The organism is Stenotrophomonas sp. GD03680 (assembly GCF_029844625.1).
Taxonomy (GTDB): Bacteria; Pseudomonadota; Gammaproteobacteria; order Xanthomonadales; family Xanthomonadaceae; genus Stenotrophomonas; species Stenotrophomonas maltophilia_P.
This window is the reverse complement of the sequence record NZ_JAOCKC010000002.1, coordinates 285,783-342,321: the sequence shown is the minus strand read 5'-3', so window position 1 is coordinate 342,321 and position 56,539 is coordinate 285,783. Positions and strand designations below refer to the sequence as shown.

Below are 56,539 nucleotides of genomic sequence, written 5' to 3'. Positions count from 1 at the left end.
GTGGGCCTGTTCCGCAAGAACGTGGACAACTTCACCGTGCCTGTCGTGCGCGACATGCAGATGCAGGTCGGTGGCGAAACCGTGACCGTGCAGGACTACGAGACCCGTGCCAACGGCCAGGACGGTGTGTCGCAGGGCGTGGAGCTGTACGGCCAGTACACCTTCGATTTCGGCGTCGGCGTGCAGGCGAACTACACCTACAACGACACCAACCTGGCCTCGATCGTGCTGGATGGGCAGAACATCGGCTCGTCGCCGCTGGTCGGCAGCGCCAAGAACCAGGCCAACGTGACGGTGTTCTACGAGAACGACAAGTTCCTTGCCCGCGCCTCGTACAACCGTCGCGGCCAGGTGGTCGGCGGACTGAACAACGGCATGACGGTCTACACCGAGCCGTACGACCAGCTTGATCTCAACGTGGCCTACAACCTCACCCCGGAGTGGACCCTGACCGCGTCGGTGATCAACGCCACCAAGTCCGAGCAGCGCGTGCATCTGGGCAATGACACCAAGGCCCGCCTGATCTCCAATACCTACGCGGGCCGCCAGCTGTACTTCGGCGCGACCTGGAAGTTCTAAGGCAGTCGCCCCGCCTGGCGCGGGGACATTCCTCCACGGCAGCCACGCTGGTACAGGTGGCTGCCGTTTTTCATGGGCACCGCGGAGGCTTCACTTGACCCTGCCATCGTTGGAAGGTGCACACTGGCTGCATTCCCCGGAACCGAAGGAGCTACAGATGGACTTCCATGTTGACGGCATGACCTGCGGCGGATGCGCGCGCAGCGTGACCCGCGCGATCCAGAGCGTTGATCCGCAGGCCCGCGTGGTCGCCGATCCGCCGACAGGCCGCGTGCAGGTGCAGACCACGGCCAGCGAAGCGGAGATCTTCGCCGCTGTGAAGGACGCAGGCTTCCCGCCGCGCACCGCCTGATCGCCCGGCTCCGGGCGATGCTCACGTCCTTCTGAAGGAGCCACAGCACTCCCGCCGCGCAGGTGCGAAGGCCCCTGCGCCCCGCGGCTCAGCTCCGGCGCGCCTGCCGCCGCCGCGCCGCGACTGGCTCCGCGCCTTCCTCGCCCTCCTCCAGCCGCTGCAGGATCGGGCACTCCGGCCGCTCGTCGCCCGCACAGCAGCTGATCAGCGACTTCAGCGTATCGGCCATCTGCCGCATGTGGTCGATGCGCTGCTCGAGATCATCGATGTGCTGCTCGGCCAGGCGCTTGACGTCGGCGCTGTGGCGCGAGGTATCGTTCCACAGGCCCAGCAGATCCGTGATCTCCGCGACCGAGAATCCCAGGTCCCGCGCGCGGCGTATGAACCGCAGTCGATGCACGTCGGCGTGCGAATAGGCCCGGTAGCCGGATGCCGTACGGTCGGCAGCAGGAATCAGCCCGATCTGCTCGTAGTAGCGGATCATCTTCGCCGAAACGCTCGATGCCTTCGCGGCCTCACCGATGTTCAAGACAGTCTCCTTTTCAGTGGCTGGCGGCGTCGGCCATCGGCGCCCGGAAGCGACGCAGGCGCAGTGCATTGCCCAGCACGAACACGCTGGACAGTGCCATCGCACCGGCGGCGAATACCGGCGACAGCAGGATGCCGAAAGCCGGATACAGCACGCCGGCGGCCACCGGAATCAGAGCGGTGTTGTAGGCGAAGGCCCAGAACAGATTCTGCCGGATGTTGCCAAGGGTGGCCCTGGACAGCGCGATGGCATTGGGCACGCCCAGCAGACTGCCGGACATCAGCACTACATCGGCCGATTCCACCGCCACATCGGTACCGGTGCCGATGGCCAGGCCCACATCCGCCTCCGCCAGCGCCGGCGCATCGTTGATGCCGTCGCCGACGAAGGCGACGTGACCGTGCGCAGCCTTGAGGCGTCGCACCGCCTCCACCTTGCCTTCGGGCAGCACTTCGGCCACGACCTCGTCGATGCCCAGCTGGCGTGCGATCGCCTGTGCGGTGCGCGCATTGTCGCCGGTGATCATCGCCACCTTCAGTCCCAACTGATGCAGTGCCGCGATCGCGGCCGGGGTGCTCGGTTTGATCGGATCGGACACCGCGATGATTGCGGCCAGGCGACCGTCAATGGCGGCATACAGCGGCGACTTGCCCTGCGTGCCGAGTTCGGCTGCAACTGCGGCGAATGCGGTAATGTCCACCCCAAGACCACGCATGAAGCGGTCCGCGCCAACCTCCACCCGCGCGCCTTCAACGCTGGCCCGCACGCCCATGCCGGTGACCGATTCGAAATCAACCATCGATGGCGGCGCGATGCCCTGCTCGCTGGCTGCATCAACGATGGCACGGGCGATCGGATGTTCAGAGCGCGATTCCACCGCGGCAACCGCCGCCAGCACCGTGCTGCGATCGAAACCGTCCGTGATCTCGAAATCGGTCAGGCGCGGACGGCCCTCGGTCAGCGTGCCGGTCTTGTCCACCGCCACCACCTGCACATCCTTCAGCAGCTGCAGCGCTTCGCCCTTGCGGAACAGCACGCCCATCTCCGCGCCCCGCCCGGTGCCGACCATGATCGAGGTCGGCGTTGCCAGCCCCATCGCACAGGGGCACGCAATGATCAGCACGGCCACGGCATTGACCAGGGCGAAGGTAAGCGCCGGGGACGGCCCGAGCAGCAGCCACGCCACGAAGGTGGCCAACGCGGCCAGCATCACCGCAGGCACGAACCACAGCGTGACCCTGTCCACCACGGCCTGGATCGGCAGTTTCGACCCCTGTGCCTGTTCAACCAGGCGGATGATCTGCGCAAGCACGGTCTGCGCACCTACCGCCGTGGCACGCACGGTCAGTGCTCCCTGCTGGTTGACCGTACCACCGACCACGGCCGCGCCCGATGCCTTTTCAACCGGAACCGGCTCACCGCTGATCATCGACTCATCGACGAAGCTGCGCCCCTCGATCACCTCGCCATCCACCGGGACGCGTTCGCCAGGACGTATTTCCACGAGGTCGCCACTGACCACCTCGCCCACCGGGACGTCGACCACCCGACCATCGCGTACTACGTGGGCGACCTTGGCCTGGAGCTTGACCAGCCGCTTGATGGCTTCCGACGTACGGCCCTTGGCACGCGCCTCGAGAAAGCGGCCCAGCAGGATCAGCGCGACGATCACCGCCGCAGCTTCGTAATAGACGTTCACCGTGCCGGGCGGCAGCAGCCGCGGTGCGAAGGTCGCGATCACCGAGTAGCCGAACGCCGCCGCGGTGCCCACCGCGACCAGCGAGTTCATGTCCGGTGCCAAACGCAGCAGTGCCGGAATGCCCTTCTGGTAGAAGCGCCGGCCGGGAATCACGAGAACCAGCGTGGTCAGCACGAACTGCACATACCAGCTGGCCTGCAACCCGATGGTCGACATCACCCAGTGGTGCATGCCCGGGATCAGATGCGATCCCATCTCCAGTATGAACACCGGCAGGGCCAGCACGCTGGCCAGTATCAGCGCGTGTTTGAGTTCAGCACGCTCGACGTCCTTCTTCTCCCCGCCGTCATCGGCCTGCGCGCTGCCATCGAGAAGACGAGCGCCGTAGCCCGCCCTGTCGATCGCCGCCAGCAGCGCCTCCACGTCTGCTGCGCCGCGAACGGTGGCACGCTCGGTGGCCAGGTTGACGCTCGCCGCGCTCACGCCCGGCACGGCCAGCAGTGCGCGTTCGACCCGGCCCACGCAGGACGCGCAGGTCATGCCCTCCACGGCCAGCTCCACGGTTGTGGCCGCAACCTCATAGCCGACCTTGTGCACCGCCTGGATCAAGGCGGCGCGGTCCACCGGCCCCGACGGACGGATATCGGCACGTTCCGTGGCCAGGTTCACCGAGACGCTGCCGACCCCCTCCACCTTGGCCAGCGCGGCCTCGACCCGGCCTACGCAGCTCGCGCAGGTCATGCCTTCGATGGGCAGGCTGATCGGATCAGGCACGGAAGCGGCGGTGGTGGCGTGCGGCAGGCTCATGACTGGATTCCCGGGTTCCTTCTGGACCGGAACAGGCTAAACCTTGCCATCGTGGGAAGGTCAAATCCAGCCTGTCCTGTCCGGCGGCCCAGCGGTCAGTTCATCCGCGGGGCATGGATCCACCGGTCGAGGGTGGATCCATGGCGCGGGCTCAGAACGTGAACACGTATTCCAGCGCGAACTCGCGGCCGACCGCACCGAGCAACCGGGTCGGCGCGAAATCGTAGTCCAGCTTGTAGGGATCCTTGTGGTTCCAGCTGGCCGAGTTGAAGACGTTGTTGACGTACACATTGACCTTGGCGCGTTCAGTCACCTGATAGCCCACATTGACGTTCCAGGTGATGAACGGTCCAACCCGGCCGTAGTAGCGCGCCGTGCGCTGGCCGGCGTTCGGATTCGGATTCGGCGAACCATCGGGACGCGTGGCAGGTTCCAGGCAGTCCAGCGAAGGACTGTCGCTGGGTACGTAGCCATCGGCGAACGGCAGGCAGCCGCCGGGATTGTCCAGGCGGTCGGTGCCCCAGTGGTAACGCACGCCCGGCACCGAGCCGATGCGGTCGGCGTACACATTCGCGTTCCAGTGACCACGCTGCCAGGCCAGGCTCGCTCGCAGCTTGCTGCGCAGGTCGCGGTCACGGCGCTGCGGATTCGGATCCGCGGCATAGCGCTGCTCCTTGGTCGACAGCTGGTTGGTGTAGTTCACGCCGAACTGGAAGCTTCCCCATGCCGCGCTGTCCCACCGGTAACGCGCGGTCAGGTCGATACCGCGGACCTCCCGGCTGGCCAGGTTGAACGGCCCCCGCTCGATCGACACCAGGCGGCCATTGCTGTCGCGGTTCACGCGCGCGAGGATGCCGGCGCAGTAGTCGGCACCGGCCGGATTGGCCCACGGCGTGCCGTCGATGTTCAGTCCCGTGCGGCAGCCCGCTTCGCTGGCCAGCACCTCGTCGGCGCCGACATCGACGATCATGTCCTCCAGCTTGATCGCCCAGTAGTCGGCACTGATCGAAAGATTGGACATCACATCCCAGACGAATCCGACCGTCCATGAATCCCCCGTTTCCGAGCGCAGCAGCGGAGTACCGCGACGATTCACGTCGAACGTGTACCAGACATCGGTATTGCCCACTCCACAGTTGTTGACCAGATAGGCACCGCTTTCGATGCAACGCAGGCGGTCATAGGTCTGCACCTCGGAACTGCTGGGCTGCCCCAGCAGGTAGTGCATGTCAGGCGCGTGGAAGCTGGTGGCGTAGGAACCGCGTACCAGCAGCGACTCCACCGGCCGCCATTCCAGACCGACATTCCAGGTGGTCTCCTTCTGGCTGCCGATGTCCAGCGCCTCTGCATTGGCGTCGGCCTTGTAACTGCCGTAACGGTCATAGCGTGCCGCCGCGGTGGCGATCACGCTGTCCAGCAGTGGAATCTTGAACTCCACGCCCGCCGAGTAGCGCGTGCGCTCGCCGCCACCGCGATCAACGTTCTGCAGGTCGAAATCGATGCCGGCGCGAGGGTCGGGAGCGAGGTGATATCCCTGTTGCGCCACCTCGGCCACCGCCGCGAACGAAACAGGCCCCGCCCAGCCCTGGAACAACTCACCGGTGATGTCCGCCGACGCCTGGTTGACCCAGGAAGACGCACGGTTCTTCGCCACCGTACCCATCTGCCAGTACTGGTCCGGCGTGAGCGGGTTCCACCAGCGTGCTTCGTCCAGTGCGTAGATCGCTTCACCATCCGCCGTCGTACCCAGGCGCGGGCCGAGGAAGAAGTCATAGGACTTCTGCTCGTCCACTACATTCTGCCGCTCTTCCACGCGGTAGTAGGAACGGCCGATGGTGGCACTCCAGTCGAAGCGGTCCGCCAGGCGCCCGCGCAGGCCTGCACTCCAGTCCCAGGACAGCTCGCGGTTGGTGTTGCGCAGGGTGTCCAGGCCGCCCACTTCGTTGGGCGTGAACTGGCGCACGCCCAGGATCGCGCGGTTGCGGTTGGCATCCCAGTAGTAGCCGTTGTCATCATCGATGAGCGTCACGCTGGGCGGATTGGTCCCCCAGATCGCCTCCGACCGGTACACCGCCAGGTTGGTCCAGCCCTGCAGGTCGCTGTCGAAATCGAACGTGGCATACAGATTGCCGGACACATTCTCGGCACCACCGGTCAGCAGCCAGTTGGCATAGTCGGCCGTCATGCCACACAACTGCCCGGTATTGGTGATCGTATCGGTGTTGTAGTTGTAGACCAGTCGATCGGCGGTGTAGTACTCGCCGTCGAACTTCTCGCAGGTGCCGGTCGGCGGCGCCAGTCGCTGGCCGGTACCCGGGTCGATCAGGGCCAGGCCGGCGGTAGGACGGAAACCGACCTTGCGCTGTTCCATGTTCCAGGAGGGGCGCGGCGCATCATCGGCATCATCCATCTGCGGCCGGTCACGGCCGAACAGCGGATCGCGCTTGGTGTACTGCAGCGCGTAGGTCACGCTCCAGTTGTCTCCGGTCCTGCCACCCGCCCACGACAGATCCCAGGTATCGCGACCACCTTCAGTGGAGGTGCCGCCGCGCACGCGTACTTCGTCGCCGTCGTAGTGGGTCTTCAGGATGACGTTGACCACGCCTGCAATGGCATCCGAGCCGTAGATCGCAGAGGCGCCGCCGGTCAGGACCTCGATGCGCTCCACCGCAGCGGCGGGAATGTTGCCGTAGTTGGAGAAATTGGTCTCCCCGCCATAGGGCAACGGGTAGTCGGCCACGCGACGGCCATTGACCAGCAGCAGTGAGCGGTTGGGGCCCATTCCGCGCAGATTCAGGCCGCTGGCGTTGGGCGTGTGCGAGCCCCACTGCGACGCCGCCTCCACGGTGCCGGTGGCTTCGGTCAATGTCTTCAGCGCATCGTACACGCTGACAAAGCCTTCCTTCTGGATCTGCTGCGCGGTGATCACGTTGACGGGAGCTGGGCCTTCGACGCTGGCACGCTTGATGCGCGAGCCAGTGACGGTGACCGCGTCGAGATCCTTGGTGGACGAACCTGAGACTTCCTGTGCATTGGCAGCCAGCGGAAGCAGGGCCAGGACCAGGGCCTGGGACAGCAGGTGACGACGATTGCGGACGAACTGAGCCATGTGGTCACTCTCGGAGGGTGTGGTCGCACGGATGGGTGGTGGCGCGGCACTACGGAAGATCCAGGTGCCGGACTCGGTTCAAGCCGATTCCGACGCCCCCCTGTGGATCGATCCAAACTAAAGCACGGCTGAACCGGAGAGAGCATTCCGCGGCGCAACACGCCGCTGCGGATCCGCTGCCCTCCCCGCTTGAAAAGTAGATGAATCAGTGGCTTGCGCAGGTTGGTCGCCGCAGGCCGGAGATGAACTGATGACACGCGAGCGGCAGACCCGCGCGGAACCGACTTCGCCCGGTATCAGGACAGATCGCCGTCCAGCGCCCGCCGCAGCCCCGCCACGATTGCGGCATCGGTCTGATCCCAGTGCGGGTCCAGCCCGCGCAGTGCCGGGTTGTGGAACTGCATGGCCGAGTGCCGGCGGCTCTTGGCCGACGCGTGCAGCTCAACGCAACCGCTGTGCCGCGCCACCGCAGCGATGTTGGCCGGGTTCAGGCCAGCACCCGCCATCACGCTGATGCGCCCCGCCGCCCGGGCGACCAGGCCTTCCAGCACGTCGACACCGGCAACCGCGCTGGCCTGTCCGCCGGACGTCAATACACGGCTACACCCCAGAGCGATCACCTGCTCCAACGCCGCCGGAAGGTCACGCGCGGCGTCGAAGGCACGGTGGAACGTCACCTGCAGCGGACCCGCCGCCTGGATGAGCACGCGGCACAGGGGCAGATCGATATCGCCCTGCCGGTCCAACGCACCGATCACCACGCCATCGCAGCCCAGCGCACGGCACTGTGCGATATCGCGCAGCATCAGCTCGGCCTCCAGGGCGTCGTAGTGGAAATCGCCCGGCCGCGGCCGCACCAGCACGAACAGCGGAATCGACAGGCGTTCGCGGGCCATGGCGATGCTGGCGAACGACGGTGTGGTGCCGCCCTCGGCAAGGTTGTCGAACAGTTCGATGCGGTCGGCACCACCGGCCTGCGCGGCCAACGCCGAAGCCAGCGAGTTGCTGGCGATCTCCAGGGTGAGCCGCGTGCTCACGCCTGCGTGCTCGTGTAGATCGACGGCGAATCGCGCAGGTCATCCTGGCGCTGCGCATCGCAGACGGCATAGACGAAACCGCGATGCAGCGCATAGGCGCCCACCTCGCCCTGCTTGTTCATGGCCAGGAAGCACACCTGCAGGGTCCTGCTTGCCTCGGGACGCTTGCGTACCACGCGGTCGATTGCCTCACGGCAGGCCTGGGCGGGCGTTCGACCCCGGCGCATCAGCTCGACCACCAGGAAAGAGGCCGCATTGCGGATCATCTCTTCGCCCACGCCCGATGCGGTGGCGGCACCGACCTCGTTGTCGACGTACAGGCCGGCGCCGATGATCGGACTGTCGCCGACCCGGCCGTGCAGTTTCCAGGCCATGCCGCTGGTGGTACACGCACCGGCAAGATGGCCCCGGGCATCCAGTGCCAGCATGCCGATGGTGTCGTGGTTGTCGCTGTTGCCGGGAAGGCCACGTCGCTCGGCGTTGATCTGGGGCTGGTACTTCTCGGTCTTCAACCACTCGCGCCAGGCCGCTTCGGCCTGCGGCGTCAGCAGACGCCTGCGCTCGAAGCCCTGCTGCACGGCGAACTGCTGCGCCCCTTCACCCACCAGCAACACGTGCGGGCTGTTCTCCATCACTTTGCGGGCCACCGACACCGGGTGCAGGATGTCGACCAGCGCGGCCACCGCACCGCAGCGGCCATCGCCGTCCATGATGCTGGCGTCCAGGCTCAGCACGCCGTCCCGGTCCGGATTGCCGCAATGGCCCACGGTGGGATTGCACAGCTCGCTCTCGGCCCAGCGTGCGCCGGCCTCCACTGCATCCAGGGCACTGCCACCCTGCGACAGGACCTTCCATGCCGCCTGGTTGGCCGGCACTCCGAAATCCCAGGTCGAGACCACCTTCGCTCCGCCCTGCACACGTGCCTGTACGCCCGGCAGGGCGGCCATGCCTGCGGCCAGCGCTCCGGCCTGCAGGAACTGCCTGCGATCCACCATGTTGCCTCCCAGTCTGCAACGTGTCGCCGGCCCGATGCCGGCAGCACCGATCAATCGTGTACGGGGTACCGCGCCGCATGCCAGACGGCGGCGCCCAGCACGCCCAGTTGGCCGTGTTCGACCCGCCATACCGGCACCTGCCGCAGCACTTCTGCCAGCACGCCCTTGTTGAGGAAGCGCTCGCGGAAGCGGCCATCGGCGAGGAAATCCTGCACGTGGGTGGAAATGCCGCCCGCCAGGTACACCGAGCGGGCCCCCACGGCGATGGCGGCATCGCCGGCCAGGCTGCCCAGCCAGGCGCAGAACACCTGCAGCGTCTCCACTGCAAGTGCGTCTTCGCCGCTGCGTGCGGCGCCGATCAGCGCTTCGGTGCTGGACCACACCGGAGTGACGCCACGCAGCTCGCACAGGCACGGATACAGATTCATCAGACCGCTGCCGGACAGCACACGCTCGTTGTCCACATGTGGCCACCGCTGCAGCAGCCTGCCCAGCACCTCCAGCTCCAGCGCGTTGCCAGCCCCCAGGGCAGCGTGGCCGATCTCGCTGGGCAGCACCGGACGCCCGCCATCGGCGAAGCGCAGCGCCGCGCCCAGGCCGGTACCGGCCCCCAGCACCAGCGCCGGGAACGCCGTCGCCGGGTCGGCATCGCCGTTCAATGGAACCAGGGTGTCGGCCTGCAGGTAGGGAATGGCCAGTGCCACCGCCTCGAAATCATTGATCAGCTGCAGATCGTCCAGACCGGACTGTGCGCGGGTGGCGGACAACGACACCGTCCACGGCAGATTGGCATTGATCAGCACATCGCCATCGAGCAGGCCGGCGATGGCGACCACCGCCGACCGCACCGGCAGTGCGAGGCTCCGGGTGAAGTCGGCCAGAATCGCCGCCAGGCTGGAATGATCGGCACACGCGTAGGTGCGATGACTGCCCAGCCGTGGCGCCTGCCCGGGCAGCGTTTCAGCCAGCGCCAGACGGGCAAAGGTACCGCCGACATCGGCGACGACCAGGCTTCGCGGAAGACCGCCGCGGGAGGAGTCGGTGGAAACCGGGGGCACTGCTGCGATGGTCACTCTGGCCTGCTTGAATCGATTGAATCGCACCGATTCTCAGGCATCAGGGTCGCTTTGCCTAGCGCGGCGCGGCGCCGGCATGCCGGCCCTGCCATGGCCTTGTCCGCAGCGCCCGGGTGGCGGCAGCCCGGACGCAGCGCGCAGCGGCACCTGCGGATCAGGGCTCTGCGGTCTGCAGACTATAACGGGTGGTGGCGGTGAATACCGCACCATCCGGCTGGGTCGAACGCACGTCGATCCTGTGGTCGCCCACGGCCAGGTGGGTGGGCAGCGCGCCGCGCCACAGATGCGGCGAAGCGGTGGCCTCCGGCGAGCGATCGTAACCGCGCAGCACGCTGGACAGGTCGTCCGCCGCATTCTCCACCAGCAGCCGCGGGTCGGGCTGGCGGACCTGCTTCATCGGCTGCCATGCCCCACCGTCCACGCGGTACTCGACCACGCTCGCGTCCTCACCCATGTACACGTTGGCGTACACGCCCCACGCCGGATACGCGCCCTGGCGCAGCACCTTCGGCGCATGCAGGCCGATCTGTTCGCTGGCTGGCGCGCCGGCCACGCGATACTGCAGGCGATAGCTGCCGTTGCCAGCCACATCCAGCAACGCGTAGCCCTTTGGCGTGCCGTCGCTCATGGTGCTGTCCGGCACACCGGCAGCATCCTTCACACCGGACCAGAACGCGCCGCAGTTGGCACCGACGTTGTACTCGTGCAGCGGTTTTTCGCCGTGCCAGCCCTCGGCCTTGCCATGGTAGACATGCTGCTGGGTGTGGCTGTGGCCGCTCAGGACCAGCACGTTGCGGAAGTCCTTCAGCAGGTCGAACAGGCGCTGCCGGTCGGCGTGCCGGAAGCTCTCGCGACCCGGCGCCGCATCGAACAGCGGAATGTGCATGCCCAGCACCAGCAGGCGGTCGCGATGCAGACCCTTGAGGTAGGCGGCAAGGAACGCGAACTGATCCTCGCGCAGGCCACCGACGTAGCTCGGCCTCGCCTTCGGGTCATACACCACATCGTCGAGGAACACGAAGCTGGCACCGCCCTCCTCCACGGCGTACGTGTCCGGGCCGTAGACGTTGCGCCAGCTGTCCAGCGAATGCTCGTCGACGGCGGCATCGAAATCGAGATCGTGGTTGCCCGGCACATGGAACCACGGCACGCCCAGCTGCGTGGTGACCTTGTTGATGGCCGGATACAGCGTCAGGTCATCATTGACGATATCGCCGAGCGTCGTGCCAAGCCGCGCCCGGGTCTGGCCGACCAGCGGCGCCACGATGGACTGCTGGTAGTAGCCGATGTCCTTGAGGCTTGCGGTCTGTGAATCAGTGAACACCAGCATCTGGAAACCACGCCGGCTGTCATGACGATCCGTCTGCAGCGCGAAGTCCCAGTTGCGGGTGGCATCGCCGGTTGCGGCGATGCCACCGTACTTCAGTGCAGGCGAGCCGTTGGGCTGGAAATGACGCCAGAACGACGGCAGCCCGTCGCTCGCCTTCGGGAACGCGTACGCATCCGGCTTGATCACGAACACCGTCTGGCCCTCGCGCACGGGCAGGCTGTAGCTGCCATCGGCTGCGGTCTTCACGATGCGCTCGCCGTTGGACACCTGCACCCCGGCCAGGCCCGGGTCGGTCGCACCACGGCCGGGCCTGCCGTCGCGTTCCAGGTAGACCTTGCCGCTGACAACCGCATCCGCAGCCCAGGCCGGCGAGGTCAGCAACAGGCAGCACAGCCACGCAGCGGGCGATTTCATGGGCAATCCGGCAAAGAAGAGGACTGCCTATTGTAGAGCGGAGCCATGGCTGTCTGCCGCGCGGATGCAGCCGGGCCGGCGCCGGCGCCGAAAGCGCGTGCGGACCGCAGGCCACATGCAGCCATCAACGATGGCGCGTTTCCAGCACCCGGCGCGCGTCGTCAAGCGACAGGCCGCGTGCGCGCAGCAGCACCAGCAGGTGGTACAGCAGGTCCGAAGCCTCGCCCAGCAGCGCCGCGTCATCCTGTGCGACTGCGGCCAGAGCGGTTTCCACGCCCTCCTCGCCCACCTTCTGCGCGATACGGCGGATGCCGTCCTCGAACAGGCGGGTGGTGTAACTGCCGGGTGGACGCTGTGCTTCACGCATGGCCACCAGTTGCCCCAGCCCGCCCAGGAAATCCTTCGGCGCCTGGTCGAAGCAGCTCTCCGCACCGGTGTGGCAGGTCGGTCCTGCCGGGCGGGCCAGCACCAGCAGCGTATCGGCATCGCAGTCCACGCTGATGGACTGCACCGCCAGCACGTTGCCGGACTGCTCGCCCTTGGTCCACAGGCGCTGCCTGCTGCGGCTGTAGAAGGTCATGTGCCCGACGGCAAGCGTCGCGGCCAGCGACTCCGCGCTGACGTAACCCAGCATCAGCACCTGCAGGGTATCGGCGTCCTGCACCACCGCGGGCAGCAGGCCGTCCCCCTTGCTCCAGTCCAGCCCCTGCAGGGCCTCCAGCGACGGTCGCACCTCAATAGACATCCCGTACCTCGATCTGCTGTTCGCGCAGGTAGCGCTTCAGGTCTGCAATGGCGATGGCGCCGCTGTGGAACACGCTGGCGGCCAGCGCACCATCCACGTCGGCGCGGTCGAAGGCCTCGGCGAAATGCTCCATCGTGCCCGCACCGCCCGACGCGATCAGCGGCACCTGGCACAACGCACGCGCCTGCTGCAGCTGGGCCACATCGTAGCCGCGGCGCACCCCATCGCTGTCCATGCAGTTCAGCACGATCTCGCCTGCGCCGCGGCGCTGTGCCTCGACGATCCAATCCAGCGTCCGTATGGGTACCGCTCGGGTCTTGTCCGGGTCGCCGCTGAAGCGGCGCACCCGCCATTCGCCATCGGCCTCGCGCACCGAGTCGACGCCGACCACCACGCACTGCACGCCGAACTCGGCAGCCAGCTCGTCGATCAGTGCGGGACGGCCCAGTGCCGGCGAATTGATCGAGATCTTGTCGGCACCGGCAAACAGCACCCGCCGTGCGGTTTCCACGCTGTCGATGCCACCGGCTACGCAGAACGGGATATCGATCAGCCGTGCGATGCGCTCGACCCAGGCCACATCGACCGAACGCGCCTCGGGGCTGGCGCCGATGTCGTAGAACACCAGCTCATCGGCCCCCTGGTCGCGGTAACGCTGCGCCAGCTCGGCGATATCCCCCATGTCCACGTGGTCACGGAAGCGCACCCCCTTGACCACCCGTCCTTCGCGCACGTCCAGGCAGGGAATGATGCGGCGACTCAGCATGCCAGCGCCTCCGCCAGGTCCATGCGCTGTTCCAGCAGCGCCTTGCCAAGGATGGCGCCGCCACAGCCGGCAGCACGCGCATCGGCCACGTCGGCCACATCGCGGATGCCACCGGAGGCCTGCACCTGCACGCCCGGCAGCAGCGACACCAGGTGCTGGTACAGGCCGATGTTCGGCCCGGCCAGCATGCCGTCGCGGGCGATATCGGTACACAACAGGTGGCGCATGCCCGCCCGTGCATACCGCAGCGCAAGGTCATCCAGGGTCACGCCCGCGTTCTCGGTCCAGCCATGCACCGGCAGCTGCCACTGGCCCTGAGAGTCCTGGCGTGCATCCAGCGCGATGGTGATGTGATCGGCACCGAACGCCTGCAGCCAGCCGACCACTTCATCGGGCCTGCGCACTGCCAGCGACCCTACCACCACCCGGCTCGCGCCCGCATCGAGAATGCGCGCCACATCATCACGCCCACGCACACCGCCGCCGGTCTGCACCTGCAACGTCGTCTGCGTGCGAACCGCTGCCAGCAGCGGGGCCAGCGTGTAGCCACCGGCACGGGCTGCGTCCAGATCGACCAGGTGCATCCAACGCGCGCCCTGCGCGGCGAATGCCTGCGCGCGCGGCAGGGGATCGTCGCCGTAGTGCGTTTCCTGCGCGTAATCGCCCTGCCGCAGCCGCACCACACGGCCTTCGCGGATATCCAGTGCGGGGTAGACGGTGAAACTCATGCAGCGGTGCCCTCGAGGAAGTTGCGCAACATCAGCGATCCGGTATCGCCGGAGCGTTCGGGATGGAACTGCGCACCGAAGTAGCGCCCCTGCTCCACCACGGCAGTGAACAGGCCGCCGTGATCGCAGGCGGCCACCGTATGGCTGTTCAACGGCGCCGCATAGCTGTGCACGAAGTAGGCGCTTGCACGATCAGGCACATCGCGCAGCAGCAGCGAGGACCGCAGTGGCAGCAGGCGGTTCCAGCCCATGTGCGGCACGCGGATGCCGCACGCCGGTACCAGCTTGCGCACCACCCCGGGAATCAGGCCGAGCGCTTCCACGCCGGCTTCTTCCGAGCGCTCGAACAGCAGCTGCATGCCCAGGCAGATGCCCATCAACGGCACCTCGATCCGTCGCAACGGCTCCACCAGTCCCTGCGCGTGCAGGCGCTGCATGCCCGGCCCTGCCGCACCGACGCCGGGCAGGATCACCCGCCGTGCGCCCGCCAGCCCCTCTGCGTCGCGCACCAGCCGGACACTGGCACCCAGCCGTTCCAGCGCATAGCGTACGGAACCCAGATTGGCGCCGCCGGCATCGATCAGCGCGACTTCGCTCACAGAGCCCCCTTGGTCGAGGGGAGCGCCGTGCCCTGGCGCGCCAGTGCCGGGCGCAGCGCGCGGGCCAGCGCCTTGAAACAGGCCTCCACCTTGTGGTGGTCATTGTCGCCACGCACCTGCAGATTGAGATTCAATCCACCTGCATCGCACAGCGAGCGGAAGAAATGCGGCACCAGTTCGGTCGGCATGTCGCCAACGTGCTCACGCTTGAACTCGCCCTCGAAGACGAAATAGGGCCGGCCACTGAAGTCCAGCGCTGCGCTGGCCAGGGTCTCGTCCATCGGCAGGGTGAACCCGTAGCGGCCGATGCCGCGCTTGTCACCCAAGGCTTCGCGCAGCGCCTGGCCCAGCGCCAGCCCGGTGTCCTCGATGGTGTGATGCTCGTCGATGTGCAGGTCGCCCTCGGCGCGGATGTCCAGCGCAAAACCACCGTGCTTGCCGATCTGTTCCAGCATGTGGTCGAAGAACGGCAACCCGGTGCGGATGTTGGCGTCACCGGCGCGATCCAGATCCAGCTCGACGCGTATCTTCGTTTCCTTCGTGTTGCGCTGGACCACGGCCGTGCGCGGCGCATCGGCCAGTGCGTGGGCGATGCCCGGCCAGTCCCAGTCACCGCCGAACTGCTCCGTGCGCAACTGGAAGCCACGGATGTTGAGGTTGTCGGCGAACTGCAGGTCGGTGATGCGGTCGCCGACCATCGCCGAGCGTGCCCAGTCGATGCTGCGGTCCTGCAGGTAGGCCGTCATCAGGCCGATGCCGGGCTTGCGGGTCGGGGCATTGTCCTGCGGCCAGCTGCAGTCGATCAGCACGTCACGAAACACGATGCCCTGGCTTTCGAAGATCTGCAGCATCAGATCGTTCGGTCCGTCGAAGCTGGCGCGCGGATAGCCCTCGCTGCCGAGGCCATCCTGGTTGGTGACGATGACGAACTGGTAGCCGGCATCACGCAGCTTCAGCAGTGCCGGAATCACCTGCGGCACGAAGCGCAGCTTCTCGTAGGCGTCGATCTGGAAGTCGGAAGGTTCCTCGATGAGGGTACCGTCGCGGTCGATGAACAGGATCGGGGTCATGCAACGGCCCTCCGGGCCGACAGGGCCGCAAGCACGCGGTCATTCTCTTCGGGGCTGCCGATGCTGATCCGCAGCGCATCGTCCAGCTGCGGGGCTGCACGCTGGTCGCGCACCACCACGCCGGCCGCCAGCAACGCATCGAACGCGCCCTGGGCATCGGCAAAGCGCACCAGCAGGTAGTTGCCTGCGGACGCATGGACCTGGCGTACGCCAGGCAGGCCCTGCAGCGCAGTACGCAGGCGCTCGCGTTCGGTGATCACGGTGGCCACGCGCTCGCGTGTGCGTGCCAGCGCTCCCGGCTGCAGCGCCTGCACCGCCAGTTCCGCGCACGGCGTCGGCACCGGATACGGTGCCTGGCAGCGACGCAGCACCGCGATCAGTTCCGCTGCGGCGATCAACGTTCCGATCCGTGCGGCCGCCAGCGCATGGGCCTTTGAAAGCGTACGCAGCACTGCCACATTGGCGTGCGTGGCAAGCAGGGAGGTCGCCGAAGGACGCTGCGCGTACTCGACATAGGCTTCATCGACCACGACAAGCGCCCGACCGCGCAAGGCTTCGGCCACACGCTCGATGTCGGCCAGGGCGATATCGCTGCCGGCCGGATTGGAGGGCGCGCACAGAAACACCAGCTTCGCATTGCGTGCTCTGGCCGATTCGATCACCGCATCCAGGTCGGCGTGCAGGCCGTCGGCGGCATCGACCAGGGGCACTTCGATCAGAGGCGCGCCCTGCAGCCGTGCACAGACTGCATACATACCGAACACCGGCGGCGTGACCAGCACACCATCGCGCCCCGGCACGCACAGCGCACGCACCAGCAAGTCGATGGCTTCATCGCTGCCACGCCCGACCAGCACCTGTTGCGGCTGCACGCCGTACAGCGAAGCCAGTCCATCGCGCAACGCCTGTGGCTGGGGCTCTGGATAGCGCCGGCTGTGGCCCTCGGCGTCCGCGGGGTTGGCCCAGGCCGATTCGTTGGCGTTCAGCCAGACATCGCCCTGCACTGCCGCACTGCGCGCCGAGCTGTAACCTGCAAAGGCCTGCAGGTCGGTGCGCACCAGCGCCAGTACCTCGTCGATCCCGGCATTCATGCAGCCACCTCCATGCGCAGGGCAACGGCGCGCTCGTGCGCGTCCAGCCCTTCGGCGCTGGCAAGGGTGCGCGCGCAGCCGCCGATCGCCGCCAACCCGGCGGCGCTGGCACTCTGCACGCTGATGAAGTTCTGGAAGCTGGCCACGCTGACACCACTGTACGCACGTGCGGCGCCTGCGGTGGGCAGCACATGGTTGGTACCACTGCAGTAGTCGCCCAATGCCTCGGGGGTGTAATCACCCAGGAACACCGAGCCTGCGGCCTGCACCCGATCAAGCCAGCCGCGTGGTTCGCGCAGGGCCAGGATCAGGTGCTCAGGGGCGTAGCGGTTGCTGATCGCGAAGGCATCGGCCAGCGTGTCGACCAGGATCAGGCGCGACGCCGAAAGCGCCTGGCGGGCGATATCCTGCCGCGGCAGCAGCGCGACCTGGCGTTCCACTTCGGCCTCGACCGCGGCCAGCATCGCGGCATCATCGGTCAGCAGCAGCACCTGCGAATCGGGGCCGTGTTCGGCCTGCGACAGCAGATCGGCAGCCACAAACGCCGGATTGGCACCGGCATCGGCAATCACCAGAACTTCCGACGGCCCTGCAGGCATGTCGATCGCCGCTGCACCGTTCTGCGCGACCTGCTGCTTGGCTTCGGTGACGAAGCTGTTGCCGGGCCCGAACAGTTTGTCGCAGGCCGGAACGCTGGCGGTGCCATAGGCCATCGCAGCGATCGCCTGCGCGCCGCCCAGCTTGAAAACGCGTTGCACGCCGGTCAGCCGGGCAGCCACCAGCACCGCCGGATCGGCGCTGCCGTCGGCGCGCGGTGGTGTGCACAGCACCACCTGCGGGCACCCGGCCAACTGCGCCGGCACGCCCAGCATCAACGCCGTGGACGGCAACGGTGCGCTGCCGGCCGGCACATACAGGCCGACCCGGCCGATCGGCCGCAGCATGCGTTCACAGACCACGCCCGGCGCGGTCTCCACCGCATAGCCCTGGCCCATGCCTGCGCTGTGGAAGCGCGCGATGCGCCCGGCCGCTTCCACCATGGCCTGGCGCAGATCGCCTGGCACCGCCGCTTCGGCAGTCGCGAATTCGGCGTCAGACACTTCAAAAGACGGCAGTTGCACACCGTCAAAGCGTGCGGTGATCACACGCAGCGCCTCGTCGCCCTGCGCGCGCACCTGCGCGATCAGGGTCGCGACCGCATCGCGCGTCTGCTGGGCCACGGCCTGCACCGGGCGGGTCAGTGCCGCGCTGCGCGCAGCCTCATCAAGTTGCGACCAGATCAGACGATTCATGCCAGCGACCGCTCCACGCTCAACACCATCAGGCCCTGCGCGCCCGCACGCTCAAGCTCTTCCATGCGCTGCCAGCTCAGTGGTCCGGGGCACATGGTCTGCAGCCGCAGCGTGCCGCCGTCAGCCGGCAGGCGCTCCAGCGGCCCGGCATCGGCCAGCAGCTGGGCCAGGGCATCAACACGGTCTTCGCTGGCGCGGAACATCAGCAGCTTGCGGTCCTGCTTCTGTACCACGCCATCGAGACGGCGCAGCAGCATGGCGCGCAGGCCCGCTCGAGCGTCATCGGGCACGCGCACCGCACCGGCCAGCACCGCCTCGCTGTCCAGCAGGTTGAGCACCGGCACAAGCTGGTTGGCACGCAGGGTGGCACCGCTCGACACCAGATCGCAGATCAGGTCGGCCGTGCCCAGCCGTGGGGCGATCTCAACCGAACCGGACAGCTCCACCACCTGCGCGTCCACGCCCTGCTCAACCAGCCATGCCTTGAGGATGGCGGGATAGCTGGTGGCGATCCGCATGCCGGCCAGCTGTGCCGGCCCCTGCCATTGCCAGTCCTCCGGCACCGCCAGCATCAGCCGGCACTGGCCGAAACCCAGCCCCCGCAGGGCCTGATAGGCATCCGGCAGGCCGATCTGGCGACGCGCGGCGGCCTGCTCGTCCAGTTCGTTGCGACCGACGATGCCCAGGTCGCAGACACCGTCGGCAATCAGGCCAGGAATGTCGTCGTCGCGCACCAGCAGCAGGTCCACCGGCAACGATTCTCCGTAGCAGAACAGCTTGTCGCGGCTTTCGCGCCAGCTCAGGCCGCAGGCACTGAGCAGGTTGCGGGCGGGCTCGGCAAGCCGCCCGCTCTTCTGGATGGCGATACGCAGCCGGTCTCGTGCCGGGGCTGCCTGGGTTGCACTCATGGGAAGGTCTCGAAGTTCGGTACGGGGCGCGGATCAGCGCGAGGCCAGACGGTCGATGGCAGCGGCATAGCCTCGATGGCCATGCTCGAGCGAGCGCGCCACCCGTCCGGTGGTGGTCACGCTGACCCCGGTGCGCTCGTGGATCTCGCGGTATGGCACCCCCTGCTGCAGCAGCGGCACCACTTTCCAGCGGTCGGCCATGGCCTCCAGCTCGGCCGGAGTACACAGGTCACGCAGGAAAGCCATGACCTGCTCCGGCTCATGCAGGGCCGCGAACGCCTGGGCCAGGGCTTCCAGATCGGCCTGGGGGTCTTTGGCGGCGATGTCGGGGCGGGCTTTCACGGGGCGGATCTCTTGCATCAATGTAATAGCGCGCTAGTACATTAGCGCATTCTTGCGCAGTGCGTCAAACCACCCCATCGCCTCCACCCGAGCATTCAGGTTCCGGAAACGAAAAACGCCCGCCAGAGGCGGGCGTCATCCAGGTCAGCGCCGCCCCACCGGGAGAGCGGCGGCACGGCAATGTCAGTTCACACCATCACCTTCGACTGTTCCAGTTCCACCTGCAGGGTGCTGGCCAGCTCCTCGCGGGATACCTCGAACTGCTGCTCGCGGAGCAGATCCTTCACCGCCACCACCCCGCGCGCCAGTTCGTCCTCGCCGGCGAGCGCCACGAAGCGGATGCCCGCCTTGGCCGCGTACTGGAACTGCTTGCCGATCTTCTTCGGCTCCATCTGCACTTCGGTGTTGATGCCACCGGCCCGCAGGCGGCGGGCGATATCCAGTGACTGCGCCATGCCCTGCTCGTCCATCAGCGCCACCAGCGCCTGCACGCTGCTGGCCTCGATTCCGTCGATCAGGCCCGCCTCACGCAGCTGCCAGAACAGGCGCGACAGGCCGATCGAAATGCCGACGCCGGGCAGCTTCGACTTGCTGTAGTGGCTGGCCAGGTCTTCATAGCGGCCGCCGGAGCAGATCGAACCGATCTGCGGGTGGTCGGTCAGCGTGGTCTCATAGACGGTGCCGGTGTAGTAATCCAGGCCACGGGCGATGGAGAAGTTGAGGCAGTAGGCACTCTCCGGCACACCCAGCGCCTGCACCAGCTGCAGCACTTCGCGCAGCTCTGCCACGCCGGCACGCAGCGTTTCCGAGGACCCCGCAGCGTCCTCCAGCGCCGAAAGCTGGGCCAGCGCATCGGCATGCCCCTGCGAACGCACGGCCACGAATGCCAGGATCTTCTCGACCTGTCCGGCCGGAATGCCGAACCCGTCGCCCACCAGCGTCTCGCGCACGTAGTCGGCGCCCCGCTTGTCCAGCTTGTCCACTTCACGCAGCACCGCCAGCTGGCGCTCGCCCTCGGCCACGCCCAGGCTTTCGAAGAAGCCACGCATCAGCTTGCGGTTGTTCAACTGGATGCTGAAGTCTCCGATGCGCAGCTCCGAGAACACCGCATGGATCACCGCCAGCACTTCGGCGTCGTACCGCACGCTCAGGCTGTCCTTGCCGATCACGTCGATGTCGCACTGGTAGAACTCGCGGAAACGGCCGCGCTGGGCACGCTCACCACGGTACACCCGCTGCATCTGGTAGCGCCGGAACGGGAACGTCAGTTCGTGCTCATGCTCAGCCACATAGCGCGCCAGCGGCACGGTCAGGTCGAAGCGCAAGGCCATTTCCGGAAGCGAGCGGTCACCCGACTCGGCGGCATTGGCCAGCGCACCGGTGGACTGCACGAAGTACACCTGGCGCTCGGTCTCGCCACCGGACTTGGTCAGCAGCACATCGGACAGCTCGAACACCGGCGTCTCCACCGGCAGGAACCCGAAGCGCTCGTAGTTGCGGCGGATGACGTCCAGCATGCGCTGGAACGCAATCTGCTCGCGCGGCAGCAGCTCAAGGGTGCCGGGCGGGGTACGGGGCTTGATCACGGGAGCAACTCCTGCTGGAACGGGACGTGGGAGGGGGCGACATTCTAGCGCCCTGGAGCGCGCGGCCGCCTGACGCAGGGTCGAACAGCCGCTTGAAGTATCATAAGGCCCTCCCCGCCCGCGATACGCCCACGCACCATGTCCCGGCCTTCCGGCGCCCCGTCCGCCAACAACGACACCGCCGGGCAGTCCTGCTCCACGTTGGACTGCCTGCACTGCTCGGTCCGCCACCTGGCGGTGTGTTCGGCGCTGTCTCCTGATGAAGTGCAGGCACTTGAACAGGTGACCGTCTCGCAGGCGGTGACGATGGGCAGCACCCTCGCCCGCACCGGCGAAGAGCGCCAGCATGTCTATACATTGACCGCCGGCGCACTGCGCCTGGTGCGGACGCTGGCCGACGGCCGCCGCCAGATCAATGGCTTCGTGCTACCGGGCGACTACCTGGGCCTGAGCGGCAGCGACCATCACCGCTACGACATCGAGGCGATCGCTGACAGCCGGGTCTGCCGCGTCGCGCTGCCGCAGATGAAGGCGCTGCGCGGGCGTTATCCGCACCTGGAGCGCAAGCTGCTGCAACGCGCCTGCCAGGAGCTGGACGCTGCGCAGGATGCGGCCCTCGCCCTGGCGCGGCTGCAGCCCGCGGAAAAGCTGGCTGACTTCCTGCTGCGCCTGGCCGCGCGCGAGGCGCGGCTGGGCGGCGACGGCCTGCGCGTCTCGCTGCCGATGGGGCGCGGCGACATCGCCGACCACCTCGGCCTGACCATGGAGACGGTCAGCCGCACCTTCACCAAGCTGCGTCAGCAGGCGCTGATCGCGCTGCCGCACCTGAACGTCGTGGAGATCCTCGACGAGGACGGGCTGCGCCAGCTGGCGGGCGACGTCCAGGGTTGAGCGTCGCGCCGCGACCTGCGCCCGGTGGTACCGGGCGCCCCACCCTGCCCCTTGCTTCAGACGACACCGCGCCATGCCCGGCACCTGTGCGTCAGCGCAGCAGCACCTCGCGCAGCGCCGCATAGTCGGCAGCCAGCGGTTCCGCATGCGCGGGACGCTGCAGCAGCGCCGCCAGCTCCGGAGGCACCGGCGCTGCTTCGCCGATCAATGGCTCCACCACCGCCTCGAACTTGGCCGGGTGCGCGGTTGCCACCACCGCCCAGTCGCCCTTCGCCCCGCCCGCGCGGAGGTCCTTCAGCACCTTCACTGCCGTCGCGGTATGCGGGCAGAACAGCTCGCCCCCGCTGGCGTGCGCACTGGCGATGGTGGCGCGGATGGTCACATCATCCACCGCGAAAGCACGGAAGGCTGCGCGCAGTTCGGCATCGTCGCCGTCGTACAGCCAGCGCAGGCGCTCGAAGTTGCTCGGCGCGCCCACATCCATCGCATTGGCGACCGTGGCGACACTGGGCTGCGGCTGATACGCGCCGCCCTCGAAGTACTTCGGCAGCACATCATTGGCATTGGTGGCCAGCACGATCTGGCCGATGGGAACCCCCAGCGTGCGTGCGAGCACCGCAGCCATCGCGTTGCCCAGGTTGCCGGTCGGCACCACCACATTGAGCCGGCGCCGATGCTGCCCATGATGGACGAGTGCCGCATGCGCGTAGTAGCTCATCTGTGGCAGAAGACGCCCCAGGCTGATGCTGTTGGCCGAACTCAGCGGCACGTCCACCTGCAACGCCCGATCGGCCAGCGCCTGCTTGACCATGGCCTGGCAGTCGTCGAACGAACCCGCCACGCGCAGCGCCTGGATGTTGTCGCCGAAGCAGCCGAGCTGGTGCGCCTGGCGCGGCGATACCCGGCCATCCGGATACAGCACCACCACGCGCACGCCCGGTTGGCGATGGAAGGCCGCCGCCACGGCGGCACCGGTATCACCGGACGTGGCAACGACGATCGTCAGGTCGCGTCCCTTGCCCGCCTGCAGCCTCGACAGCGCGCCTGCCAGGAAACGTGCGCCGATGTCCTTGAAGGCCGCAGTGGGACCATGGAACAGCTCGAGGACGTAGTCGCCACCGCCAAGCGGACGCAACGGCACCGGAAAATCGAACGCCTCACGGCAGATCGAAGGCAGCGCCTCCTGCAGCGCGTCGCCGTCGAAGAAGGGTGCCAGCAGATCGGCGGCGGTTTCGGCGAGGGTCTCGCCCTGCTGCACATGATGCGGCGCAGGCAAGGCGCTGGGCACATACAGCCCCCCATCGGGGGCGAGGCCGGCGGCGATGGCGGCACTCAGGCCTACGGCCGGCGACTGGCCGCGGGTGGAAACGAATTGCATGGGATCGGTATCCAATGAGAGGAAAGAAGTCAGCACAGTCGTGCTCCCGCCGCGTCCAACGGCGAGACCCAGGCGTCACTGTCGAAGCCGGCAGCCGCAAATGCCGCCCGAACCTGCCCTGCGGCAGCCTGCGCCTGCACCGCATCTTCGAACCAGGCGAACACGCTGGGACCGGCACCGGAAATACCCGCGCCCATTGCGCCCGCCGACAGCGCGGCGTCACGCGCTGCCTCGAATCCCGCGATCAGGCCGGCACGTCGTGGCTCGATCAGCACATCGCGCAAGCCGGCGCGCACCAGCGTGGCATCGCCGCGATGGCAGCCGCTGAGGACCAGGGCCAGATTCGCGCTCTGGGCGACAAACTCGCGCAGCGCGTAACTGCCCTGCAGCGCCTGCCGTGCCCTGCGCGTTTCCAGCACGGCATGCGGATGCACCAGCAGGCTGTGCCAGCACGCAGGCACCGGCACCGACACCACCCTGTCGGCGGTGCACAGCGCCAGCCCGCCCGCCAGCAAGGGTCCGACGTTGTCGCCATGGCGACCGCCGCTGGCCACCGCTTCGCCGTCGAGCGCGTGCGGATACAGGGCGGCGCGTGGCAGCGGCGCATCCAGCAGCGCGTTGGCTGCAACCAGTGCCGCGACGCAGGATGCTGCTGAGCCACCCATGCCGGAGCCGAACGGAATGCCCTTGTCGATCTCCAGCTCGAACCCGTAGCCCAGGCCCAGGCCCTCGCGCAGTGACAGCAGTGCCGCGCCAGCCGTGTTGCCCGCTGCCTCCAGTGGAAGCTCGACCGCACTGCCACGGATCGCCGCGATACGCACCACAGGCTCATCGATGCGGCGCACGCTGACCGTGTCGCCGATACCGGCGATGGCATGGCCCAGAATGTCGAACCCCACTGCCACATTGGCCACCGACGCCGGTGCGAATGCACGTGCGATCACAGGCGCGCCCCTTCACCGGCCGCCACCCGCAGCAGGTCGGCAAACACGCCTGCAGCCGTGACCTCCGGTCCCGCGCCGGGCCCCTGCACCACCAGCGGATTCTCACAGTAGCGGCGGGTGCGGAACTGCACCACGTTGTCGGTCAGGCGCAGGTTGGCGAACGCGTGTGCCGCCGGCAGCTCGTGCAGACCCACCGACGCGCCGTCCGCGTCAAGCCTGGCCACATAGCGCAGCACTGCGCCGCGCTCGCGCGCGTCCTGCAGGCGTTGCTGCAGTGATGCATCAGACTCGCCCAGGCGGGCCATGAAGTCCTCGACGCTGCCTTCGCGAAGCAGCGCCGGCACCAGGCTTTCCACCTGCACCTGTTCAAGACTGAGTGCGTGGCCGGCCTCGCGCGCCAGGATCACCAGCTTGCGCGCGACATCCACGCCCGACAGGTCATCGCGGGGATCCGGCTCGGTGTAGCCCATCGAACGCGCCTGCGCCACCAGCGAGGAGAACGGCTGGCTGCCGTCGAAGCGGTTGAACAGCCAGGCCAGCGTGCCGGAGAAAATGCCTTCGATGGCCAGCACCTCGTCGCCGGTATCGACCAGGTCGCGCAGCGTGGTGATCACCGGCAGGCCGGCGCCCACGGTCGCCTCATAGCGGAAGCGCGCGCCGCTGGCAGCCGCCGCCGCACGGATCCGCTGGTAGCGCGACAGCGGGCCGGCGCCTGCCTGTTTGTTCGGGGTGACCACATGGATGCCCGCGGCCAGCCAATCGGCATAGCGCTCGGCGACCTCGCTGCTGCCACTGCAGTCGATCACCACCGCATGCGGCAGGTGCGCGGCCAGCAGATGCTCGGTGAAGCGGTCGAGATCGCTGGCCTCACCGCCCGCCTGCAGCGCCTGCCGCCAGTCGGCATGCAGACCATCGGCCTCCAGCCGCATCCGCGAACGCGATGCCAGTGCACGCAGGCGCAGATCGACATTGGCCTTGGCCAACAGCTGCGGGCGCGCCGCCAGCAACTGATCCAGCAGCGCGGCACCGACGTTGCCTGGCCCGATCACGCCCACCGCGAACGTCTGCGGCGACAACCAGAATCCGGCGTGGGCGGCGCGCAGCGCGCGCGTCGCGTCAGCGCTGTCCACGGCCACCGAGATGTTGCGCTCGGAGGAACCCTGGGCGATCGCCAGGATATTGACCTGCGCCCGGCCGAGCGCCTCGAACAGGCGCGCAGCCACACCGGGCTGGCCCGCCATGCCATCGCCCACCGCCGCCAGCACGCTGACCCCTTCGTGGACCTGCACGCGCTGCACCTGGCCGACCGACAGTTCATGGGCAAAGGCCTGCAGCAACGCCCCGCGGCCACGGCCCGCTTCGGCAGCCCGCACCACGCAGCAGATCGAGTGCTCCGAAGAACCCTGCGAGATCATCACCACCGACACCTGCGCCTGGCGCAACGCTGCGAATACGCGCTCGGCGGTGCCAGGCACGCCGATCAGGCCGGTCCCCTCGAGATTCAGCAGGGCCAGGTCGGGACTCAGCGTGAGCCCCTTCACCGGTCCGCGCGGCGAGCGCTCGGCGCTGATGCGCGTACCCGGGTGGGTCGGCTGGAAGGTGTTGCGGATGAAGATCGGCAGCCCGAGCCGGATCGCCGGCGACATCGTCTGCGGGTGCACCACTTTCGCGCCGAAGTACGCCAGCTCGCAGGCTTCGTCGTAGCTCAGCGACTCCAGCTGCACCGCCTCCGGCACCAGTCGCGGGTCGGCCGACAGCACACCATCGACATCGGTCCAGATGTGCAGCTCGTCGGCATTGAACAGCGCGGCGAAGATCGCGCCGGAGTAGTCACTGCCGTTGCGGCCAAGCGTGGTGATGCGGTCGTTGCGGTCCCGGGCGACGAACCCGGTGGCGACCACGCGCGTCTGCGGATGCTGCAGGCGCCATTTCGCCAGACGGTCGGCGCTGGCTTCCCAGTCCACATCCACGCCCAGCTCGCCGTGGCCGACCACGAGCACGTCGCGTGCATCAAGGACGGCGCAGTCCTCGCCGCATGCGCGCAGGTACGTACCCAGCAGCTGCGCGGAGAACACCTCGCCCAGGCCCTGCACGCGGTCGAGCACTTCACGCGGCAGCTCCCCGATTACGGTCAGCGCGGCCAGCACTTCGGACAGCTGCTCGAAACGCGCGTCGATCCACTCCACGGTGTCGCCCACCTGTTCGCCGAGCAGGGCCACCGCGGCCCCACGATGGCGGGCACGCAACGCATGCCAGGCCTCGCGCCACCCCTCGTCTCCCTGCGCCGCCAGCTGGGCCAGTTCAATCAACGCATCGGTGACGCCCTTCATGGCCGAGACAACGGTGACCTGCTGCGATTCGGGGCGGGCCCGCAGCAGGCCGCCGACATGGCGGTAGCGCTCGGCGTCGGCCACCGAAGTGCCGCCGAACTTGTGCACGACCGTGGACGGCGCGGCCAGCTCGGCCGGGGCAACAGGAGGGGGGAGAACGTGGGAAGACATGCAGACCTCGGCAGGAGGCCCCGTCGCATGCAGGTGTCGAGTTTCCCCGCCACCTGGATGGTGCGGGGCCGTGGTTTTCGGGAGTTACACGAAGACGACGGGCCGCACCAGGGCAGTGGTGACGGTGGTGGTGGTAATGGTGGTGATGGCGGCCGGTGCAGTCGGACGCCCCGCGATAGCGGGTGCAATCAGACTGACGGTGGCGGCATCAAGGACCATGACGGACAGAAAACACTGTTCAGCCCGCTGCTGTCAAGTGCTGCAGCGCAAAAACTCCCTGCGCCGATCATCTGCCAACGTGCCGTCATTTGGTTGCAACTGAGACAAAGCAGCGATCGTCGACTCTGAGATGGCCATTCAGCCGGCATGTTCGGCGATCGCGCGTGGCGCGCGGTGAGCGTGCGCGCACAGCATCACTCCCGCCACCAGGAACACGATCGCCAATGCCTCCAGCACGGTTGGCCAGCGCTGCTGCCAGGCAAATGCGTACAGCAGCGCGAACAGGGTTTCGAACACGATCATCTGCCCGGTCAGGGTCAGCGGCAGCAGACGGCTGGCACGGTTCCAGAATGCGTTGCCCACGATCGACGCCACGACCGCGACACCTGCGCTGATGGCCCAGAATGCGCCCCATTGTGCGGCCGTATGGCTGTCGGCGGACCCGGCGAAGGCCATCGGTACCAGCAGCAGGGACAACCCGCCGGTGGTGACACCCGTCAGCAACGACCAGTCATGGCTGGACAGATCCGGGCGCCGCGCCAGCCAGCGGCTGTTGCCGATCGAGTACAACGCCCACGAGAACAGTGCACCGAAGGCACACAGCAGGCCGATCAGGCGCTGCCGCCAGGGCGTCGCCAGGTGTTCGGACATCAGCGCCTCCCACCCCACCAGGGTCACGCCAAGCACGCACAGCGCCAGAGCCGGCAACAGCTGCTTCAGGGGAACCGCCCCCTGCTCGCGCACGCCCACCAGGGTCACCACGACCGGAATCAGGCCGACGATCAGCGAGGCCGCAGCGCCACCGGCCCACTGCACGGCCGTGGCCAGCAGCAGGAAGTACACCAGGTTGCCCGCCAGGCTCAGCCACAGCAGGCCGTACCATTCCGCGCGCCCCAGCCGCGGCGCCAGCCGCCTCCAGCGCGGCAGCAGCAGGATCACGGCGATGAGGCCATAGACCAGATAACGGCCGGCAGACAGCTGCAGGGCGTTGAACGTGTGCAGCACGGCAGGCGCCAGGAACACCACGCCCCACAGCGCGCCCGCGGCTACGCCATTGGCGATGCCCAGGACCATCGGATTGTTGCGCATTGCGGATTCTTCGGGGGAGAAGAGGCCGCGCAGTGTAGCCGCCCACCGGACGACCTCTCTTGACCCAGGCTATTGCCGTCCCGGCAGCGCCGGACGCACTCGGCGGCGTTCCCGCAGCGCCATGGATCAGAGGCTGCCCCGCCGCCAGGCCGCAGGGGTTACGCCGCTCTCCCGGCGCAGCGCTCGGGTCAATGCGCTCTGTTCGGAATACCCCGCGGCCAGCGCAATCTCGCTGATCGGCAGCGCACTGGTCCGCAGCTGGTGCTTGGCCCAGCGCAGGCGGCAGGCACCGACCCAGGCCTGCGGACTCAAGCCGAATTCGCGCTGGAACAACGCATGCAGCCGGCTTTCGCTGACGCCGACGAATGCCGCCATGCGCGCGACCGGCCAGGGCTGCCCCGGGTCGGCCTGTACCGCCGTGCACAGCCCCTGCATGCGCGCGCCACTGCCTGCCGGTGCAAACACCCTCAGCAAGGCAGGCAGCAGCAACGGCAGCGGCTGCCCCTGCCGCACCTCGGCCAGCCCCTGGCGCAGGGCCAGCGGCAGATGCAGCCACCGCTGCCTGCACAGGTGCTCCTGCGTGTCGTCGTCCAGAACATCCGGACCGCAATCAACGATCACGAAACCGTTCGGACCCTCCGCCATCTGGTCATGCGCCTCGCCGGCGGCCACGAATGCGCCCTGCAGAAGGTCCAGCCGGCCGCCCCGCCCTTCCAGCTCGAACTGCAGCTCGCCCTGCAGTGGCAGCACCCATTGCGCGTAGTCGTGGCGATCCAGGCCGGTGGCCTGGCCATAGTGCCGGAGGTGGAAAATGGCGCCCATTCGGCAAGTCTGCGCGCCTGACACCGGCGGTGCAATTGACTGCTATAGTCGGGCCGTCTATCCAGCAAGGAGTGCAGGTCATGGCATATCGACAGGTTTCCCTGGCTCTGGCCGCGAGCATCGGCCTGTCCCTTTCCGTCACCGCCAGCGGGCAGGAACGCCGGGCGCCGGCACCGCACTGCCTCGACGCCGTGGGCGTGCAGGAGGTGGAGCAGGCCTCGCCGCGCTCGATCGCCGTCCGTGCCGCTTCCGGCCAGGCCTACCGGATCGACTTCAGCGAAGACTGCCCGAACGTGCGTGCGGCCACCTCCCTGAAGCTGGAAGCGCCGGCAGGCTGGGCCTGCGGCCGCCCCAGCGAACGCGTTGTCGTGGACGGGCACAGCTGCGCGGTCAGCGCGGTCAGTCCAGTGCAGAACCGCGACTACGCCACTGTCGCCCGTGACAGTGACCGCCTGAGCACCGCGACCCTGCCTGCGGTGACCATCAGCGAGCGGCGCGAGCAGCGCCGCAGCTTCGGCGGATCGCCCGCCTACTGTTTTGCAACCCGCAACGTCCGTGCCTGGTCCTCCGATCAGCAGGGGCTGCTGGTGGAGACCAATCCACGCCGCAATGGCGGCCACCGCTACTACCGCGTCGAACTGGGCGGCAGTTGCCGCCAGCTGGACCGCGCGCCTCAGGTCAGCTTCCAGTCCGGGCTGCAGAACGGCCTGATCTGCGGCAATCCCGGTGATCGCATCCTCAGTGCCGAGTTCGAGCCCGGCGACGAGCGCGGCCTGGGGCCGCTGCCGCTGTACACCCGCGGCAGCTGCCAGATCCAGGCGGTCTACCCGGCCGCGACCCAGGCGTCGAACTAGCTCCCGACACCGAGGAAGGTGAACGGTGCGCTGGGAACGAAATGCTCCAGCGCATCGCCGGAGAAGGTGTTGCGCTGGTCCTTGCCCAGGTCCAGCTTGAGCACCTTGCCACCGAAGTCGATCCTGTTGAGGTCCACCCAGAACGTATTCGGCGTCATCGCGGACTCGAAGAAGTACAGGCGTCGCTTGTGGTCGGCCACGGTGCGCCAGCGCGTGGACGAGATGTTGGGCTCGCCCGGCGTGGTGATTCCGTACGGCACCGAGACATTGCGGATCACACTGAACACACTGGCCAGTGCCACCACGGGGTCTTCCGCCTTGGGAATCGCATTGATGTAGAACGACGCGCGTGCAAAACGGTCGGCCGATCGGTTGGTGCCCGGCAGCATCACCGTGCCGCCGATCTGCTGCCAGTAGCTGTTGAGCGCAAGCTGATGCTCGAAGATGGGCGAATTCGTCATCACCTGGTAGCGGCGATCATGATGGATGACCTGACGGCCACCGATGTATTCCACGATCGCGCTGTCGCCGCTGGCATCGGACAGAGAGAGATGCAGGGTCGCCTGCCGGTCCTCGCCGGGCACCTTGTCGGTGACGATGGAGTACGGCTCACGCTGCAGCGCCGCCACGGCCTCTGCAACCGTCGCGAAATTATCCAGCACGTACTGCGCCCACAATGAAATGGCCAGGCCGGGCTTGCTGCCGCGCTGCTGCGGATACTCCGATTCCACCAGCCAAAGCAGATTGGCGACCAGCCCCTTCTCGTTCATGCCATCGGTGGTCGACACGTCGTAGCCGGTGGCCACCACGCTGCCGTACCGTGCAGTCCATGCCAACGACTTCGGCCCGGCCTCGCCGGTCCGTGCAATTCCGCGCGGCAACACGTACAGGTTGGTCGCCACATCGACCTTCCAGTCCATCGACCGCGCCGTGATCACATCGCCGTTGTCACCCAGATAGACCGCACGTGTGCAGGCCAAGGCAGGCATTGCAGCGCCTGCCAGGGCCGCCACCAGCAGCGCGGCCCCTGTGTGCTTCATCCGTACCATGTTGCCCCCTTCCATGCCCTGGAGATCCAATCTCAGCGCATGCAGGGTGAGACAGCGGTGAAGCCCGGCACCCCTGCCGCGACTCAGCCGGCGTGGAGCGCCGGCTGCACGATGTCGGCGAGCAGGTCCACCGCCGTCGGCGCCGCGCGGTCGCCCTGCAGCGCACGGCTGAATCCGGCCCAGTCGCCCACCGTGAGTCCATGCAGCATGGACGCCTCCACCTGCAGGACACGCATCGCCCAATAGGGAAACTGGCGCTGGCCAAGCCTGCTGCGCGCCAGCTCGACGATGTCGACATGGCTGCCGGCCTGCAGGATGCGCTCATAAACCGAATCAATGCCATCCGGCGGCCCTTCGATGTACTGCAGGAAGCGCCCGCCATCATGCAGCAGCACCCCGGTCACGCCAGCCAGCTTGTTGAAACGGGCGGCGTCGTCCACCAGCGCCTTCAGGCGATCTGCGGAAAGATCCGGCAGCGCCTGGCTGACGTAGGCGATGGCTCGCAATGGCATAGCGCTTCCCTGGCAAGATATGCAGCCACGGTAGCAGTTGCGGATGAGCCCGTCATAAGGCTGCGCCCCGCTTGCTGAAGAATTCAGGTTCAGGCCATGTCCGGTCCACCGCACCGCCGCGGCAGTGCCGCCTCCAGCACAACCTGCCCCGCATCGTTGCGCGCGGTCAATCGACCGCCGTGAGCGCGCACGAACTGATCGACGATGTACAGCCCCAGGCCGAGGCCCTTGCTCTGGTGGAAGCTGGCCTTGAAGGGCTCGAACAGCCGCGGCAGCAGCGCCGCGTCGATGTGGCCGGCATTGCTGACCCGGAACACCACCCGCTGCGGGTCACGCCCGTCCAGTTGGACATGTGCTTCGCCGGCATGCGTCAGTGCGTTGCCGATCAGGTTCGATGCGACCTGCCCCAACCGGTCCATGTCGCCCTGCAGGACGGTATCGCCCTGCGCCTGGAAGCGGATCCGCTCGAGTCCGTGGGCACTGCCCGCCTCCGCAATGACCGCGCGGGCCAGGGCGTCGAGGTCGCAGGTCGTGGTCTGCAATCGCAGGCCGCCGCTGCGGATGCGCGAGAAGTCCAGCAGCTGCTCGACCATCCGTGCCATGCGCAGCGTGCTTGCTTCCAGGTGCTGCAATGTCTGCTGCGCAGCGGAATTGCCCGCAGGCAGTTCCAGGCTGAGCTTGTCCGCGCAGAGCAGGATGGCGGACAGCGGCGTCCGCAGGTCGTGGGTAAGCACCGCGGCCATGGTCTCGTTCAACTTCAGCGCGCGCTCCAGGGCTTCGTTGCGCACCTTCAGCAGCTGCCGCTGCTGGTACAGCTGGATGAACACATTGACCTTTCCGAGGATCACCTGCGGCGCCACCGGCTTGTGCAGGAAATCCACCGCGCCGGTTTCGTATCCCTTGAACGCGCGCACCGGATCATCCGGCGACGCGGTGAGAAAGATGATCGGCACGTCGCGGCTGCGCAGCGAGCCCCGCATCAGTTCCGCCAGTGTGAAGCCATCGATCTCTGGCATGTGCACATCCAGCAGCGCCAGCGCCACCTCGTGCTCAAGCAGCAGTTCAAGCGCCTGGGCGCCGGAGCTGGCCAGCAGCAGGTTGACCCCCTCGCGCTGCAGCAGTGCCTGCATGGCCACCAGGTTCTGTGCAACGTCATCGACGATCAACAGGTTGACCGGGGCCTGGGACTGCGCAGGGTCCGGTGGCAACAGGTTCATGAAAACAACTCCTTCAAGCGGCGACACATCAGTTCAAGGGGCAGCACCGCATCGGCGCCGGCATGCTGCAGGGCCGAGGCCGGCATCATCGAAGCTTCGGCCTCTTCGGGGCATTGCAGCCAGGCGCGACCTCCCGCCTCGCGCACTGCCGCCACGCCCTCGGAGCCATCACTGCTGGCGCCGGTCAGCAGCAGTGCCAGCACGCGCGGACCAAACACCGCCGCGGCCGATTCAAACAGGGGGTCGATGGCCGGACGCGAATACAGCACAGGGGGATCGATCGACAGGGCAACCGAGGACCGGTCTTCCACCAGCAGGTGATAGTCCGGCGGCGCAAACGTCACCGTACCGCGCTCTATCGGCTGCTTGTCCTCCGCCTCGCGCACCGGCACCGCGCAATGCGGCGCCAGCACCTCGACGATGCGGCTGTTGCGGTCACGGGGCACATGCAGAACCACCAGCACCGGCACCGACAGGCCCGCCGGCAGCGCCTGCACGATGGCCTGCAGGGCAGCGACCCCGCCAGCGGATGCACCGACCACTATCACCTCCGGCAGACCGGCGTCATTCATCAGGCGACCTTCCGGTACAGCCGATGTTCGCGCGAACACACGTCGAACGCGTCGTGATGGCAACCGAACTGCAGCGACTCCTTGCTGCCCAGGCCGAGGAAGCCACGATGCACGAGCGCTTCCCGGAACAACCCCACGGCCCGGTCCTGCAGGTCCCGGTTGAAATAGATCAGCACATTCCGGCACGACACCAGGTGCACCTCGGAGAACACCGTGTCCGTCGCCAGGCTGTGGTCGGCGAACATGATGTTGCGTCGCAGGTGACGGTCGAACACGGCCCCGTCATACGCCGTCGAATAGTAGTCCGACAACGACGCCCTGCCCCCCGCCGCCAGATAATTGCGGCTGAACTGCGCCAGGCGATCGATCGGGTAGGCGCCGGCCTCGGCGGTCACCAGGGCCCCGGGATTGATATCGGTGGCATAGACGATGCTGCGCTCCAGCAGCCCTTCTTCGTGCAGCAGCACCGCCAACGACCACACTTCCTCGCCCGTGCTGCAGCCCGCCACCCACAGCTTCACCGAAGGATAGGTGCGCAGCACCGGCACCACCTGCTCGCGCAGGGTGCGGAAATATGCCGGGTCCCGGAACATTTCCGAGACCTGCACGGTGAAGAACTGCATCGCCTGAGTGAAAAGCTCCGGCTCGTGGAGCAGGCGATGCTGCAGGTCCGACAGCTTCTCGCACTCGTAGCGCTGCATGGCCTGACGCATGCGCCGTCGCAGCGACGACACCGCGTAGCTGCGGAAGTCGTAGTGGTAGCGCTGATAGATCGCCTCCAGCAGCACCTTCAGCTCCAGGTCGAACAAGGCCTGCTCGTTCATTGACGCGAGCACCACACCCGGCACAGCGAGACCAGCTTGTCGACATCGATCGGCTTGGCGATGTAGTCGTTGGCGCCGGCCTGCAGGCAACGCTCGCGGTCATCGGGCATGGCTTTCGCGGTCAACGCGATGATCGGGAGGTCCTGCAGGTGGCGCTGCGCCCGGATCTCGCGCATCGCCGTCAGACCATCCTTCTCCGGCATCATGATGTCCATCAGCACCAGGTCCACCTCGCGCTGCGCCAGCCGATCGACCGCCTCCTGGCCGTTGCGCGCGATCTCCAGGTTGACACCCAGCGGCTCGAGCACGCTCGACAGCGCGAAGATGTTGCGCACATCATCCTCGGCCAGCAGTACGGTGCGCCCATCAAGGATGGTGTCGCGCCGGCGCGCCTCGCGCAGCAGGCGCTGCTGATCGGTGGGCAGGCTCGCCTCCACGCTGTGCAGGAACAGGGTGACCTCGTCCAGCAGGCGCTCGGGAGAGCGCGCACCCTTGATGATGATGCTCTTGGAATAACGACGCAGCCGTTGTTCTTCCTCGCGGCTGAGCGCACGTCCGGTGTAGACGATCACCGGCGGGAAGCCGACGTCATCATTGCCGGCCATGTGTTCAAGCAGGTCGTAACCGCTGCCGTCCGGCAGGGAAAGATCCATCACCATGCAGTCGAACGTGACACTGCTGAGCTGCTCCAGCGCTGCGGCCAGTGTGCCGACGGCGACGATCTGCAGTTGATCACGCCCCAGCAGCAGCTCCAGGTTGCGCCTCAGCTCGCTGTCATCCTCGACGATCAGCAGGCGCCTGACATCGCGTTGGCTGGTCTGCTCGAGCTGCTCGATGGCCGCCGCCAGCCGCTCGCGCGTGGTCGGCTTGATCGCATAGCCGATCGCGCCCAGCTCACGGGCCACTTGGCTGCGGTCCATCGCCGAGACCACGTGCACGGGGATGTGCCGCGTGTCCGGGTTGCGCTTCAGACGCTCCAGCACGCTCAGACCTGACACGTCGGGCAGGCCGATGTCGAGCAGGATGCCGTTCGGCCGTAGTTCGGCAGCCAGCGCCAGCGCTTCCTCTGCCGTGCCGGCAACCACGCAGTCGAAGTCCAGTTCATGCGCCAGCACCACCAGCGCTTCGGCGAATGCCACGTCGTCCTCCACCGCCAGGATCAGGCGTCCCATGCGCTGCCGCCGGCCACGATCATCTGGAACGTGTGTGGCAGCTGCGGGCGGGGGCGCAGGCGCAGTCGGCGCCATCTGTGCAACCACCGGACGCGCTGCCGGAGTGGCCACGCGCGCGGGCTCCGCTCCCGGCTCCGGCGCGGACACGGGGGCGCCCTGCAGCGGAAGCTCCAGCACGAAGCAGCTGCCACGCCCCGGTTCACTGTCCACCTGGATTTCGCCGCCCATGCGGGCAGCCAGGTCGCGCGAGATCGACAGGCCCAACCCGGTGCCGCCATAGCGCCGGCGGGTGCTGCCATCAGCCTGGCGGAAAGCCTCGAAGATCACCGGCAACTGCTCGCGTGCGATGCCGATGCCCGTATCACAGACCTCGAAGCGGATGCGGCCACTGCCGCCGGGACGCACGTGCAGGCTGACCTTGCCGTGCTCGGTGAACTTCAGTGCATTGGCCAGAAGGTTCTTCAGAATCTGCTGCAGGCGCTGGCTGTCCACCACCAGCTGACCCGGCGCCAGCGCATCGGCGCTGATCTCCAGGGCAAGCCCCTTCTGCCGCGCGATCGGATCGAAGGTCTCGCGCAGCCGCTGCAGCGCGCTGTCGACCGCGACCACTTCATCGCTCAGTTCGACATGCCCGGCTTCGATGCGCGACAGGTCGAGAATGTCATTGATCAGCGCCAGCAGATCGTTGTTCGACGACAGGATTGCCCGTGCGTACTTCACCTGCTCTTCGGTGAGCGTACCGTCCTTGTTGTCGGCCAGCAGCTTGGCCAGGATCAACGAGCTGTTCAGCGGCGTACGCAGCTCGTGCGACATGTTGGCCAGGAACTCGGACTTGTAGCGCGACGTCGCCGCCAGCTCGTTGCTGTTGCGCACCAGCTGGCTCTGCGCAACCAGTAGGGCCTGCTTCTGCGCCTCCAGCTCGTGCGTGCGCTCCTCAAGCTGTACGTTGCTCTGCTCCAGTTCGGCCTGCTGCTGTTCCAGATGGGTCTGCGACTGCAGCAGGCTGCGGCTCTGCTCTTCCAGCTCCTCGTTGGCCACGCGCAGTTCTTCCTGCTGGGCCTGCAGCTCCTCTCCCTGGCGCTGCGACTCCTCCAGCAGCACGACCAGCTGCGCGCGCAGCAGCGACGCCCGCAGGGCCATGCCGATGGTGTCGCCACAGCGCTCCAGCAGTTCGCGGTCCAGATCACGCTGTTCGCCGACGCTGGATCGACCCAGCTCGACGATGCCGACCACGGCACCGTCACTGGTGATCGGTGCAAGGATCCGCTCACGCACCGGAACCCGCCCCAGGCTGCTCTGGAGTTCAAGTACCGAGGCCTCATCGCCCTGCAGGTGGCGGGTGCGCAGGTCGCGCGCGACCTGTCCGGCCAGCCCCTCCTGCAGCGCCAGCGACGTCGGCATGCCGGCCGGCAACGCCAGTCCGCCCGTCAGTTGCAGACGGCCGCCCTCAAGCCGGTACACGGCGCCGACATCGGCCTGCAGCTGCGAGGCCAGGCTGGTCGCCGCCGCCTCGGCGATCTGCTCCGGCCCCAGGTCTCCCCGCAGGCTCATGGCCACGGCGTTCTCCGCCTCCTGCAGCCACAGGGCGCGCATGGCCTGCCGGCGCGCCTGGATGGCGCGGGACACGATCAGCGCGATCATCAGGAAGGCCGCACCGCCGATGGTGCGATTCACCAGCGAGAATGCCGAATTCGTGCTTGCCGGGGCGATGTGATAGCCCACCATCAGCAGCGCGCAGGCCAGCACCGCGACCACGAACGGTGCGCGTGCACTCCGCTGGAACACCGTCACGCCAACGGCCAGGAAGTAGGCCAGCCACACCGCATAACCCAGAGGCACGACAAGTTCCAGTGCGATGGTTGCGGCCAGCAATGCGGCAGCAGTCATCCATATCCAGCGGTCGCGCGAGGTTGCACCGGGACGCATACGGGGCGATTCCAGAAGGCAAAGAAGTGCGTGATGGTACCCCGTGTCGTATTCAGCCGCATACGACCAATGGCACGGGTCATCCCTGCACACATCCTTCACACTGCAGTGCCTAGCTTTCCGGCCCTCACAGGGGTAATGCTCATTTCCACGTGGACGCACCCGCTTCTACGAGGTCCGCTCTGACGGACACTTCCCAACAGCTGCGCCTGCTGATAGACAGCGTGCGGGACCATGCGCTGTATCTGCTCGATCCCGAGGGCATCGTCTGCAGCTGGAACCCCGGGGCCGAACGCATCAAGGGGTATGCAGCCGAGGAAGTCATCGGGACCCACTTCGGACGCTTCTACCTGCCAGCAGACCGCGACGCCGGCGAGCCGCAGCGGCTGCTCCGGCTGGCCGCGCAGCAGGGTCATTGCTCCGCCGAAGGCTGGCGCGTCCGTCGCGACGGCGCCTCGTTCCGCGCCAGCATCGTGATCGAGCCGGTGCTGGAGAACGGCGAACTGCTCGGCTACGTCAAGATCACCCGCGACATCACCGAACAATGGCAGGCGCAGCGCCTGCTGCGTGACGCACAGCGTGCACTCCGGCAGACCCAGCAGTTCGAGACGGTCGGCCGGTTGAGTCGTGGGCTCTCGCATGAATTCAATAATCTGTTGACCACCATCGGCAACGCACTGGATCTGCTGGCGCTGCGCGTGGGCAGTGATCCGCGGGCCCACGAACTGCTTTCCACTGCACAGACGGCGACCGACCGCGGCGCATTGTTGACCCGCCAGTTGCTTGCCTTCAGCACCGGGCAGACCCTGATCCGTGAACCGGTGGACGTCAACGAACTGATCGTCGAGTCCTTGCCGGGCCTGCGGCGCGCGCATGCCTCGGGTACACTGCTGGGCACGGAACTGGCTCACGATCTGCCGCCGGTCTGCACCGACGCGCTGCAGCTGCAGACCGCCCTGGCGAACCTGGTCGCGAACGCTGTCGAAGCCACGGCCGATGGCGGCCACGTGCTGATCGCCACCGCACTGGAGCATCGCCTTGATCCGGATGGAGAGGCTGGCCAGCAGCGCCGATACGTGACGGTGAGCGTGCGTGACCAGGGGCGTGGCATGCCCGTCGATGTGGCGGAACGCGCGACAGAGCCTTTCTTCACCACCAAGGACATCGGCAAAGGCAGCGGACTGGGCCTGAGCCAGGTGTTCGGATTCACCACCCAGAGCGGCGGCTTCGTCGATGTCTCCACCACGCCAGGCGTCGGCACCACAGTCAGCCTGCTGTTACCCGCACTAGAGGAACCCGCCCCATGACCGATGATCCGATCCGCGTGCTGATGGTGGAGGACCAGACCGACCTGCGCGAAATGATAGGGCTGGCCCTGCGCGATTTCGGCATCGACGTGGCGACCACGGCCGACGGTCATGAAGCAGTGGCCCTGCTGCGCGGCGATACCCGCTTCGACGTGGTGTTCAGCGACGTCAGCATGCCCAATGGCATGTCCGGCATTGAACTGAGCGAACACGTCGCGCGCGACCAGCCGCACGCCCGCATGATCCTCTCCTCCGGCTATGCGCGTTCGCAGCTGCCTCCCCTGCCCGAACAGGTCGAGTTCCTGCCCAAACCCTATCGGCTGCGGCAACTGGTGGAGCTGCTCAGGCAGGACTGAGCCTCGCCAAGTGCGTCAGGGGAGTTTTTCCCTGTCCGCACGCCTGCTGCGGCCCCTGCGCCGACGGTGAACCCGGCTGCAGATTTCAAGAATTCCGAGCACGCAGGCGAACACCGCGGCCACTTTGCCAAGGGCGATCAGCAGGTGCATGGCGACTCCCGTCTGGACCGAAGGCGTGCAGGTGGCCGGGTACTCCTCCCGGCATTGGGGGCCACTGTAGGCCCGGCAAACCCATGCAGCCCGCAGACTGCTATGCGTTTCCGGCAAGAATCACCCGCGGACTCAGTCATCCAGAGAGTCGGCCTCGCCCGGTTTCCGGCTGATCCGTGATCTTCGCCAGCCGCCGTGGGAGCGGAAGTAGCCGGTATCCCCGCTGACGGTATAGAGCAGCGCTGCCCACGCGGCGGCGACCAGGGAGGCCTGCCAGCCCCGCGCCTTGCGGAAGGCGTACTGGAAACGCCCCATCACCCGGCCGCCGGGGGGATGATCGGGAAGGCGGGGCGGCGTGCGCGTCCAGGGAAGACGGCATGGCCCACCCGGCAGCACAGGGGGACGGCGCCCGGTCCGACGCCAACGGACGTCACGGCATTGCGATTCATTCGGATCCTGCTGGTCATGGGGGAAGCGCTGCGCACGGCAGGCTCAAGGCCTGCCACGAGTCCCCCTGCCGACCCGTCACGCTGCAGTGAAACTGGGCGCTGAGCAGTTAGCCTTGTGTGAAAACGGCTTGCTTACCTGACTGGATGTTCAGGCTCCCCGCCCCTCTCGCGAACCCTCGGCCCTCACCAGAACGAAATAAGGGCTGTCAAGAACGAGAGTCTTAACAGTTCATGCTGTATGGTCACTGCATTCGGCTTCTCTTCGGCGCGAAATTCCTCGCCTCCGTGTCCAGCCCCTGACCGGCAAGACACATGACCACTCCTGTTGCATTCCGGATCCTGCGGATCCGCCCTTTGCTGCGCCTGGATGCCACCATCGAACGGCTGGATTCCGTGCAGGCCAAGTGCAAGTCATGTGGGGACGAATCACGGATGTCGCATGGGTGCGGGCTCACCGATGTGCACGGGGGTGTGCAACTGAGGTGTCCCGCCTGCGGCTCGATCGATGTCTTGACGGCGGCGGATGCCTGGGGCCACTGGGTGCAGCAGATCAGGCACGATCGAATACTCGCACTCGCTGGCCTGTTGCCAGAGGACCTGGATCGCCCCTAGGTGAGCCTGGCGGAAGGCAGACCAGGCCGCCGCACGCCCTTTTCCAACGCACTGTGGCGGGTGGCAAGCACGCCGCAGCGAAGACAGCACGCCGCAAGCAGAAGCGGTACCCGCCTGATCATCTGCGGGCAATTGACCGATGGTGACCCCGGCCCGATTCGAACGGGCGACCTTCCCCTTAGGAGGGGGACGCTCTATCCAGCTGAGCTACGGGGCCTTGCGCAAGCGGTAAAGCATACCGCGTCCAGCTGAATGGACCAAGCCACCGACGATCGCCGCGCCATCGGCGGCAGGTATGCTGGCCGCCCCCACATCAGTCCCACCGGATGTCCGAGTTCTGGCTTTTCCTCTCCAATTTGGGCGACAGCCGCTGGCTGCTGCCCATGGCCATGGTGCTGCTGCTGGCATCGCCGCGAAGCGAATCGTCCTTGAGGCGACGCTGGGCCGTCGCCATCGCCGTGACCGCCGGACTGACCTTGGCCTCCAAGCTGGCGTTCATGGGCTGGGGGCTGGGCATTCAGCGTCTGGACTTCACCGGCATTTCCGGGCACGCCGCCATGTCCAGCGTGGTGTACCCGGTGGCTCTATGGCTGACGGTGAGCACTGGCGAACGCAGGGACCTCCGCTGGTTCGCTGCAGGCTCTCTGCTGGCCGGTGCAATCGCGTATTCACGACTGCCTGTTCAGGCACACTCGACATCGGAGGTCATCTCCGGCCTGACTCTGGGCCTGGCTGCAAGCTGCGCGGTGCTGGGGACATCGGTCACCCCCTCGCGGCCGAAAGTCCGGGTGCTGTTGCTGGCCTGCGTGACGGGGCTGGTGGTTCCGGCGGCCATTTCGGATCTTCGGACACACGATCTCATCAGGGACGCCGCCAAGCTGCTGTCGGGGCGAAGCAGCACGCATGAGCGGCATGACCTCGGGAACTGAACCCGGCGCTTGACACTGCGGGCCTTCCGCCGCAAGATTGGGGTGAAATTTTCCCTAACGGAGTAGGTGCCTCTCCCATGTTCAAGAAGACGATCGCCGTTCTGGCCCTGGCGGCATTCTCCGCCTCCCCGATGATGGCCTTCGCGCAGGACGCGCAGGCAACCACTGACGCCGAGACCCCGGCTGCCGAAGTGACCGCCGGCGCTGAAGCCGCTGGCTATTCGAACGCTGCCATTTTCGGCACCACTGTAGTCGGCATTGCAGCCGCAGCTGTGGCTTACAGCATCGGTGGCGACAGCAGCAGCGGCAGCGACGACAATGGTGGCGGCGAACCCGGTGGTCCGGGTCCGGGCGGCCCAGGCACCGGCGGTACGGGTGGCACTGGCGGGACCGGCGGCACCGGCGGCTGATTCGCCCTGCTGTTCGAGCAAGCCCTCGCCGGGCAATGCACGGCGGGGGTTTTTTATGCCTGTCGGAAACCCACCACATGAACATGAAGCCTCTCCGTACTCTCGCCACTGCACTCACTGTGCTGGCCGTTTCCGGCTGCGCATTCGCGCCAGGTCAGCACCTGCGCCGAAGTGATGTCACTTCGCAGAGCAGCGACGATAGCCGACTGGAAATCGTCACCATCACCTCCAAGCTGATCGCCCAGGAGCATGCAGCTCGCAACGAACAGACGCTTCCTGCCGAGCTTTTCGATTACCAGCCTTCCCCTTACCAGGTCGGCATCGGTGACATCCTCTACGTGACGGTCTGGGATCACCCTGAACTCACCGTACCCGCCGGCTCCCAACAACAGGGCGCGCTCGCCGGTCGTCTGGTGCAGAGCGATGGCACGCTGTTCTACCCCTACATCGGGAAGGTCAAGGCGGCGGGCAAGACCCCGTCTGAGATCCGTGAGGAAATCAGCCGGCGCCTCGCGCAGTACGTGGAATCGCCGCAGGTGGATGTGTCGGTCCTCAACTACGGCAGCCAGCGGGTGTGGGTCACCGGCGCGGCCGAGCGGTCCTCGCCCGTCCCACTGGGCACCTCGCCGCTTACCCTGACCGATGCCATCAGCCAGGCCGGACTGAACGCAGCCCAGGCGGATCTCTCGGGCATCCAGTTCAGCCGCGACGGAGTGAGCTACACCATCAACCTTGAAAGTCTGGCCAAGGAACATGGTGGGCGCCAGCTGTTCCTGAAGGATGGCGATTCAATTTATATCCCCTATCTGGATCGCAAGGAGGTCTTCGTCGTTGGCGAGGTCAACCTGCCAGGCGCGTACAGCTTCCGGACCGGCGACGTCACATTGAACCAGGCGCTCGGTCGTGCACGCGGGCTGCTGCAGCAGACGGCCAATGGCAATGCGGTGTACGTCATCCGCGGCAGCACCGATCTGCAGCAGGAGCCTTCGGTGATCTATCAGCTGGAAGCACGCTCACCAACAGCATTTGCCGTCGGCAGCCAGTTCAAGCTGCAGCCCGGGGACGTGGTGTTTGTCGGCGCCGCAGGTGTGAGCCGCTGGAACCGCTTCGTCAACCAGCTGCTGCCCTTCACCAATATCCTCTACACGGCCGCGCGCACCGGAACCGAAGTCAGGGACAACTGACATGGCGCGGACGGGAGCAGCCTCGGTGCGTTCATTCCGACGCACTTCAGGCCGTCTATTGCGCATGGCGTTGATCGCCGTGGCGCTCGTGCTTGCCGGTTGCACCACCGGCAGCCGGGCAACGGCGGACAGCTTCCGGCTGTTGCTGCACAAGCCCGTTGAGGTCAGCCCCGCTACCGTGGCGGCAAATCGCTTCCCGCAGGTGCTGGTCGAGACACGGGACCTGACCGCGGTGGCCGTTCTTGGCTACGTTGATGGTGGCCGGCAGCAGTGGTACGCCGGCACGCATGCCGTGATCGAGCTGGACGGCAACGGCGTGCTGCTGGGCTCAAGCGGGCTGGGACGTCAGTTGCAGACGCGGATCATCGGCGCGTCCCCCTTCGACCGCCTGACGTCGTTAAGCGGACCGGCACAGGTGCAACGCCAATACGACTGGATGTCGTCGTATCAGCTCGGCGTTGTCGTCACCGGCACGCTGACACCCGGCGCCACCGAGGAGGTCAGGATTCTCGGCCGCACCCGCACCCTGCAGCGATTCGTCGAGCATCTCCAGGGCGGTGGAATGGACGCGCAGAACATCTACTGGGCGGACCCGGCGACCGGATTCATCTGGAAGAGCCGGCAGCATCTTGCCCCCGGGTACGTCGTGGAACTCACCCAGCTCAAGCCCTACCGTGCCCCGAAGGGATGACAGGCATGAACACTCGAATTCTCTGCCTGATGCTGTCGGCACTACCGTCACTGTGCTTGGCGCAGGCACCGTCTACCGTCCGCGTCGAGGGTGCGGTCGCCCATCCCGGTGACCAGGCCATCCAGCCGGAGCGGCGACTGGCCGATGCGGTTGTCCAGGCCCAGCCTGCGGCCGACGCCTATCTGCTCGGCAGCAGCTATCTTCGCCGCCAGGCGCTCGTTGAACAGGTCCGACTGCGTGCCGGAATCCTGCATGGCCTGACGCAGCTTCAGCTCAACGCGGATCCGGCCGTCGTCGAAACCGCGGCGGCCCTCCAGCAATGGGTGCAGGCGCACGCCGCAACCGGACGTGTACCGACGGTGATTTCGCCACGCCTGATGCAGGTGCAGCCGCAGAGCAATCCGGTGCTCATGGCCGGCGATGTCCTCCGCATTCCAGTCCGACCTGATCACATCACGGTCCTCGGCGCGGTCCGAACCAGTTGCACTGTCCACCATTCCCCGCAGCGCAATGCGCGGGACTATCTGCGTGAGTGCCCACCCAACGCGGCCGCCGATCCCGACTCGCTCTATATCGTGCAACCCGATGGCCGGGTTCAGAAGCAGGGCATTGCGCTCTGGAACCGCGCGGATCCCCAGGCGGTCGCCCCTGGCGGTTCGATCTATGTTCCGCTGCGCGAATCGGTGCTGAAATCCATCGACCCGGCATTCAACAACGACGTTGCCACCTTCATCGCCACCCAGCCTGTCAGCCCGTAATGACCGACATTCCCCAGCGTGCACGCGTGCCGCGCCCAGCCCGCTTTGCGCTGACCGCGCTCGCCTTGTCACTGAGTGCCGCGTTGCAGGCCCAGGAAGCCCCTCCGCCGACCGCCAACGAATGGGGCGGCATCGGCCTCCTGCAGACACCGACGGCACGCATGGCGCCCGACGGCGACCTCAGCTTCACGGCCTCGCACAATTCCCCGTACAGCCGCTACAACCTCACGCTGCAACCGTTCCCCTGGCTTGAGAGCACGTTCCGCTACATCAACGTGTCCAACATCCGCTATGGTCCGAACATCGCGGGAGACCAGAACTACAAGGACAAATCGATCGACTTCAAGCTGCGGCTCTGGCAGGAGTCACGATGGCTGCCGGAGCTTGCCTTCGGTGTACGCGACCTCGGTGGTACCGGCTTCTTCTCCAGCGAATATCTGGTTGCCAGCAAGAATCTGGGGCCCATCGACGCCTCCATCGGCCTTGCGACCGGCTACATCGGCAACCGCGGCGATTTCGCCAATCCGCTGGGAGCGATCGACGATCGATTCAAGAATCGACGCCCCATCGCGGGCAGCAACATCAACGACGCCGGTCGCTTTGGTCTGGACAACATGTTCAAGGGCCCGGTCGGCGTCTTTGGCGGCATCACCTATCAGACGCCGCTGGATTCGCTGCTGGTCAAGGTCGAGTACGACGGTAACGACTACCGCCGTGAGCCGCGCGGGAACAATCTGGAACAGCGCACCCCCATCAACGTGGGGCTGGTCTACGTCCCCAACCGCAACGTGGAACTCACCGCCGCGTGGGAACGCGGTGACGCGGCGATGTTCTCGCTGACCTGGCGCGGCAATCCCGGCCATGCCGTGTCTGCGCCCAAGCCTTTCGATCCCCCGCCGCAACGGATCGTGCCTCGCGACCCGCAGGCAGCCGTGGTTGCGGCGACCGCAGCGCGCGACGCCGGCGCCACGACAGCAGAAGGCGGCCCGGACTGGGCTGCCATCAGCGCCGACCTCACCCGGAATGCAGGCTTCCGGGTCGAGCGCATCTCCCGTCGCGGCGATGAGCTCTACGTGGACGGCTACCAGAACCGATACCTCCACAACGCCAAGGGCCTGGGACGCGCCGGCCGCATCCTGGCCAATGCGACGGGCGATGAGTACGAGTGGTTCACGCTGCGGACAACACGACTGGGGATGCCCATCGTGGACACGTCCGTCGCCCGCGGTGCCCTCGTGGGCTATCTGGATGGTCGGGTCAGCGAGGACGTGCTACGTCGCAGCACCGAGGTGCAGTCTCCCGACGACGTCACTCGCCAGACGTTGTATGAACCCAGGACACGCCCCTATGGCGGCGGCTTCAACATCGGCTACCGACAGAATCTCGGTGGCCCGGATGGTTTCATCCTTTACCAGATTGCCGCCAATTATTCCGGAAGCCTGTTCGTACGCCCCAACATGTGGCTTACAGGAACCGTCAGCGCCAACCTGATCAACAATTACGACAAGTTCAAGTACAACGCCCCAAGTCGACTCCCGCGCGTGCGCACCGATCTGCGCAGGTACATGGTGGACTCGGACGTGGTGCTGCCAAATCTGCAGTTCAATGTGGCTGGGCGCCTGGGCCGCGATCTCTATGGCATCGCGTACGCGGGTTATCTGGAGTGGATGTATGCCGGCGTAGGCGGTGAACTGCTGTATCGTCCCGGCGGTGAGCGATGGGCCGTCAGCGCGAACCTGAATCGCGTGCAGCAACGCGACTTCGATCAGCGCTGGGATCTGCGCGACTACAAGGTCACGACCGGGCACGCCACCTTCTACTACAGTTTCGACGCCCGCGAGCGCATCGTCGGCTCGCTGTCCGTCGGCCAGTATCTGGCCGGGGACAGGGGCGCAACCCTGGACGTCGCCCGCGTCTTCGACAATGGCGTCACGATGGGTGCCTATGCAACGAAGACCAACGTTTCCGCACGCGATTTCGGCGAAGGCAGCTTCGACAAGGGAATCTACATAAGCGTCCCGCTGGACGGATTCCTGCCACGGTCGACACGCGGACGAGCCGCGTTCAACTGGAATCCCCTGATCCGCGACGGTGGCGCCATGCTCAGCCGCAAATATTCGCTGTACAACATCACCGGCGATCGCGACGAGCGATTCTTCTACGACAACATCCGCTCGATCGACGATTGACCTGCCGGAACGCAGCAGGGCGGCCAAAGGCCGCCCTGCTGCACGTTCGCCCGGTGAAGACCTACAGGTACCGCACCCAACTTTCGATGCCTTCGGCCATCAATCTGTAGACATGCTCGAAAGCAGGACGCTGCTGGCGATAAGGATCGGGGATTTCCCGGTCCTGCTGCCACTTGCCCAGCAGGAAGGTCTTGCCCGACGCCTGCGGCGCAATCTCGGTGATCCGGTGAATGTGCTTACGCTCCATGGCCAGCACCAGATCAGCCGCCCCAAGGATCGCATCATCGATCTGGCGTGCGCGGTGAGCCAGCCCATCCATGCCCTGCTCCACCAGCAGCGCCTGGGCAGTGGCGTCGATACCATGCCCGACGAGTGCTCCCAGACCTGCGGAAGACACCTGGATGCCTCTGCCCTGAACCGCCCGTCGAAGCATCACTTCAGCCGAGGGACTGCGGCAGATATTGCCGACGCAAACAAAAAGTACGTTATTGAACACTGACCTGGATCCTGTGGCATTCCATGCAGGCCCCGCCGCGAAACGGGCGGAGCGCTGACAGCTGCACAGATTACCTTACAGCGCCGCTGCTGGCGAGAAAATCGCCATGCAACTCATGGAATTACGTCGCAGTTCGCAGTTCTGCAGGCTCAATAAGCCGACTTCTGCCCGAGAACCTTCAGCGCCGTCAAGGCAATGATCCGCACATCCAGGGTCGGGCTCCAGCGACGGATGTAGTCGATGTCGTACTGCACGCGCTTCTTCATCGACCGCAGTTCCGGCGTCTCGCCCCGCAGCCCGTGCACCTGCGCCCAGCCGGTGATGCCCGGCTTGACGTAATGGCGGTGCATGTAGCGTTCGATCACCCGTTCATAGTGATTGTTGTGCTGGATCGCATGCGGACGGGGGCCCACCACCGACATGCTGCCGCCCAGCACGTTGAAGAACTGGGGCAGCTCATCCAGGCTGCTGCGCCGCAGGAAGGCACCGAACCGGGTCACCCGCGGGTCGCCCCGGGTCGCCTGCGTGATCTGCCCCGTCCCTTCCTCATGCACGCGCATGGAGCGGAACTTCAGCATCCAGAACTCCTTCCCGCCCAGGCCGTGGCGGCGCTGGCGGAACAGGACCGGCCCAGGTGAACTGAGCTTCACGCCGATCGCCAGCACCACGAACAGCGGCGCCAGCAGGATGACCGCCACGCCGGCCACGAGGATGTCCTCGATGCGCTTGAACAGGCGGAAATTGTGGTCCACCAGGCCCTGGCGCACGCCGATCATCGGCACATCGCCCACCTGGTGCACGCCCGGGTTCAGTGCTCCCAGGCCCGTGGTATCGGGAATCAGGCGGATCGGCACCGGGAACCGCTCGATCTGCTTGAGCATGTCACGGATGGGCGCGGTATCTCCCAGCGGCAGGGACACCCAGACCTGGTCGAACTCCCCCCGGTGCGCATCCAGGTAGCGCGGCACATCATCCAGTGCGCCCAGGCGCTGCGGGGCATCGCCGCCACGCCGGGTGGCGATGTCGCCCTTGCTGGTGAAGTAGCCGATCACTTCCTTGCCCATCTCCGGCTTGCCGCGCAGCAGGCGATGCAGCCTGAGCGCCGGGGCCCGGAGCCCGACCAGCAGGATCCGCTCATGATCCAGTCCACGCGAACGCAACCGGTGCAGCTGGACACGAAGGAGTACGCGCAGCCCCGCCATCGAGGCCAGGCCGCCAATGTACCACCCCACCAGCCAGCGCGACGGAACGGCATCGGCCAGCCCCACCAGCACGGCATACAGCGAGAACAGGGCGAAGCTGCCGGACCAGGCCAGCAGCAGCAGCCAGAGGTCGGCCAGCAGGCCACGCAGGCGCCAGTTGCGGTAGACCGGTGCGATGGAGAAGCAGACGATGGCGCTGAGAATCACCGCACCAAAGACGATGCGCTGGGACTGGTTGGGGGCCGGCGTCCCGTAGCATACGACGTGGGCCAGTGCAGCCATGCCGGGCAGGAGCAACAGGTCTCCGAGGCGAAGCCCCAGTTCCAGGGCCGCCCGGGCTTCGACCCGGCGGCGGCCGGCATCGGCACGCTCTGCGGGGAGGTCATCTACCGATCCATGTAGCACTGCACTTCTCCAAGCTGTTTTCCGATCCAGCACTACAATGTGATGGCTGTCGCATACCAGGCCTCCCCAAGCCGGTGCGAACAGACGGAATTGCGTCAATAAGTCGAACGTGATTGTGAATGATGTGAAAGGCAATTGGTAGGAAGCGGCAGCCCGTCGTGCGCCCATTCACCCGCCCGACCCACCCTAAGTCATTAGAACCATTCCTATTTTTTAATATTTCAAAATGCGTCAAAATGATTCGCACTGGGTCCGACAGCGTCCAGAAATTGACGTTTGATGCACGGAATCATCCCATCACGCCCCGAAGGATCAACCCGATTGGCGCCCCCGGGACGTCCCGTCCCAGCACGTCCGCCAGGCCTGGCACCCTGCACTGCACCAAGGCCGCTCATCGCCCTCTGCTACCATCGGCGGTTCTGTTCATCGCCCCCCACCCGCCCGCGATGACGCCAAACAAACCAACGAAACACAGGAGTCTGCATGTCTTCCGAGCTGCTCAAGTCCCTTGGCCTGGACGCGATCAACGCTGGCACGTACCTGGGCAACGGGGAGTGGTCGAGCGCTGCCAGCGGTGAGCTGATCACCCCGGTCAACCCGACCACGGGCGAGCCGATCGCACAGGTGCGTGCGACCACCGAGACTGAATACGAAACGGTGATCGCCCGCGCCCAGGAAGCGTTCAAGCAGTGGCGCACCACCCCGGCCCCGCGCCGTGGCGAAGCCGTGCGCCTGTGCGGCGAGGCGCTGCGCAGGCACAAGGACGCGCTGGGCTCGCTGGTTGCCCTGGAGATGGGCAAGAGCAAGCCGGAAGGCGATGGCGAGGTGCAGGAGATGATCGACATCGCCGACTTCGCCGTCGGCCAGAGCCGCATGCTGTATGGCTACACGATGCACTCGGAGCGCCCCGGCCACCGCATGTACGAGCAGTACCACCCGCTGGGCCTGGTCGGCATCATTTCGGCCTTCAACTTCCCGGTCGCGGTGTGGAGCTGGAATGCATTCCTGGCGGCGATCTGCGGCGACGTGTGCATCTGGAAGCCGTCCAACAAGACGCCGCTGACCGCCATCGCCTCGATGAAGATCTGCAACGACGCGCTGCGCGAAGCCGGCTTCCCGGACATCTTCTACCTGGTCAACGATGCCGGCACCGCACTGTCGGAAAAGCTGGTTGATGATCGTCGCGTGCCGCTGATCAGCTTCACCGGCTCCACCCAGGTCGGCCGCACCGTCAATGAAAAGGTGGCGCGCCGCCTGGGCCGCTGCCTGCTGGAACTGGGTGGCAACAATGCCATCATCCTCGACGAGACCGCCGACCTGAAGCTGGCTGTGCCGGGGATCGTGTTCGGCGCCGTCGGTACGGCCGGCCAGCGCTGCACCACCACCCGCCGCCTGATCGTGCACCGCTCGATCTACGCCGACGTGCTGGCCACGCTGGTCAAGGCGTACAAGCAGGTGGAAGGCAAGATCGGCGACCCGACCGATGCCGCCAACCTGATGGGTCCGCTGAACAGCGAAGGTGCCGTGCAGCAGTTCCTCGACGCCATTGCCCAGGCCAAGGCCGCCGGCGGCACCATCGAGACCGGCGGCACCCGCATCGACCGCGCCGGCAACTTCGTGCTGCCGGCCATTGTCAGCGGCCTGAAGAACAGTGATGCCGTGGTCCAGCACGAGACCTTCGCGCCGATCCTGTACGTGATGCCCTACGACAGCATCGACGAAGCCATCGACATGCAGAACGGGGTACCGCAGGGCCTGTCCTCGTCGATCTTCACCCAGAATCTGAAGACCGCCGAACGCTTCCTGTCGGCTGCGGGCTCGGATTGCGGCATCGCCAACATCAACATCGGCACCTCCGGTGCGGAGATCGGTGGCGCGTTCGGTGGCGAGAAGGACACCGGTGGTGGCCGCGAGTCGGGCTCGGACGCATGGAAGGTCTACATGCGCCGGCAGACCAACACCATCAACTACTCCGATTCGCTGCCGCTGGCCCAGGGCATCAAGTTCGACCTGTGATGCATCCCGGCCCGGACGTCGCCGAGAGTGGGGCCCCGGCGGGGGCTCCAATCCTCGACTTCAGCGGCCGCCGGGTGCTGGTTGCCGGTGGCAGCAAAGGCATCGGCCGTGAGATGGCCCTGGCCTTCGCTGCGGCCGGCGCCCATGTCTCGGTCTGCGCACGAGGACAGGCGGGGCTCGACGCCCTGCTGGCCGACGCAGCGGCCCAGGGGGCGTCACTGCACGCCTTTGCCGCCGACCTGGCCGACCCCGGCCAGATCGACGCCTGGCTGCACGCGGCCGCGGCGTCCCTGGGCGGCATCGACGTGTTGGTCAACAATGCCACCGGTTACGGCATGGCCAACGATGAAGACGGCTGGGCCGCCAGCCTGCAGGTCGATCTGATGGCGGCGGTGCGGGCCTCGCGGCTCGCCCTGCCCTGGCTGCGCGAATCGAGCGACGCCTGCATCCTCAATCTCTCCTCGATCGCCGCGCAGCAACCCCGGCCGGGGGGCGCTCCCTATGCGGCTGCCAAGGCCGCTCTTTCGCACTACACCACGTCGCAGGCGCTGGCACTGGCGCCGGACCGGATCCGGGTCAACGCGATCGCCCCGGGCTCCATCGAGTTTGCCGACGGGCTTTGGGACCGGCGCAAAACCAGCGACCCGGCGCTGTATCACGGCACCCTGGCAAGAATTCCGTTCGGCCGCTTCGGCCAACCACGCGAGATTGCCGATGCCGCGCTGTTCCTGTGCTCGCCGCTGGCGCGCTGGATCACCGGTCACGTGCTGAACGTCGATGGTGGCCAGGTACTGATGGGCTGAACCGCTCGGGCCGGGCACTGCCCATGGGATTGCCCGGACGGAGGCACTATCATGTGCGTACTGCAAGGAGGACCCGATGAGCGTGGCACCCCGACAGACAAGCGCCCTGGCCGTGGTCAGCCTGGTCATGGGCATTGCCGCCTGGACTGTCCTGCCCTTCGTGGCCAGCATCGTCGCCATCGTCACCGGCCACATGGCCCGCGCCGAGATCCGCCGCCGCCCGCATGAACTCGAAGGCGATGGCCTGGCGGTCACCGGGCTGGTGCTGGGCTGGGTGATGGTGGCAGCCGCCCTGGCGGCAGTCCTGGCCTTCATCCTCTTCTTCGGTGGCCTGGCCTGGCTCGCCGCACTGTCGAACTGACCGCCATGACCTCCTCCGACAGCACCGAACGCTTCAGCAGCCGCGTCGCCGATTATGTCCGTTATCGGCCTGACTACCCGCCGGCGTTGATGGAATGGCTGCATGGACCGATGGGCGTCGGCCACGATGCACGGGTGGCCGACATCGGCGCCGGTACCGGCATTTCCAGCCGTCTGTTCCTCGACACCGGCCATCCTGTGGTCGCGGTCGAGCCCAACGCCGCCATGCGCGCTGCTGCCGAAGGCTGGCTGGCTGCATACCCGTTGTTCCAGGCCGTCGATGGGCGTGCCGAGGCCACCGGCCTGGCAGAGCACAGCGTCGATCTGGTCAGTGCCGCGCAGGCCTTCCACTGGTTCGACACCGACGCCGTCCGTGTTGAATGGCAGCGCATCCTGCGCCCCGGCGGATTGGCGCTGATCTACTGGAACTCACGCCTGCTCGATGCCAGCCCGTTCCTGGTTGGCTATGAGCAGCTGCTGCTCGATTACGGCACGGACTATTCCGCCGTGGCAGAACGCTACCAGGATGACGCCACGATGCAGGCATGGTTTGGCGCCGGGTTGCGCGGCCAGGTGGAACTGCCGAACGTGCAGCACCTGGATCTGGACGCCCTGCGCGGCCGCCTGCTGTCGTCCTCCTATGCGCCACAGCCCGGGCATCCGCGCCATGCGCCGATGCTGGCGGCACTGCAGGATCTGTTCGCGGCCCACGCGGTCAACGGTCAGGTCGCCTTTGAATATCGAACCCGAGCCTTCCTCGGCACGCTGGACTGAACCGACGCATGTATTCGCTTGCCCGCCCCTTCCTGTTCTCGCTCGACGCCGAGCGCGCCCACGGCCTCGGCCTGTCCGCATTGGACGTGGCCTATCGCACCGGCACCACGCCGCTGCTGGCCGCACGCATCGCGCCGCTGCCGAGCACCGTGTTCGGGCTGACATTCCCCAATCCGGTCGGTCTGGCGGCCGGCCTGGACAAGAATGGCGAGCACATCGATGCGCTGTTCGCGCTGGGTTTCGGCTTCGTCGAGATCGGCACGATCACGCCGCGGCCACAGGCGGGCAACCCGACGCCGCGGCTGTTCCGGCTGCCGGCGCACAACGCCATCATCAATCGCATGGGCTTCAACAACGCAGGCGTGGATGCACTGGTGCGCAATGTCGAGCGCGCGCGCAACCGTCGCGGCCTGCTCGGCATCAACATCGGCAAGAACAAGGACACCCCCAACGAGCAGGCCGTCGACGACTATGTGGCCTGCCTCGACAAGGTGTACCCGCTGGCTGACTACATCACCGTCAACATCTCCTCGCCCAACACCGCCGGCCTGCGCGAGCTGCAGGAGGAAACCGCACTGCGCCAGCTGGTCAGCCAGCTGCGTGATCGCCAGGAAGACCTGGCCGCGCGGCACGGCCGGCGCGTACCGATGCTGGTGAAGGTGGCGCCTGACCTCAGCGAGCGCGACATCGACGCTGCTGCGCGCGTGCTCGGCGAGCTGCAGGTGGACGGCGTGATCGCGACCAACACCACGATCGACCACAGCAAGGTGGCCGGCGATCCGCTGGCGAACGAAGCCGGCGGTCTGTCCGGTGCCCCGGTCCTGGAACAGTCCACCCTGGTCCTGCGGCGGCTGCGCTCGCGCCTGCCCGAGTCGGTGCCGCTGGTCGGTGTCGGCGGCATCCTGTCCGGCGCCGACGCAGTGGCCAAGATGGCGGCGGGCGCCTCGCTGGTGCAGTGCTACAGCGGCCTGATCTTCCGCGGGCCGGCGCTGGTATCGGAATGCGTGGAGGCGATCCGCCGCCGCCGCGAAGCGCCCAGCCGTGGCGCGGTGGCGCCGCTGTGAGCACCCCCATGGATAGACTCGACACCGCCGCACCGCTGCGCTGGACACTGACCCGGAACGCGCCGCTGCAGGCGCTGAACACCTTCCACGTGCGTGCCAATGCCGCGCAGCTGCTGGAGCTGCATGACGCATCGCTGTTGCCGGACGTGCTGGCGCTGCCGGAGGTTTCCGGCGGACCGCTGCTGGTGCTGGGCAGCGGCAGCAATGTGCTGATCGCCGACGATGTGCCTGGCACCGTGCTGGTGTTCGGCAACCGCGACATCAGTTTCCTGGAGCATCGCGCCGATCATGCGGTGATCCGCGCCGGTGCCGGCGTGCCCTGGCACGGCCTGGTGATGTGGTCGCTGCAGGAAGGCCTGTCCGGGCTGGAGAACCTGGCCCTGATTCCAGGCACGGCCGGTGCAGCGCCGATCCAGAACATCGGCGCCTATGGCGCACAGGTCGGCGAGTTCATCCAGGCAGTGGAAGCCTGGGACTGCCACGAGCAGGCCTGGGTGCGGCTGGACAACGAACAGTGTGGCTTCGCCTACCGCGACAGCGTGTTCAAGCAGCAGGCAGACCGCTACCTGATCACCGCCATCGAGCTGAAGCTGCCCTTGCTGCACGACCTGCGCATGGACTATGCCGGCATCCGCGAAGAACTGCAGGCGCAGGGCGTGGAGCTGCCCAGTGCCGTGGACGTGGCCAACGCAGTCATCGCGATCCGCCGCCGCAAGCTGCCCGATCCGGAGGTGCTGGGCAATGCCGGCAGTTTCTTCAAGAATCCGGTCCTGCCCCTGGAGCAGGTCGACGTGCTGCTGCAGCATTTCCCGGACCTGCCGGTGTTCCCGGCCGATCGTGAGGACCGGCGCAAGGTCTCCGCAGCGTGGATGATCGAGGCCTGCGGCTGGAAGGGCTTCCGTGAGGGCGATGCAGGCGTTGCTGCCAGCCATGCGCTGGTCCTGGTCAACCATGGCAACGCCACCGGGGCCGAGCTGCTTGCGCTGGCGCGGCGCATTTCCGCGTCGGTGCTGGAGAAATTCGGCGTACCGATCGAACCGGAGCCCCGCCTGCTCGGCGCACAGTGGTGAACACCCCCGCCCTTTCCACCGGCGCCACCCCGATGCGGGCGGCGCTGCTGATGCTCGGCAGCACCCTGGCGTTCGGCATGATGGCGGTGGCGATCCGTTACGCCACCCGTTACGTACCGACCCAGGAGGTCGCCTTCTTCCGCAACGCGTTCGGCCTGCTGGCACTGCTGCCGATGCTGCTGCGGCCGGGCCATGCGCCGCTGAAGACCCAGCAGCTGCCACGCTACTTCGTGCGTAGTGCGATCGGCCTGGGTTCGATGCTGTGCGCGTTCTGGGCGTTGGGCCATCTGCCACTGGCGCAGGCGGTATCGCTCTCGTACTCCACACCGTTGTTCGTCACCATCGCCGCCGTGCTGTGGTTGGGCGAAACCGTGCGTGTGCGCCGCTGGGCCGCAGTGGTGGTCGGTTTCATCGGTGTGCTGGTGATCGTGCGGCCGGGCACCACCGGCTTCACCGCTGGCAGCCTGGTCGCCGTCGCCGCTGCGGTGCTGAGTTCACTGGTGGCCATCCAGATCAAGCAGCTCACCCGCGTGGACAGCGCCGATACCGTAGTGCTCTATACCTACGTCTTCTGGGTGCCGCTTTCGCTGGTTCCGGCAGTGTTTGTCTGGGTCTGGCCCAGTGGCGTGGCCTGGCTGTGGCTGCTGGTCACCGGCGTGATGGGCACGGTCGGCCAGCTGCTGTGGACGCGCGCGCTGCGCCTGGGAGAAGTGTCGGCGCTGACGCCGATCAGCTTCCTGCAGCTGCCGCTGGTGACCCTGTGCGGGTGGCTGCTGTTCAACGAGACCGTGGACCGCTGGACCATCGTCGGTGCGGGCATCATTCTGGCCGCCAACGCTTACATCGCCCACCGCGAGGCCGTGCTGTCGCGGCGGGCGGCGACGGCGGCGGCGTCAGCGGCGGCCAAGCCCGCCGAATGATCCACCGTCAACGCTGCAGCGGCGACGCATCCAGCGCGCGATACGCGCGTTCGGCTGCGTCGAACACATTGCCCGGCGCGAACTGTTCGCCCAGGTAGTGCAGCGACTGACGGCGCAGCTGCGGCGAGCGCTCCAGCGCGTCGCCCCCCAGCAGCACCTGTTCGAACTCGATCAGGTCCTGCAGGATCCGCCAATGCCGGTACCAGGCGATCCAGCGTGGGTCCCCCAGGTCCGGGCCATACCCTTCCACGAAACCGAGCGGACGTTCGCGCCCCCAGCGTCCACCCACCGCCGCGCCGGGGAACATCAGATCCCGCTCGCGCGGCGCCAGGGACAGGCCATCCCAATCAATCAGGTGCAGGTTGCCCTCGTTACCCATCAGCAGGTTTCCCGCATGCAGGTCGGTATGGCACAACCGCAGCGGCGGCCGTTCGTCGCGCAGTTCATCGTGCAGTTCCGACGCGCGGCGGTGGACCTCGGCAATGCGTTCGCGGCGCAGCTCCCAGACGGCCAGGAACGCGCTGCCCAACCGATCCTGCGCGACCGGCAAGGCATCGCCCGGCTGCAGCCAGCGCCCAACGGTGGTCAACGCATCCGCTTCAAGGCGCAGGGTCGGCAGCGCGCGTTGCAGCGATTCGGGCACCTCAGCGTCATGCAGCCGGCGCAGCACGTTGCCCAGGCGCAGCCACTGCGCATGGCTGAGCGGCGCCTCGAAACCGGACTGGCCCTCGATGTAGGGAAACAGCGTGAACTGCAGGCCCCAGCGCTGGACCGACGCGCCGCCGGTCAACGCCGGCCAGGGCGCCACGATCTCCTCGATGCCCAGGGTGCCCCGCAGCCAATGCAGCGTGTCCCAGACCGCCGGTTGCACCTGGTAGGTGCGGCATTTCAACCACCACTGACCGCGTCGCGCGTCGATGCGGTAAACGCTGGCATTGGCGTCTGCGCCAACCGCGCGAGGCACCACGGCGGCGGTGGTGATGCCATAGGACTGTTGCAGGACTTCGCCGATATGGCGCGCCGAAGCGGATGACATGGAAGCAATCGTGCATTGATACCCGACGTCACTATCGCAGATGGCGCATCGACGGCACAGACATGTCCGTCACAGCACTGTGCTTGCGAGCCGGGCGAGCCATGCCGACGCGGTTGCCACGGCGTCAGCGCGCGTAGTGGCCCAGGAACATGGCGACCGCCGATGCCGCCACCCGCGCGCGCTCGTCGGCCCCCAGCGGCGCCTGCCCCATCGTTACCTGCGGCCAGAAGGCGAAACTCTTCACCAGTCCATGCAGCTGATGGGCGGCGAATTCGGGATCGACCGCACGCAGCCGGCCATCGGCGATCGCTGCACGGATCCAGGCGCTTTCCCC

Annotated in this window: 54 protein-coding genes and 1 tRNA gene (2 of these 55 only partly in view); 20 read left to right on the top strand and 35 right to left on the bottom strand. The window is 66.9% G+C overall.

Translation table 11 applies throughout. The features are described from left to right. Together N5J29_RS03960 and N5J29_RS03955 are read left to right on the top strand one after the other, a co-directional pair. Positions 1 to 579: the 3' portion of a TonB-dependent receptor gene (locus N5J29_RS03960; protein ID WP_164152286.1), read on the top strand. Its footprint begins 2,496 nt before the window's first position; 579 of the gene's 3,075 nt are visible here — the last part of the coding sequence; the start codon falls outside the window, past its left edge; it ends in the stop codon at positions 577 to 579. Positions 580 to 736: 157 nt separating this feature from the next. Then, positions 737 to 931, top strand: a complete 195-nt coding sequence (locus N5J29_RS03955) for a heavy-metal-associated domain-containing protein (protein ID WP_053516712.1) — start codon at positions 737 to 739, stop codon at positions 929 to 931. Between the two features lie 88 nt (positions 932 to 1,019). Here the strand turns inward: N5J29_RS03955 and cueR are convergent, their stop codons facing one another. From cueR to hisS, 17 genes are all read right to left on the bottom strand, one after another. Next, positions 1,020 to 1,460, bottom strand: a complete 441-nt coding sequence (gene cueR / locus N5J29_RS03950; RefSeq protein WP_053516714.1) for a Cu(I)-responsive transcriptional regulator — start codon at positions 1,458 to 1,460, stop codon at positions 1,020 to 1,022. Between the two features lie 13 nt (positions 1,461 to 1,473). Then, positions 1,474 to 3,966, bottom strand: a complete 2,493-nt coding sequence (locus N5J29_RS03945; protein WP_164152288.1) for a heavy metal translocating P-type ATPase — start codon at positions 3,964 to 3,966, stop codon at positions 1,474 to 1,476. 151 nt (positions 3,967 to 4,117) lie between these two features. Further along, positions 4,118 to 7,075 carry a TonB-dependent receptor gene (locus tag N5J29_RS03940; protein ID WP_164152289.1) on the bottom strand — a complete coding sequence of 986 codons (2,958 nt, stop codon included), beginning with the start codon at positions 7,073 to 7,075 and terminating at the stop codon, positions 4,118 to 4,120. Positions 7,076 to 7,371: 296 nt separating this feature from the next. Then, positions 7,372 to 8,112, bottom strand: coding sequence for a copper homeostasis protein CutC (locus N5J29_RS03935; RefSeq protein WP_111186557.1), 741 nt, complete (start codon positions 8,110 to 8,112; stop codon positions 7,372 to 7,374). Further along, positions 8,109 to 9,107 carry a N(4)-(beta-N-acetylglucosaminyl)-L-asparaginase gene (locus tag N5J29_RS03930; RefSeq protein WP_164152291.1) on the bottom strand — a complete coding sequence of 333 codons (999 nt, stop codon included), beginning with the start codon at positions 9,105 to 9,107 and terminating at the stop codon, positions 8,109 to 8,111. The genes N5J29_RS03935 and N5J29_RS03930 overlap by 4 nt, the downstream gene beginning before the upstream one ends. Positions 9,108 to 9,157: 50 nt before the next feature. After that, the gene (locus N5J29_RS03925) at positions 9,158 to 10,180 is read right to left on the bottom strand and encodes a glucokinase (protein ID WP_164152293.1); all 1,023 of its coding nucleotides are present in this window, start codon (positions 10,178 to 10,180) and stop codon (positions 9,158 to 9,160) included. A 157-nt stretch (positions 10,181 to 10,337) separates the two neighbouring features. Continuing rightward, positions 10,338 to 11,927, bottom strand: coding sequence for a calcineurin-like phosphoesterase family protein (locus tag N5J29_RS03920; protein ID WP_164152295.1), 1,590 nt, complete (start codon positions 11,925 to 11,927; stop codon positions 10,338 to 10,340). 124 nt (positions 11,928 to 12,051) lie between these two features. Then, positions 12,052 to 12,672: a bifunctional phosphoribosyl-AMP cyclohydrolase/phosphoribosyl-ATP diphosphatase HisIE gene (gene hisIE / locus N5J29_RS03915; protein ID WP_164152297.1), complete on the bottom strand. Its 621-nt coding sequence runs from the start codon at positions 12,670 to 12,672 to the stop codon at positions 12,052 to 12,054. Next, entirely contained in the window at positions 12,662 to 13,438 is a 777-nt protein-coding gene (gene hisF, locus N5J29_RS03910) for an imidazole glycerol phosphate synthase subunit HisF (protein ID WP_053516721.1), read from the bottom strand. The genes hisIE and hisF overlap by 11 nt, the downstream gene beginning before the upstream one ends. Further along, positions 13,432 to 14,166 (bottom strand): 1-(5-phosphoribosyl)-5-[(5-phosphoribosylamino)methylideneamino]imidazole-4-carboxamide isomerase, encoded by a 735-nt coding sequence (gene hisA, locus N5J29_RS03905; protein WP_164152299.1) that lies wholly within the window; start codon positions 14,164 to 14,166, stop codon positions 13,432 to 13,434. Before hisA ends, hisF begins: the two co-directional genes overlap by 7 nt. Continuing rightward, on the bottom strand, positions 14,163 to 14,765 hold the full coding sequence (gene hisH, locus N5J29_RS03900) for an imidazole glycerol phosphate synthase subunit HisH (RefSeq protein WP_053516724.1): 603 nt from the start codon (positions 14,763 to 14,765) through the stop codon (positions 14,163 to 14,165). The genes hisA and hisH overlap by 4 nt, the downstream gene beginning before the upstream one ends. Further along, a complete protein-coding gene (gene hisB / locus N5J29_RS03895; protein ID WP_164152301.1) occupies positions 14,762 to 15,835 on the bottom strand; it encodes a bifunctional histidinol-phosphatase/imidazoleglycerol-phosphate dehydratase HisB in 1,074 nt (357 codons plus the stop codon). Before hisB ends, hisH begins: the two co-directional genes overlap by 4 nt. Next, on the bottom strand, positions 15,832 to 16,926 hold the full coding sequence (gene hisC / locus N5J29_RS03890) for a histidinol-phosphate transaminase (RefSeq protein ID WP_111186554.1): 1,095 nt from the start codon (positions 16,924 to 16,926) through the stop codon (positions 15,832 to 15,834). The genes hisB and hisC overlap by 4 nt, the downstream gene beginning before the upstream one ends. Then, a complete protein-coding gene (hisD, locus tag N5J29_RS03885; protein ID WP_065175580.1) occupies positions 16,923 to 18,218 on the bottom strand; it encodes a histidinol dehydrogenase in 1,296 nt (431 codons plus the stop codon). Before hisD ends, hisC begins: the two co-directional genes overlap by 4 nt. Then, positions 18,215 to 19,126 (bottom strand): ATP phosphoribosyltransferase, encoded by a 912-nt coding sequence (gene hisG / locus N5J29_RS03880; protein ID WP_164152303.1) that lies wholly within the window; start codon positions 19,124 to 19,126, stop codon positions 18,215 to 18,217. Before hisG ends, hisD begins: the two co-directional genes overlap by 4 nt. Before the next feature lie 33 nt (positions 19,127 to 19,159). After that, the gene (locus N5J29_RS03875; RefSeq protein WP_080375237.1) at positions 19,160 to 19,486 is read right to left on the bottom strand and encodes a YerC/YecD family TrpR-related protein; all 327 of its coding nucleotides are present in this window, start codon (positions 19,484 to 19,486) and stop codon (positions 19,160 to 19,162) included. A gap of 170 nt (positions 19,487 to 19,656) precedes the next feature. Then, entirely contained in the window at positions 19,657 to 21,054 is a 1,398-nt protein-coding gene (hisS, locus tag N5J29_RS03870) for a histidine--tRNA ligase (protein ID WP_053516730.1), read from the bottom strand. A 138-nt stretch (positions 21,055 to 21,192) separates the two neighbouring features. On the opposite strand from hisS, the gene N5J29_RS03865 reads away from it, so the two are divergent. Further along, the gene (locus N5J29_RS03865) at positions 21,193 to 21,945 is read left to right on the top strand and encodes a helix-turn-helix domain-containing protein (protein ID WP_053516731.1); all 753 of its coding nucleotides are present in this window, start codon (positions 21,193 to 21,195) and stop codon (positions 21,943 to 21,945) included. Positions 21,946 to 22,036: 91 nt separating this feature from the next. Here N5J29_RS03865 and thrC read toward each other — a convergent pair whose 3' ends face one another. The 3 genes from thrC to thrA are packed head-to-tail and all read right to left on the bottom strand — an operon-like array spanning position 22,037 to position 26,768. Then, complete coding sequence (thrC, locus tag N5J29_RS03860) at positions 22,037 to 23,323, bottom strand: threonine synthase (protein ID WP_164152305.1); 1,287 nt, start codon at positions 23,321 to 23,323, stop codon at positions 22,037 to 22,039. Between the two features lie 29 nt (positions 23,324 to 23,352). After that, entirely contained in the window at positions 23,353 to 24,267 is a 915-nt protein-coding gene (locus N5J29_RS03855; RefSeq protein ID WP_065175578.1) for a homoserine kinase, read from the bottom strand. Next, entirely contained in the window at positions 24,264 to 26,768 is a 2,505-nt protein-coding gene (gene thrA, locus N5J29_RS03850) for a bifunctional aspartate kinase/homoserine dehydrogenase I (protein ID WP_164152307.1), read from the bottom strand. The genes N5J29_RS03855 and thrA overlap by 4 nt, the downstream gene beginning before the upstream one ends. A gap of 27 nt (positions 26,769 to 26,795) precedes the next feature. Here thrA and N5J29_RS03845 point away from each other — a divergent pair, with 27 nt between their 5' ends. Next, positions 26,796 to 27,116, top strand: a complete 321-nt coding sequence (locus tag N5J29_RS03845; protein WP_164152309.1) for a hypothetical protein — start codon at positions 26,796 to 26,798, stop codon at positions 27,114 to 27,116. 9 nt (positions 27,117 to 27,125) lie between these two features. Here the strand turns inward: N5J29_RS03845 and N5J29_RS03840 are convergent, their stop codons facing one another. Continuing rightward, positions 27,126 to 28,076, bottom strand: a complete 951-nt coding sequence (locus tag N5J29_RS03840; RefSeq protein WP_164152311.1) for a DMT family transporter — start codon at positions 28,074 to 28,076, stop codon at positions 27,126 to 27,128. A gap of 126 nt (positions 28,077 to 28,202) precedes the next feature. Continuing rightward, positions 28,203 to 28,898: an AraC family transcriptional regulator gene (locus N5J29_RS03835; RefSeq protein ID WP_164152313.1), complete on the bottom strand. Its 696-nt coding sequence runs from the start codon at positions 28,896 to 28,898 to the stop codon at positions 28,203 to 28,205. A gap of 80 nt (positions 28,899 to 28,978) precedes the next feature. Here N5J29_RS03835 and N5J29_RS03830 point away from each other — a divergent pair, with 80 nt between their 5' ends. Beyond that, positions 28,979 to 29,752 (top strand): DUF6491 family protein, encoded by a 774-nt coding sequence (locus tag N5J29_RS03830; protein WP_053516738.1) that lies wholly within the window; start codon positions 28,979 to 28,981, stop codon positions 29,750 to 29,752. Here the strand turns inward: N5J29_RS03830 and N5J29_RS03825 are convergent. The 6 genes from N5J29_RS03825 to N5J29_RS03800 form a co-directional block, all read right to left on the bottom strand. Beyond that, a complete protein-coding gene (locus N5J29_RS03825; RefSeq protein ID WP_053516740.1) occupies positions 29,749 to 30,801 on the bottom strand; it encodes a linear amide C-N hydrolase in 1,053 nt (350 codons plus the stop codon). The two genes, N5J29_RS03830 and N5J29_RS03825, sit on opposite strands and share 4 nt — an antisense overlap. 83 nt (positions 30,802 to 30,884) lie before the next feature. After that, positions 30,885 to 31,313 carry a BLUF domain-containing protein gene (locus N5J29_RS03820; protein ID WP_128988643.1) on the bottom strand — a complete coding sequence of 143 codons (429 nt, stop codon included), beginning with the start codon at positions 31,311 to 31,313 and terminating at the stop codon, positions 30,885 to 30,887. Positions 31,314 to 31,402: 89 nt separating this feature from the next. Further along, entirely contained in the window at positions 31,403 to 32,530 is a 1,128-nt protein-coding gene (locus tag N5J29_RS03815) for a hybrid sensor histidine kinase/response regulator (RefSeq protein WP_197623921.1), read from the bottom strand. Next, a complete protein-coding gene (locus N5J29_RS03810) occupies positions 32,527 to 33,102 on the bottom strand; it encodes a chemotaxis protein CheB (protein ID WP_128988641.1) in 576 nt (191 codons plus the stop codon). Before N5J29_RS03810 ends, N5J29_RS03815 begins: the two co-directional genes overlap by 4 nt. Then, positions 33,102 to 33,926 carry a CheR family methyltransferase gene (locus N5J29_RS03805; protein ID WP_065175572.1) on the bottom strand — a complete coding sequence of 275 codons (825 nt, stop codon included), beginning with the start codon at positions 33,924 to 33,926 and terminating at the stop codon, positions 33,102 to 33,104. The genes N5J29_RS03810 and N5J29_RS03805 overlap by 1 nt, the downstream gene beginning before the upstream one ends. Then, complete coding sequence (locus N5J29_RS03800; protein ID WP_164152317.1) at positions 33,923 to 37,024, bottom strand: response regulator; 3,102 nt, start codon at positions 37,022 to 37,024, stop codon at positions 33,923 to 33,925. The genes N5J29_RS03805 and N5J29_RS03800 overlap by 4 nt, the downstream gene beginning before the upstream one ends. Positions 37,025 to 37,176: 152 nt before the next feature. On the opposite strand from N5J29_RS03800, the gene N5J29_RS03795 reads away from it, so the two are divergent. Beyond that, positions 37,177 to 38,331, top strand: coding sequence for a PAS domain-containing sensor histidine kinase (locus N5J29_RS03795; protein WP_053516751.1), 1,155 nt, complete (start codon positions 37,177 to 37,179; stop codon positions 38,329 to 38,331). After that, a complete protein-coding gene (locus tag N5J29_RS03790; protein WP_053516753.1) occupies positions 38,328 to 38,687 on the top strand; it encodes a response regulator in 360 nt (119 codons plus the stop codon). The genes N5J29_RS03795 and N5J29_RS03790 overlap by 4 nt, the downstream gene beginning before the upstream one ends. A gap of 15 nt (positions 38,688 to 38,702) precedes the next feature. On the opposite strand, the gene N5J29_RS03785 is transcribed toward N5J29_RS03790, so the two are convergent. From N5J29_RS03785 to N5J29_RS03775, 3 genes are all read right to left on the bottom strand, one after another. Further along, positions 38,703 to 38,837: a hypothetical protein gene (locus N5J29_RS03785; protein WP_258012811.1), complete on the bottom strand. Its 135-nt coding sequence runs from the start codon at positions 38,835 to 38,837 to the stop codon at positions 38,703 to 38,705. Positions 38,838 to 38,969: 132 nt separating this feature from the next. After that, positions 38,970 to 39,152 (bottom strand): hypothetical protein, encoded by a 183-nt coding sequence (locus N5J29_RS03780; RefSeq protein ID WP_164152319.1) that lies wholly within the window; start codon positions 39,150 to 39,152, stop codon positions 38,970 to 38,972. Positions 39,153 to 40,038: 886 nt separating this feature from the next. Continuing rightward, positions 40,039 to 40,115: transfer RNA gene (locus tag N5J29_RS03775), tRNA-Arg, on the bottom strand. Positions 40,116 to 40,224: 109 nt separating this feature from the next. Between N5J29_RS03775 and N5J29_RS03770 the strand changes: the two genes are divergently transcribed. From N5J29_RS03770 to N5J29_RS03745, 6 genes are all read left to right on the top strand, one after another. Next, positions 40,225 to 40,827: a phosphatase PAP2 family protein gene (locus N5J29_RS03770; protein ID WP_164152422.1), complete on the top strand. Its 603-nt coding sequence runs from the start codon at positions 40,225 to 40,227 to the stop codon at positions 40,825 to 40,827. Between the two features lie 77 nt (positions 40,828 to 40,904). Continuing rightward, positions 40,905 to 41,237 carry a hypothetical protein gene (locus N5J29_RS03765; protein ID WP_053516758.1) on the top strand — a complete coding sequence of 111 codons (333 nt, stop codon included), beginning with the start codon at positions 40,905 to 40,907 and terminating at the stop codon, positions 41,235 to 41,237. A 77-nt stretch (positions 41,238 to 41,314) separates the two neighbouring features. Then, positions 41,315 to 42,421 (top strand): polysaccharide biosynthesis/export family protein, encoded by a 1,107-nt coding sequence (locus tag N5J29_RS03760; protein ID WP_164152424.1) that lies wholly within the window; start codon positions 41,315 to 41,317, stop codon positions 42,419 to 42,421. 64 nt (positions 42,422 to 42,485) lie between these two features. Beyond that, complete coding sequence (locus tag N5J29_RS03755) at positions 42,486 to 43,112, top strand: YjbF family lipoprotein (protein WP_164152426.1); 627 nt, start codon at positions 42,486 to 42,488, stop codon at positions 43,110 to 43,112. A 5-nt stretch (positions 43,113 to 43,117) separates the two neighbouring features. Further along, positions 43,118 to 43,870 carry a capsule biosynthesis GfcC family protein gene (locus N5J29_RS03750; protein ID WP_164152428.1) on the top strand — a complete coding sequence of 251 codons (753 nt, stop codon included), beginning with the start codon at positions 43,118 to 43,120 and terminating at the stop codon, positions 43,868 to 43,870. Then, positions 43,870 to 46,059 (top strand): YjbH domain-containing protein, encoded by a 2,190-nt coding sequence (locus N5J29_RS03745; RefSeq protein ID WP_164152429.1) that lies wholly within the window; start codon positions 43,870 to 43,872, stop codon positions 46,057 to 46,059. Before N5J29_RS03750 ends, N5J29_RS03745 begins: the two co-directional genes overlap by 1 nt. Positions 46,060 to 46,120: 61 nt before the next feature. On the opposite strand, the gene N5J29_RS03740 is transcribed toward N5J29_RS03745, so the two are convergent. Then, entirely contained in the window at positions 46,121 to 46,555 is a 435-nt protein-coding gene (locus N5J29_RS03740) for a low molecular weight protein-tyrosine-phosphatase (RefSeq protein ID WP_053516763.1), read from the bottom strand. 149 nt (positions 46,556 to 46,704) lie between these two features. Next, the gene (locus N5J29_RS03735) at positions 46,705 to 48,162 is read right to left on the bottom strand and encodes an undecaprenyl-phosphate glucose phosphotransferase (protein WP_164152431.1); all 1,458 of its coding nucleotides are present in this window, start codon (positions 48,160 to 48,162) and stop codon (positions 46,705 to 46,707) included. A gap of 483 nt (positions 48,163 to 48,645) precedes the next feature. Here N5J29_RS03735 and N5J29_RS03730 point away from each other — a divergent pair, with 483 nt between their 5' ends. The 7 genes from N5J29_RS03730 (at position 48,646) to N5J29_RS03700 (ending at position 55,169) form a co-directional block, all read left to right on the top strand. After that, entirely contained in the window at positions 48,646 to 50,178 is a 1,533-nt protein-coding gene (locus N5J29_RS03730) for an aldehyde dehydrogenase family protein (protein ID WP_065175566.1), read from the top strand. Beyond that, on the top strand, positions 50,178 to 50,981 hold the full coding sequence (locus N5J29_RS03725; RefSeq protein WP_164153053.1) for an SDR family oxidoreductase: 804 nt from the start codon (positions 50,178 to 50,180) through the stop codon (positions 50,979 to 50,981). Before N5J29_RS03730 ends, N5J29_RS03725 begins: the two co-directional genes overlap by 1 nt. Positions 50,982 to 51,057: 76 nt before the next feature. Beyond that, positions 51,058 to 51,342, top strand: a complete 285-nt coding sequence (locus N5J29_RS03720; protein WP_053517549.1) for a DUF4190 domain-containing protein — start codon at positions 51,058 to 51,060, stop codon at positions 51,340 to 51,342. Positions 51,343 to 51,347: 5 nt separating this feature from the next. Then, positions 51,348 to 52,115: a class I SAM-dependent methyltransferase gene (locus tag N5J29_RS03715; protein ID WP_065181374.1), complete on the top strand. Its 768-nt coding sequence runs from the start codon at positions 51,348 to 51,350 to the stop codon at positions 52,113 to 52,115. Positions 52,116 to 52,123: 8 nt separating this feature from the next. Continuing rightward, positions 52,124 to 53,179, top strand: a complete 1,056-nt coding sequence (locus tag N5J29_RS03710; protein ID WP_065181373.1) for a quinone-dependent dihydroorotate dehydrogenase — start codon at positions 52,124 to 52,126, stop codon at positions 53,177 to 53,179. An 8-nt stretch (positions 53,180 to 53,187) separates the two neighbouring features. Continuing rightward, a complete protein-coding gene (gene murB, locus N5J29_RS03705) occupies positions 53,188 to 54,249 on the top strand; it encodes a UDP-N-acetylmuramate dehydrogenase (protein WP_164153054.1) in 1,062 nt (353 codons plus the stop codon). Between the two features lie 32 nt (positions 54,250 to 54,281). Beyond that, positions 54,282 to 55,169: a DMT family transporter gene (locus tag N5J29_RS03700; protein ID WP_065175629.1), complete on the top strand. Its 888-nt coding sequence runs from the start codon at positions 54,282 to 54,284 to the stop codon at positions 55,167 to 55,169. 7 nt (positions 55,170 to 55,176) lie between these two features. Here the strand turns inward: N5J29_RS03700 and N5J29_RS03695 are convergent, their stop codons facing one another. Together N5J29_RS03695 and N5J29_RS03690 are read right to left on the bottom strand one after the other, a co-directional pair. After that, positions 55,177 to 56,205, bottom strand: a complete 1,029-nt coding sequence (locus tag N5J29_RS03695; protein ID WP_065181372.1) for an aminoglycoside phosphotransferase family protein — start codon at positions 56,203 to 56,205, stop codon at positions 55,177 to 55,179. A gap of 124 nt (positions 56,206 to 56,329) precedes the next feature. Continuing rightward, positions 56,330 to 56,539, bottom strand: the end of a protein-coding gene (locus N5J29_RS03690; protein ID WP_065175563.1) for a TetR/AcrR family transcriptional regulator. 402 nt of this gene lie beyond the right edge of the window; the window shows 210 of its 612 coding nt (coding positions 403-612); its start codon lies off the right edge, out of view; its stop codon occupies positions 56,330 to 56,332.

Coding starts and splice junctions, on each gene's coding strand:
- hisD (WP_065175580.1), bottom strand. CDS start 18,218: ATGAATCGTCTGATCTGGTCGCAACTTGATGAGGCTGCGCGCAGCGCG.
- N5J29_RS03750 (WP_164152428.1), top strand. CDS start 43,118: ATGAACACTCGAATTCTCTGCCTGATGCTGTCGGCACTACCGTCACTG.
- N5J29_RS03755 (WP_164152426.1), top strand. CDS start 42,486: ATGGCGTTGATCGCCGTGGCGCTCGTGCTTGCCGGTTGCACCACCGGC.
- N5J29_RS03780 (WP_164152319.1), bottom strand. CDS start 39,152: ATGGGGCGTTTCCAGTACGCCTTCCGCAAGGCGCGGGGCTGGCAGGCC.
- N5J29_RS03835 (WP_164152313.1), bottom strand. CDS start 28,898: ATGGGCGCCATTTTCCACCTCCGGCACTATGGCCAGGCCACCGGCCTG.
- N5J29_RS03765 (WP_053516758.1), top strand. CDS start 40,905: ATGTTCAAGAAGACGATCGCCGTTCTGGCCCTGGCGGCATTCTCCGCC.
- N5J29_RS03805 (WP_065175572.1), bottom strand. CDS start 33,926: ATGAACGAGCAGGCCTTGTTCGACCTGGAGCTGAAGGTGCTGCTGGAG.
- N5J29_RS03830 (WP_053516738.1), top strand. CDS start 28,979: ATGGCATATCGACAGGTTTCCCTGGCTCTGGCCGCGAGCATCGGCCTG.
- N5J29_RS03820 (WP_128988643.1), bottom strand. CDS start 31,313: ATGCCATTGCGAGCCATCGCCTACGTCAGCCAGGCGCTGCCGGATCTT.
- hisG (WP_164152303.1), bottom strand. CDS start 19,126: ATGAGTGCAACCCAGGCAGCCCCGGCACGAGACCGGCTGCGTATCGCC.
- N5J29_RS03945 (WP_164152288.1), bottom strand. CDS start 3,966: ATGAGCCTGCCGCACGCCACCACCGCCGCTTCCGTGCCTGATCCGATC.
- thrA (WP_164152307.1), bottom strand. CDS start 26,768: ATGTCTTCCCACGTTCTCCCCCCTCCTGTTGCCCCGGCCGAGCTGGCC.
- N5J29_RS03695 (WP_065181372.1), bottom strand. CDS start 56,205: ATGTCATCCGCTTCGGCGCGCCATATCGGCGAAGTCCTGCAACAGTCC.
- N5J29_RS03710 (WP_065181373.1), top strand. CDS start 52,124: ATGTATTCGCTTGCCCGCCCCTTCCTGTTCTCGCTCGACGCCGAGCGC.
- N5J29_RS03770 (WP_164152422.1), top strand. CDS start 40,225: ATGTCCGAGTTCTGGCTTTTCCTCTCCAATTTGGGCGACAGCCGCTGG.
- N5J29_RS03865 (WP_053516731.1), top strand. CDS start 21,193: ATGTCCCGGCCTTCCGGCGCCCCGTCCGCCAACAACGACACCGCCGGG.
- N5J29_RS03730 (WP_065175566.1), top strand. CDS start 48,646: ATGTCTTCCGAGCTGCTCAAGTCCCTTGGCCTGGACGCGATCAACGCT.
- N5J29_RS03840 (WP_164152311.1), bottom strand. CDS start 28,076: ATGCGCAACAATCCGATGGTCCTGGGCATCGCCAATGGCGTAGCCGCG.
- N5J29_RS03920 (WP_164152295.1), bottom strand. CDS start 11,927: ATGAAATCGCCCGCTGCGTGGCTGTGCTGCCTGTTGCTGACCTCGCCG.
- hisA (WP_164152299.1), bottom strand. CDS start 14,166: ATGAGTTTCACCGTCTACCCCGCACTGGATATCCGCGAAGGCCGTGTG.
- N5J29_RS03810 (WP_128988641.1), bottom strand. CDS start 33,102: ATGAATGACGCCGGTCTGCCGGAGGTGATAGTGGTCGGTGCATCCGCT.
- N5J29_RS03720 (WP_053517549.1), top strand. CDS start 51,058: ATGAGCGTGGCACCCCGACAGACAAGCGCCCTGGCCGTGGTCAGCCTG.
- N5J29_RS03725 (WP_164153053.1), top strand. CDS start 50,178: ATGCATCCCGGCCCGGACGTCGCCGAGAGTGGGGCCCCGGCGGGGGCT.
- N5J29_RS03940 (WP_164152289.1), bottom strand. CDS start 7,075: ATGGCTCAGTTCGTCCGCAATCGTCGTCACCTGCTGTCCCAGGCCCTG.
- N5J29_RS03930 (WP_164152291.1), bottom strand. CDS start 9,107: ATGGTGGATCGCAGGCAGTTCCTGCAGGCCGGAGCGCTGGCCGCAGGC.
- N5J29_RS03715 (WP_065181374.1), top strand. CDS start 51,348: ATGACCTCCTCCGACAGCACCGAACGCTTCAGCAGCCGCGTCGCCGAT.
- murB (WP_164153054.1), top strand. CDS start 53,188: ATGGATAGACTCGACACCGCCGCACCGCTGCGCTGGACACTGACCCGG.
- N5J29_RS03955 (WP_053516712.1), top strand. CDS start 737: ATGGACTTCCATGTTGACGGCATGACCTGCGGCGGATGCGCGCGCAGC.
- N5J29_RS03815 (WP_197623921.1), bottom strand. CDS start 32,530: ATGAACCTGTTGCCACCGGACCCTGCGCAGTCCCAGGCCCCGGTCAAC.
- N5J29_RS03745 (WP_164152429.1), top strand. CDS start 43,870: ATGACCGACATTCCCCAGCGTGCACGCGTGCCGCGCCCAGCCCGCTTT.
- N5J29_RS03700 (WP_065175629.1), top strand. CDS start 54,282: ATGCGGGCGGCGCTGCTGATGCTCGGCAGCACCCTGGCGTTCGGCATG.
- thrC (WP_164152305.1), bottom strand. CDS start 23,323: ATGCAATTCGTTTCCACCCGCGGCCAGTCGCCGGCCGTAGGCCTGAGT.
- hisIE (WP_164152297.1), bottom strand. CDS start 12,672: ATGTCTATTGAGGTGCGACCGTCGCTGGAGGCCCTGCAGGGGCTGGAC.
- N5J29_RS03760 (WP_164152424.1), top strand. CDS start 41,315: ATGAACATGAAGCCTCTCCGTACTCTCGCCACTGCACTCACTGTGCTG.
- N5J29_RS03825 (WP_053516740.1), bottom strand. CDS start 30,801: ATGGTACGGATGAAGCACACAGGGGCCGCGCTGCTGGTGGCGGCCCTG.
- hisF (WP_053516721.1), bottom strand. CDS start 13,438: ATGCTGAGTCGCCGCATCATTCCCTGCCTGGACGTGCGCGAAGGACGG.
- N5J29_RS03845 (WP_164152309.1), top strand. CDS start 26,796: ATGCAGGTGTCGAGTTTCCCCGCCACCTGGATGGTGCGGGGCCGTGGT.
- N5J29_RS03790 (WP_053516753.1), top strand. CDS start 38,328: ATGACCGATGATCCGATCCGCGTGCTGATGGTGGAGGACCAGACCGAC.
- N5J29_RS03875 (WP_080375237.1), bottom strand. CDS start 19,486: ATGCAAGAGATCCGCCCCGTGAAAGCCCGCCCCGACATCGCCGCCAAA.
- N5J29_RS03800 (WP_164152317.1), bottom strand. CDS start 37,024: ATGCGTCCCGGTGCAACCTCGCGCGACCGCTGGATATGGATGACTGCT.
- hisB (WP_164152301.1), bottom strand. CDS start 15,835: ATGACCCCGATCCTGTTCATCGACCGCGACGGTACCCTCATCGAGGAA.
- N5J29_RS03785 (WP_258012811.1), bottom strand. CDS start 38,837: ATGCACCTGCTGATCGCCCTTGGCAAAGTGGCCGCGGTGTTCGCCTGC.
- hisC (WP_111186554.1), bottom strand. CDS start 16,926: ATGAATGCCGGGATCGACGAGGTACTGGCGCTGGTGCGCACCGACCTG.